This window comes from Pseudomonas fluorescens, from assembly GCF_000730425.1.
GTDB classification, from domain to species: Bacteria; Pseudomonadota; Gammaproteobacteria; order Pseudomonadales; family Pseudomonadaceae; genus Aquipseudomonas; species Aquipseudomonas fluorescens_X.
Window position 1 is genome coordinate 2,516,641 of sequence record NZ_CP008896.1, and the last position, 57,671, is coordinate 2,574,311.

Annotated in this window: 48 protein-coding genes (2 of these 48 only partly in view); 23 read left to right on the forward strand and 25 right to left on the reverse strand. The window is 61.1% G+C overall.

All coding sequences use genetic code 11. From position 1 onward, the window contains the following. Positions 1-1,310: the 5' portion of a molybdopterin oxidoreductase family protein gene (locus HZ99_RS11075; RefSeq protein ID WP_038442997.1), read on the reverse strand. The gene continues 799 nt to the left of window position 1, outside the view; 1,310 of the gene's 2,109 nt are visible here — the first part of the coding sequence; its start codon is at positions 1,308-1,310; its stop codon lies beyond the left edge, outside the window. 434 nt (positions 1,311-1,744) lie between these two features. Here HZ99_RS11075 and argF point away from each other — a divergent pair, with 434 nt between their 5' ends. Both argF and HZ99_RS11085 read left to right on the forward strand, forming a co-directional pair. Continuing rightward, positions 1,745-2,665, forward strand: a complete 921-nt coding sequence (gene argF, locus HZ99_RS11080) for an ornithine carbamoyltransferase (protein WP_038442999.1) — start codon at positions 1,745-1,747, stop codon at positions 2,663-2,665. Further along, positions 2,662-3,771, forward strand: coding sequence for an ABC transporter ATP-binding protein (locus HZ99_RS11085; protein WP_038443000.1), 1,110 nt, complete (start codon positions 2,662-2,664; stop codon positions 3,769-3,771). Before argF ends, HZ99_RS11085 begins: the two co-directional genes overlap by 4 nt. Before the next feature lie 125 nt (positions 3,772-3,896). On the opposite strand, the gene ybaK is transcribed toward HZ99_RS11085, so the two are convergent. Then, complete coding sequence (gene ybaK, locus HZ99_RS11090) at positions 3,897-4,367, reverse strand: Cys-tRNA(Pro) deacylase (protein ID WP_038443001.1); 471 nt, start codon at positions 4,365-4,367, stop codon at positions 3,897-3,899. Positions 4,368-4,738: 371 nt separating this feature from the next. Between ybaK and HZ99_RS11095 the strand changes: the two genes are divergently transcribed. The 11 genes from HZ99_RS11095 to HZ99_RS11145 all read left to right on the forward strand — a co-directional run bounded on the left by HZ99_RS11095 (position 4,739) and on the right by HZ99_RS11145 (position 17,262). After that, entirely contained in the window at positions 4,739-5,593 is an 855-nt protein-coding gene (locus HZ99_RS11095; RefSeq protein ID WP_038443002.1) for an MIP/aquaporin family protein, read from the forward strand. A gap of 76 nt (positions 5,594-5,669) precedes the next feature. Beyond that, entirely contained in the window at positions 5,670-7,175 is a 1,506-nt protein-coding gene (glpK, locus tag HZ99_RS11100) for a glycerol kinase GlpK (protein WP_038443003.1), read from the forward strand. 97 nt (positions 7,176-7,272) lie between these two features. Then, entirely contained in the window at positions 7,273-8,028 is a 756-nt protein-coding gene (locus tag HZ99_RS11105; protein WP_038443004.1) for a DeoR/GlpR family transcriptional regulator, read from the forward strand. Positions 8,029-8,324: 296 nt separating this feature from the next. Beyond that, positions 8,325-9,863: a glycerol-3-phosphate dehydrogenase gene (glpD, locus tag HZ99_RS11110; RefSeq protein WP_038443005.1), complete on the forward strand. Its 1,539-nt coding sequence runs from the start codon at positions 8,325-8,327 to the stop codon at positions 9,861-9,863. A 393-nt stretch (positions 9,864-10,256) separates the two neighbouring features. Next, positions 10,257-11,183 carry a glutamate/aspartate ABC transporter substrate-binding protein gene (locus HZ99_RS11115; RefSeq protein WP_038443006.1) on the forward strand — a complete coding sequence of 309 codons (927 nt, stop codon included), beginning with the start codon at positions 10,257-10,259 and terminating at the stop codon, positions 11,181-11,183. A 192-nt stretch (positions 11,184-11,375) separates the two neighbouring features. Next, positions 11,376-12,122 (forward strand): amino acid ABC transporter permease, encoded by a 747-nt coding sequence (locus tag HZ99_RS11120; protein ID WP_038443007.1) that lies wholly within the window; start codon positions 11,376-11,378, stop codon positions 12,120-12,122. Beyond that, complete coding sequence (locus tag HZ99_RS11125) at positions 12,122-12,793, forward strand: ABC transporter permease subunit (RefSeq protein WP_038443008.1); 672 nt, start codon at positions 12,122-12,124, stop codon at positions 12,791-12,793. The genes HZ99_RS11120 and HZ99_RS11125 overlap by 1 nt, the downstream gene beginning before the upstream one ends. Then, a complete protein-coding gene (locus HZ99_RS11130) occupies positions 12,790-13,524 on the forward strand; it encodes an amino acid ABC transporter ATP-binding protein (protein WP_038443010.1) in 735 nt (244 codons plus the stop codon). Before HZ99_RS11125 ends, HZ99_RS11130 begins: the two co-directional genes overlap by 4 nt. A gap of 150 nt (positions 13,525-13,674) precedes the next feature. Next, positions 13,675-15,576, forward strand: a complete 1,902-nt coding sequence (locus HZ99_RS11135; protein ID WP_038443012.1) for a sensor histidine kinase — start codon at positions 13,675-13,677, stop codon at positions 15,574-15,576. Next, a complete protein-coding gene (locus HZ99_RS11140; RefSeq protein ID WP_038443014.1) occupies positions 15,573-16,913 on the forward strand; it encodes a sigma-54-dependent transcriptional regulator in 1,341 nt (446 codons plus the stop codon). Before HZ99_RS11135 ends, HZ99_RS11140 begins: the two co-directional genes overlap by 4 nt. A gap of 10 nt (positions 16,914-16,923) precedes the next feature. Beyond that, positions 16,924-17,262: a GlpM family protein gene (locus HZ99_RS11145; RefSeq protein WP_038443016.1), complete on the forward strand. Its 339-nt coding sequence runs from the start codon at positions 16,924-16,926 to the stop codon at positions 17,260-17,262. A gap of 119 nt (positions 17,263-17,381) precedes the next feature. On the opposite strand, the gene HZ99_RS11150 is transcribed toward HZ99_RS11145, so the two are convergent. From HZ99_RS11150 to HZ99_RS11175, 6 genes are all read right to left on the reverse strand, one after another. Beyond that, positions 17,382-18,779: a sigma-54-dependent transcriptional regulator gene (locus HZ99_RS11150; protein WP_038443017.1), complete on the reverse strand. Its 1,398-nt coding sequence runs from the start codon at positions 18,777-18,779 to the stop codon at positions 17,382-17,384. Next, on the reverse strand, positions 18,769-20,547 hold the full coding sequence (locus HZ99_RS11155) for a sensor histidine kinase (RefSeq protein ID WP_038443018.1): 1,779 nt from the start codon (positions 20,545-20,547) through the stop codon (positions 18,769-18,771). Before HZ99_RS11155 ends, HZ99_RS11150 begins: the two co-directional genes overlap by 11 nt. Further along, positions 20,544-21,671 (reverse strand): GNAT family N-acetyltransferase, encoded by a 1,128-nt coding sequence (locus HZ99_RS11160; RefSeq protein WP_038443019.1) that lies wholly within the window; start codon positions 21,669-21,671, stop codon positions 20,544-20,546. Before HZ99_RS11160 ends, HZ99_RS11155 begins: the two co-directional genes overlap by 4 nt. 75 nt (positions 21,672-21,746) lie before the next feature. Next, complete coding sequence (locus HZ99_RS11165; protein WP_038443020.1) at positions 21,747-22,601, reverse strand: alpha/beta hydrolase; 855 nt, start codon at positions 22,599-22,601, stop codon at positions 21,747-21,749. After that, the gene (locus tag HZ99_RS11170; protein ID WP_038443022.1) at positions 22,598-23,992 is read right to left on the reverse strand and encodes an aspartate aminotransferase family protein; all 1,395 of its coding nucleotides are present in this window, start codon (positions 23,990-23,992) and stop codon (positions 22,598-22,600) included. The genes HZ99_RS11165 and HZ99_RS11170 overlap by 4 nt, the downstream gene beginning before the upstream one ends. Then, a complete protein-coding gene (locus HZ99_RS11175) occupies positions 23,985-24,683 on the reverse strand; it encodes an MtnX-like HAD-IB family phosphatase (protein ID WP_038443024.1) in 699 nt (232 codons plus the stop codon). The genes HZ99_RS11170 and HZ99_RS11175 overlap by 8 nt, the downstream gene beginning before the upstream one ends. 227 nt (positions 24,684-24,910) lie before the next feature. Here HZ99_RS11175 and HZ99_RS11180 point away from each other — a divergent pair, with 227 nt between their 5' ends. Beyond that, a complete protein-coding gene (locus tag HZ99_RS11180; protein WP_038443026.1) occupies positions 24,911-25,678 on the forward strand; it encodes a MipA/OmpV family protein in 768 nt (255 codons plus the stop codon). A gap of 170 nt (positions 25,679-25,848) precedes the next feature. On the opposite strand, the gene HZ99_RS11185 is transcribed toward HZ99_RS11180, so the two are convergent. The 5 genes from HZ99_RS11185 to HZ99_RS11205 form a co-directional block, all read right to left on the reverse strand. Beyond that, a complete protein-coding gene (locus HZ99_RS11185; protein ID WP_038443027.1) occupies positions 25,849-26,262 on the reverse strand; it encodes an EamA family transporter in 414 nt (137 codons plus the stop codon). Then, positions 26,259-26,639, reverse strand: a complete 381-nt coding sequence (locus HZ99_RS11190) for a transporter (RefSeq protein ID WP_038443029.1) — start codon at positions 26,637-26,639, stop codon at positions 26,259-26,261. Before HZ99_RS11190 ends, HZ99_RS11185 begins: the two co-directional genes overlap by 4 nt. Then, positions 26,636-27,556, reverse strand: a complete 921-nt coding sequence (locus HZ99_RS11195; RefSeq protein WP_038443030.1) for an arginase — start codon at positions 27,554-27,556, stop codon at positions 26,636-26,638. Before HZ99_RS11195 ends, HZ99_RS11190 begins: the two co-directional genes overlap by 4 nt. Before the next feature lie 209 nt (positions 27,557-27,765). Continuing rightward, entirely contained in the window at positions 27,766-28,419 is a 654-nt protein-coding gene (locus HZ99_RS11200; protein WP_038443031.1) for a DsbA family oxidoreductase, read from the reverse strand. 61 nt (positions 28,420-28,480) lie between these two features. Further along, on the reverse strand, positions 28,481-29,500 hold the full coding sequence (locus tag HZ99_RS11205; protein WP_038443032.1) for an alpha/beta fold hydrolase: 1,020 nt from the start codon (positions 29,498-29,500) through the stop codon (positions 28,481-28,483). Positions 29,501-29,682: 182 nt separating this feature from the next. On the opposite strand from HZ99_RS11205, the gene metR reads away from it, so the two are divergent. Then, on the forward strand, positions 29,683-30,600 hold the full coding sequence (metR, locus tag HZ99_RS11210; RefSeq protein ID WP_038443033.1) for a transcriptional regulator MetR: 918 nt from the start codon (positions 29,683-29,685) through the stop codon (positions 30,598-30,600). 38 nt (positions 30,601-30,638) lie between these two features. Here the strand turns inward: metR and HZ99_RS11215 are convergent, their stop codons facing one another. From HZ99_RS11215 to HZ99_RS11230, 4 genes are all read right to left on the reverse strand, one after another. After that, positions 30,639-31,277: a LysE family translocator gene (locus HZ99_RS11215; RefSeq protein WP_038443034.1), complete on the reverse strand. Its 639-nt coding sequence runs from the start codon at positions 31,275-31,277 to the stop codon at positions 30,639-30,641. A gap of 25 nt (positions 31,278-31,302) precedes the next feature. After that, the gene (locus HZ99_RS11220; RefSeq protein ID WP_038443035.1) at positions 31,303-31,716 is read right to left on the reverse strand and encodes an NUDIX hydrolase; all 414 of its coding nucleotides are present in this window, start codon (positions 31,714-31,716) and stop codon (positions 31,303-31,305) included. A gap of 86 nt (positions 31,717-31,802) precedes the next feature. Beyond that, complete coding sequence (locus tag HZ99_RS11225) at positions 31,803-33,146, reverse strand: HD domain-containing phosphohydrolase (protein ID WP_038443037.1); 1,344 nt, start codon at positions 33,144-33,146, stop codon at positions 31,803-31,805. Positions 33,147-33,276: 130 nt separating this feature from the next. Then, positions 33,277-33,549 carry a type B 50S ribosomal protein L31 gene (locus tag HZ99_RS11230; RefSeq protein WP_038443038.1) on the reverse strand — a complete coding sequence of 91 codons (273 nt, stop codon included), beginning with the start codon at positions 33,547-33,549 and terminating at the stop codon, positions 33,277-33,279. A 289-nt stretch (positions 33,550-33,838) separates the two neighbouring features. On the opposite strand from HZ99_RS11230, the gene HZ99_RS11235 reads away from it, so the two are divergent. The 3 genes from HZ99_RS11235 (at position 33,839) to HZ99_RS11245 (ending at position 37,092) form a co-directional block, all read left to right on the forward strand. Continuing rightward, on the forward strand, positions 33,839-35,458 hold the full coding sequence (locus HZ99_RS11235; protein ID WP_038443039.1) for an FMN-binding glutamate synthase family protein: 1,620 nt from the start codon (positions 33,839-33,841) through the stop codon (positions 35,456-35,458). A 63-nt stretch (positions 35,459-35,521) separates the two neighbouring features. Further along, positions 35,522-35,818 (forward strand): cupin domain-containing protein, encoded by a 297-nt coding sequence (locus HZ99_RS11240; protein ID WP_038443041.1) that lies wholly within the window; start codon positions 35,522-35,524, stop codon positions 35,816-35,818. 143 nt (positions 35,819-35,961) lie between these two features. Further along, positions 35,962-37,092, forward strand: coding sequence for an OpgC domain-containing protein (locus tag HZ99_RS11245; RefSeq protein WP_038443042.1), 1,131 nt, complete (start codon positions 35,962-35,964; stop codon positions 37,090-37,092). A 49-nt stretch (positions 37,093-37,141) separates the two neighbouring features. Here HZ99_RS11245 and HZ99_RS11250 read toward each other — a convergent pair whose 3' ends face one another. Continuing rightward, positions 37,142-38,551 carry an amino acid permease gene (locus tag HZ99_RS11250; RefSeq protein ID WP_038443044.1) on the reverse strand — a complete coding sequence of 470 codons (1,410 nt, stop codon included), beginning with the start codon at positions 38,549-38,551 and terminating at the stop codon, positions 37,142-37,144. 520 nt (positions 38,552-39,071) lie between these two features. On the opposite strand from HZ99_RS11250, the gene HZ99_RS11255 reads away from it, so the two are divergent. Next, complete coding sequence (locus HZ99_RS11255; RefSeq protein WP_038443046.1) at positions 39,072-42,170, forward strand: transglycosylase domain-containing protein; 3,099 nt, start codon at positions 39,072-39,074, stop codon at positions 42,168-42,170. A 189-nt stretch (positions 42,171-42,359) separates the two neighbouring features. Further along, on the forward strand, positions 42,360-47,483 hold the full coding sequence (locus tag HZ99_RS11260) for a dermonecrotic toxin domain-containing protein (protein WP_051903151.1): 5,124 nt from the start codon (positions 42,360-42,362) through the stop codon (positions 47,481-47,483). Between the two features lie 6 nt (positions 47,484-47,489). On the opposite strand, the gene HZ99_RS11265 is transcribed toward HZ99_RS11260, so the two are convergent. The 5 genes from HZ99_RS11265 to HZ99_RS11285 form a co-directional block, all read right to left on the reverse strand. Further along, the gene (locus HZ99_RS11265) at positions 47,490-48,725 is read right to left on the reverse strand and encodes a hypothetical protein (protein WP_038443047.1); all 1,236 of its coding nucleotides are present in this window, start codon (positions 48,723-48,725) and stop codon (positions 47,490-47,492) included. A gap of 11 nt (positions 48,726-48,736) precedes the next feature. After that, positions 48,737-49,219: a CS1 type fimbrial major subunit gene (locus HZ99_RS11270; RefSeq protein ID WP_038448051.1), complete on the reverse strand. Its 483-nt coding sequence runs from the start codon at positions 49,217-49,219 to the stop codon at positions 48,737-48,739. A 5-nt stretch (positions 49,220-49,224) separates the two neighbouring features. After that, positions 49,225-49,983, reverse strand: coding sequence for a pilus assembly protein (locus HZ99_RS11275; RefSeq protein ID WP_038443048.1), 759 nt, complete (start codon positions 49,981-49,983; stop codon positions 49,225-49,227). A gap of 203 nt (positions 49,984-50,186) precedes the next feature. After that, positions 50,187-52,709, reverse strand: a complete 2,523-nt coding sequence (locus HZ99_RS11280; RefSeq protein ID WP_038443049.1) for a CS1-pili formation C-terminal domain-containing protein — start codon at positions 52,707-52,709, stop codon at positions 50,187-50,189. Positions 52,710-52,824: 115 nt separating this feature from the next. Beyond that, positions 52,825-53,319 carry a CS1 type fimbrial major subunit gene (locus HZ99_RS11285; protein WP_038443050.1) on the reverse strand — a complete coding sequence of 165 codons (495 nt, stop codon included), beginning with the start codon at positions 53,317-53,319 and terminating at the stop codon, positions 52,825-52,827. A gap of 532 nt (positions 53,320-53,851) precedes the next feature. On the opposite strand from HZ99_RS11285, the gene HZ99_RS11290 reads away from it, so the two are divergent. Continuing rightward, complete coding sequence (locus HZ99_RS11290; protein WP_038443051.1) at positions 53,852-54,424, forward strand: PadR family transcriptional regulator; 573 nt, start codon at positions 53,852-53,854, stop codon at positions 54,422-54,424. Then, positions 54,421-55,188, forward strand: coding sequence for a siderophore-interacting protein (locus tag HZ99_RS11295; RefSeq protein WP_038443053.1), 768 nt, complete (start codon positions 54,421-54,423; stop codon positions 55,186-55,188). Before HZ99_RS11290 ends, HZ99_RS11295 begins: the two co-directional genes overlap by 4 nt. A 47-nt stretch (positions 55,189-55,235) precedes the next feature. Here the strand turns inward: HZ99_RS11295 and HZ99_RS11300 are convergent, their stop codons facing one another. Next, positions 55,236-55,859, reverse strand: coding sequence for a Pr6Pr family membrane protein (locus HZ99_RS11300; RefSeq protein ID WP_038443054.1), 624 nt, complete (start codon positions 55,857-55,859; stop codon positions 55,236-55,238). Positions 55,860-55,863: 4 nt separating this feature from the next. Then, positions 55,864-56,097 (reverse strand): VF530 family DNA-binding protein, encoded by a 234-nt coding sequence (locus tag HZ99_RS11305; RefSeq protein ID WP_038443056.1) that lies wholly within the window; start codon positions 56,095-56,097, stop codon positions 55,864-55,866. A gap of 224 nt (positions 56,098-56,321) precedes the next feature. Here HZ99_RS11305 and HZ99_RS11310 point away from each other — a divergent pair, with 224 nt between their 5' ends. Next, positions 56,322-57,671 carry the 5' portion of a TonB-dependent receptor gene (locus tag HZ99_RS11310; RefSeq protein WP_038443058.1) on the forward strand. Its footprint extends 669 nt past the window's final position, so the window shows 1,350 of its 2,019 coding nt (coding positions 1-1,350); the start codon lies at positions 56,322-56,324; the stop codon falls past the right edge of the window.

The window sequence follows — 57,671 nt, forward strand, 5'->3', positions numbered from 1 at the left end:
GAGGTCGATGGCAGGATCAGGTCGGCATAGCGTGTGGTCTCGTTGATATACAGGTCCACGCTGACCATGAACTCCAGGCCGTCCAGCGCCTGTTCCAGTTGCCGACCGTTGGGTGTGGACAGCACCGGATTGCCAGCCACCGTCACCAACGCGCGGATTTGTCCTTCACCCTCGGTAAGCATTTCCTCGGCCAGGGCCGATACCGGCAACTCGCCGCTGTATTCAGGGCGCCCGGAAACCCGGCTCTGCCAACGATTGAAGTGCCCGCCGGACGTAGCCGCCACCAGATCCACCGCAGGCTCGGTGCACAACGCGCCACCGACCCGGTCCAGATTGCCCGTGACCAGGTTGATCAACTGCACCAGCCAGTGGCACAAGGTACCGAATGCCTGGGTCGACACCCCCATCCGCCCATAGCAGACCGCCTTGTCCGCCGCCGCAAAATCCCGCGCCAACTGGCGAATCTGCTCGGCCGGCACTGCGCATTGGGCGCTCATGGCCTCGGCAGTAAACCCCTCGACCGCGCGGCGCACCTCATCCAGGCCGTCTACCGGCAAGTGGCTGTCACGGGTCAGGTGCTCGGTGAACAGTGTGTTGAGCAGCCCGAACAGCAACGCCACATCTGCGCCAGGGCGCACAAACAGATGCTGGTCGGCCATGGCCGCCGTCTCACTGCGCCGGGGGTCGACCACAACCACTTTGCCGCCTCGTGCCTGAATCGCCTTCAGGCGCTTTTCCACGTCCGGCACGGTCATGATGCTGCCATTGGAGGCCAGTGGGTTGCCGCCCAGGATCAGCATGAAGTCGGTCTGGTCGATGTCCGGGATGGGCAACAACAGACCATGCCCATACATCAGGTGACTGGTAAGGTGATGAGGCAATTGGTCCACCGATGTTGCGGAGAAGCGATTGCGCGTCTTCAGTTGCCCTAGGAAGTAGTTACTGTGGGTCATCAAGCCATAGTTATGCACGCTGGGATTGCCCTGGTACACCGCCACCGCATTGTGCCCATGCCGCGCCTGGATCCCCGCCAAGCGTTCTGCCACCAGGGCGAAGGCCTCATCCCAGGGGATCGGCTGCCACTCGCTGCCCACCCGTAGCATCGGCTGGTGCAGGCGGTCAGGGTCGTTCTGGATATCCTGCAGGGCTACGGCCTTGGGGCAGATATGGCCCCGGCTGAAAGTGTCCTGGGCGTCCCCCTTGATTGAGGTAATGGCAATGCCGCCTGCGTCCGAGGTGGTGGTTTCCAGGGTCAGGCCGCAGATGGCTTCGCACAGGTGGCAGGCACGGTGATGGAGAGTCTTGGTCATGGCCAGTCTCTTTATTGGGGCTTTGGCCCGACTATGGGCCGCAGGCATCAGTGGCGCCAGCAACGTTCGCCCCGTGAATCAACGACCATCAGGCGAGGCCATGGGTAAGATAAGCAAATGTTTCAGAAACCGCCCACACCGCCCCGGAAACCGACGCAACCTGGCCCGAGGCCGCCATCACACATTGCAAAAGGTCGCGACGCCAGTGTACAAATGACCCGCTGCTGTCCGTAAACAGGCCTCAAAAGTGCAATTCCCGCCCCTTTGAACCCCTCTAAAAAACCGTAGCCTATTGGTAAGACGCGACATTTAGTGTCAATATCGCGCCTTCCCCTATTTCGTCGCCCCGTGCGGCTTTCGCCGCAGGTCTCGCCCGTTGTCACAATAAACAAGGCTTTGAGTATCTGCGGTCTGTTGCAAAAAGGTAGTTAATGATGAGCGCAAGGCACTTTCTCTCCCTGATGGATTGCACGCCCGAAGAGCTGGTCAGCGTGATCCGTCGAGGCATTGAGCTTAAAGACCTGCGTAATCGCGGCGTACTGTTCGAGCCTTTGAAAAACCGCGTACTCGGGATGATTTTCGAGAAGTCGTCCACCCGTACCCGCCTGTCCTTCGAAGCCGGCATGATCCAGCTTGGCGGCCAGGCCATCTTTCTGTCGCCCCGTGACACCCAACTGGGCCGTGGCGAACCGATCAGCGATTGCGCCATCGTCATGTCGCGCATGCTTGATGCGGTGATGATCCGTACCTTTGCCCACAGCACCCTCACCGAATTCGCCGCCAACTCGCGGGTGCCGGTGATCAATGGGTTGTCCGATGATCTGCATCCGTGCCAGTTACTGGCCGATATGCAAACCTTTCTTGAGCACCGCGGCGCGATCCAGGGCAAGACCGTGGCCTGGATCGGCGATGGCAACAATATGTGCAACAGCTATATAGAAGCTGCGATCCAGTTTGACTTCCATCTGCGCATTGCCTGCCCTGCGGGCTACGAGCCGAGCGCCGAGTTCCTGGCCAAGGCCGACGCCCGCGTACAAATCGTGCGCGACCCCAAGGACGCCGTGATCGGCGCGCATCTGGTGAGCACCGACGTCTGGACCTCCATGGGCCAGGAAGACGAATCCGCCAAGCGCATGGCCCTGTTCGCGCCCTATCAAGTCACCCGAGAATTGCTCGACCTCGCCGCGCCGGACGTGCTGTTCATGCATTGCCTGCCGGCCCATCGCGGCGAAGAAATCAGCCTCGACCTATTGGACGACCCGCGCTCCGTGGCCTGGGACCAGGCAGAAAACCGCCTGCACGCCCAGAAGGCTTTGCTGGAGTTCCTGGTCCCACCGGCGTACCACCACGCATGAGCCAGCCACTTCTGCTGAACCTACGCAATCTGGCATGCGGCTATCAGGACCAACGGGTGGTGCAGAACCTCAACCTGCACCTTAATGCCGGCGACATCGGTTGCCTGCTGGGCTCTTCGGGCTGTGGCAAGACCACCACCCTGCGCGCGATTGCCGGGTTTGAGCCAGTGCACGAAGGTGAGATCAACCTGGCAGGCGAAGTGATCTCCAGCGCCGGCTTTACCCTGGCACCGGAGAAACGTCGCATTGGCATGGTGTTCCAGGACTACGCACTGTTTCCCCATCTCAGCGTGGCCGACAACATTGGCTTTGGCATTCGCAAGCACCCGCACAAAGAGCGTGTGGTCGCCGAGTTGCTGGAGTTGGTCAACCTGAAGAACCTGGGCAAGCGCTTCCCCCACGAACTGTCCGGCGGCCAGCAACAGCGTGTGGCCCTGGCCCGAGCACTGGCACCCGAACCGCAGTTGCTGTTGCTGGACGAACCCTTCTCCAACCTCGATGGCGAACTGCGCCGCAAGCTCAGCCATGAAGTGCGAGATATCCTCAAGGCCCGCGGCACCAGTGCGATATTGGTCACCCATGACCAGGAAGAAGCCTTTGCCGTGAGCGATCACGTTGGCGTGTTCAAGGAAGGCCGGCTGGAACAGTGGGATACGCCCTACAACCTCTATCACGAACCGCTGACACCCTACGTCGCGAGCTTTATTGGCCAGGGTTACTTCATCCGTGGCCAGTTGAGCACGCCGGAATCGGTCAGCACCGAACTGGGCGAACTGCGCGGCAATCGTGCCTATACCTGGCCGACTGGCTCTGCGGTAGACGTGCTGCTGCGCCCGGATGACATTGTTTATGCACCGGACAGCGCCTTGAAAGCACAGATTGTCGGCAAGACCTTCCTGGGGGCCTCGACCTTGTACCGCTTGCAGTTGCCGACCGGCGCCCAGCTGGAATCGATTTTCCCCAGCCATGCCGATCATCAGATTGGCGCACAGGTGGGGATTCGCGTGGCAGCCGAACACCTGGTGTTGTTCCAGGCCTCGGGGAGTACGGCGGCGCAGATTCCACAGGTCGAATCAGGCGTACGACGCTACAGCACTGCCAACTGAAAAACCCGATCAACCTGTAGGCGCTGGCTTGCCTGCGATGCAGACGCCTCGGTGTATCAGTGACATTAAGGTGACGCTATCGCAGGCAAGCCAGCGCCTACAGGCTGATCCCGCTATGTTTGAGATCAGGCCCGGCCAATCGGCGCAAATTTACCCAGGGTATGCTCGGCCAACACCGCCGCCGCCAACTCCACCTCCAACCCTCTCCTGCCTGCGCTGACAAAAATTGTCGCAAAAGGCTGTGCGCTTACATCGATGAAAGTGCGCAAGCGCTTCTTCTGCCCCAACGGGCTAATCCCCCCCAGCAAATAACCGGTCGAGCGCTGCGCCGCCGCCGGGTCGGCCATCTCGACTTTTTTCACCCCCGCCGCGTGTGCCAGGGCCTTCAAATCCAGACTTCCGACGACCGGCACCACCGCCACCAACAACTCACCTTTTTCACTGCAAGCCAGCAGGGTCTTGAACACCTGTGCAGGGTCGAGGCTCAACTTTTCCGCGGCCTCCAGGCCATAGGAGGCGGCCTTGGGGTCGTGTTCGTAACTGTGGACACGATGTTCGGCGCGAACTTTTTTCAGTAAGTCCAATGCGGGTGTCATGGGGGCTCCAGGCTTGGGGGAAACGTGGAAAAGCAGGTCGCCGATTCTAGGGTAAACCCAGGCAAAACGCTCTAGTGCAGGCCACGGTGCGACGAATCCGCGCGGATCCTGGCCAGGCGTGTTGCGCGCTGCATTGCCGTGCCGACACGATCATTCACCGTGTTAATAGTTAGAAAATGACCAATCGTTCACTTTCGACCTTTGACAGCGGTGTTTCTTGTCTATATTTTTTCGTTTCCGAATACTGTACGAATCTTCCCACAGTGCTCGAGCAGTAAGCCGCGAACAGGATGGGGATCCTGTTCGCGGTGAAAATCGCGCCTTGTCCGTTGTGACAACGCGCCAGACAAGAAAAAAAATCGAGGTTTTCCATGACAACCGCTCTTCAACCGCCTTCACTTTCAAGCCAATGCATGGCCGAATTCCTCGGTACCGCGCTGCTGATCTTCTTCGGCACCGGCTGTGTCGCAGCGCTCAAAGTCGCGGGTGCCAGTTTTGGCTTGTGGGAAATCAGCATCATCTGGGGGATCGGCGTGAGCATGGCGATCTACCTGAGCGCCGGCATTTCCGGGGCTCATCTGAACCCCGCAGTCAGTATCGCGCTGTGCATCTTTGCCGATTTCGACAAGCGCAAACTGCCCTTCTATATCATCGCCCAGGTTGCTGGTGCCTTTTGCTCCGCCGCGTTGGTGTACACGCTCTACAGCAACCTGTTTTTCGATTACGAACAAACCCACCAGATGGTCCGTGGTTCCGCAGCCAGCCTGGAGTTGGCTTCAGTGTTCTCCACCTACCCCCACGCCCTGCTGAACACGGCCCAAGCATTTCTCGTCGAAATGGTCATCACCGCCATCCTCATGGGCGTGATCATGGCCCTGACCGATGACAACAATGGCTTGCCTCGCGGCCCCCTGGCCCCACTGCTGATCGGATTGCTGATCGCGGTAATCGGTAGCGCCATGGGCCCATTGACGGGCTTTGCGATGAACCCGGCCCGAGATTTCGGCCCCAAACTGATGACCTTTTTTGCCGGCTGGGGTGAAATAGCCTTCACCGGCGGGCGCGATATTCCTTATTTCCTGGTTCCGATCCTTGCACCGATTGTCGGTGCCTGCCTCGGCGCTGCTGCCTATCGCGGGTTGATTGCCCGCCACCTGCCCAACGCCGCAGCTGCTACAACTGATGCAGCCGAAACCGCCGTCGGCGGTAACACCCGAACATCCTGAAAGCGGTAGCCTGAGCCCTTCTGCCCCTGCGGCCCAGGCTACTTACCCACTCTTTTTTCCGTCCAAGGCAATCGACATGACCGACACACAGAATAAGAACTACATCATTGCCCTTGATCAGGGCACCACCAGTTCCCGGGCGATCATCTTTGATCGTGACGCCAACGTGGTGTGCACCGCCCAACGTGAATTCGTCCAGCACTACCCGCAAGCCGGCTGGGTCGAGCATGACCCGATGGAAATCTTCGCCACCCAAAGCGCGGTGATGGTCGAAGCCCTGGCGCAAGCCGGCCTGCACCACGATCAGGTTGCCGCCATCGGCATCACCAACCAGCGTGAAACCACGGTGGTCTGGGACAAGATCACCGGCCGCCCGATCTACAACGCCATCGTCTGGCAATGCCGCCGCAGCACCGAAATCTGCCAGCAGCTCAAGCGCGACGGCCATGAGCAATACATCAGCGACACCACCGGCCTGGTCACCGACCCGTACTTTTCCGGCACCAAGCTGAAGTGGATCCTCGATAACGTCGAAGGCAGCCGCGAACGCGCGCGCAATGGCGAACTGCTGTTCGGCACCATCGACAGCTGGCTGATCTGGAAATTTACCGGCGGCAAGACCCACGTCACCGACTACACCAACGCCTCGCGCACCATGCTCTTCAACATCCACACCCTGGAGTGGGACGCGAAGATGCTTGAGGTGCTGGACATCCCGCGCGAGATGCTGCCAGAGGTTAAATCCTCCTCGCAAATCTACGGCCGCACCAAAAGCGGGATTGCCATTGGCGGGATTGCCGGCGACCAGCAAGCGGCACTGTTCGGCCAAATGTGCGTCGAGCCGGGGCAGGCGAAAAACACCTACGGCACCGGCTGCTTCCTGCTGATGAACACCGGCGACAAGGCGGTCAAATCCCAGCACGGCATGCTCACCACTATCGCCTGCGGCCCCCGTGGCGAAGTGGCCTACGCCCTGGAAGGCGCTGTCTTCAATGGCGGCTCCACTGTGCAATGGCTGCGCGACGAGTTGAAGATCATCAACGACGCCCACGACACTGAATACTTCGCCAATAAGGTCAAGGACAGCAACGGCGTGTACCTCGTGCCGGCGTTCACCGGCCTGGGCGCTCCGTACTGGGATCCCTATGCCCGAGGCGCACTGTTCGGCCTGACCCGTGGCGTACGTGTGGATCACATCATTCGCGCAGCCCTGGAGTCGATTGCCTACCAGACTCGCGACGTGCTCGACGCCATGCAGCAGGATTCCGGCGAGCGCCTCAAATCCCTGCGGGTTGACGGTGGTGCAGTGGCCAACAACTTCCTGATGCAGTTCCAGGCCGACATCCTCGGCACCCAGGTCGAGCGCCCGCAAATGCGCGAGACCACCGCATTGGGCGCCGCCTACCTGGCCGGACTGGCCTGTGGGTTCTGGGGCAGCCTGGAAGAACTGCGGGGTAAAGCGGTGATCGAGCGCGAATTCGAACCGCAACTGGATGAGCCAGCCAAAGAAAAACTCTACGCCGGCTGGAAAAAAGCGGTCAGCCGTACCCGCGACTGGGAACCCCACGAAGGCGCTGAATAAGCCAAGCGCCGGACCCACTTAGGGTTGTAACTGGCAGGGAGCAGATTCCCGCGTCATCATGGGCCACTTTTTTGTACGGCAGCCCAAAGGACGCCCCATGAATCTGCCTCCCCGTCAGCAGCAAATCCTCGAACTGGTCCGCGAACGCGGTTATGTCAGTATCGAGGAAATGGCGCAGCTGTTCGTTGTGACCCCGCAAACCATCCGCCGCGATATCAATCAACTGGCCGAAGCCAACCTGCTGCGCCGCTACCACGGCGGCGCCGCCTATGACTCCAGCGTCGAAAACACCGAATACGCCATGCGTGCCGACCAGATGCGCGATGAAAAACAGCGCATCGGCGAAGCCATTGCCGCACAGATCCCCGATCACGCCTCGCTGTTCATCAATATCGGCACCACCACCGAGTCCATCGCCCGGGCGCTGCTCAACCACAGCCACCTGAAGATCATCACCAACAACCTCAACGTTGCCATGATGCTCAGCGCCAAGGACGACTTCGACGTGCTGCTGACCGGCGGCAATGTGCGCCGTGACGGCGGCGTAGTGGGCCAGGCCAGCGTGGACTTTATCAATCAGTTCAAGGTCGACTTCGCCCTGGTGGGTATCAGCGGTATCGACGAGGACGGCAGCCTGCTGGACTTCGATTACCAGGAAGTGCGGGTTTCCCAGGCCATCATTGCCAATGCGCGCAAGGTGATCCTGGCGGCGGACTCCAGCAAATTCGGGCGCAATGCCATGATTCGCCTGGGACCGATCAGTTTGATCGATTGCCTGGTCACCGATCAGCAACCAGTGCCGGCGCTGGTGCAGTTGTTGAGCCAGAACAAGATTCGCCTGGAAGTCGTCTGATCTCTCCCTGAGATCTCGTCATCGCCAGCAAGCCCGCTCCTACAGTTGGAATGCAATCAACCTGTAGGAGCTGGCTTGCCGGTGATGAGGCCCTTGAGCCCTGCGGCGACGTAAAAGCCGCCATCGCCGGCAAGTCAGCGCCTACCGCCGATGTTCACAAATTTTCCTTTTTCCGCCCTTCGATCAGTATTTTCAATCGAAGCCAGCTGGCTGTGCCCGCGTTTATGAGCTACCATTTTCGCAAATGAACATTAATGTTCGAATTCAAATATAAATAAAGATCGCGAGGCCAGCCGATGACCCCTTCTACCTTGCCTGCTCCACCCCTTGCCGAAGTCTATGATGTTGCCGTTATCGGCGGCGGGATCAATGGCGTGGGCATCGCGGCAGATGCAGCCGGTCGCGGCCTGTCGGTATTCCTTTGCGAAAAGGACGACCTGGCCAGCCACACTTCGTCCGCCAGCAGCAAGCTGATCCACGGCGGCCTGCGCTATCTCGAACATTACGAATTCCGCCTGGTGCGCGAAGCCCTGGCCGAACGCGAAGTGCTGCTGGCCAAGGCCCCGCACATCGTCAAGCAAATGCGCTTTGTGCTGCCCCACCGCCCGCACCTGCGCCCAGCCTGGATGATCCGGGCCGGCCTGTTCTTGTATGACCACCTCGGCAAACGCGAAAAACTCGCTGGCTCCAAAAGCCTGAAGTTCGGCGCCGACAGCCCGCTGAAAAGTGAAATCACCAAAGGGTTTGAATACTCCGACTGCTGGGTCGATGACGCGCGTCTGGTCGTGCTCAACGCCATGGCCGCCCGGGAAAAAGGTGCACATATCCACACCCAGACCCGCTGCGTCAGCGCCCGCCGCAGCAAGGGCCTGTGGCACCTGCACCTGGAACGTGCCGATGGCAGCCTGTTCTCGATCCGCGCCAAGGCCCTGGTGAATGCGGCCGGCCCGTGGGTCGCGAAATTCATCAAGGATGACCTGAAGCTGGATTCGCCCTACGGCATCCGCCTGATCCAGGGCAGCCACCTGATCGTGCCGAAACTGTACGAAGGCGCCCATGCGCACATTCTGCAAAACGAGGACGGGCGTATCGTCTTCACCATTCCGTACCTCAACCACCTGACCATCATCGGCACCACCGACCGTGAGTACACCGGCGACCCGGCGAAAGTGGCGATTACCGAGGGTGAAACGGACTACATGCTCAAGGTGGTCAATGCCCACTTCAAGCAGCAGTTGAGCCGCGACGATATCGTCCATACCTACTCCGGCGTACGCCCGCTGTGCAACGATGAGTCCGACAACCCATCGGCCATTACCCGTGACTACACCCTGGCACTCTCCGGCACCGGTGAAGAAGCGCCGATCCTCTCGGTGTTTGGTGGCAAGCTGACCACCTACCGCAAATTGGCCGAATCGGCACTGGCGCAACTGGCCCCGTACTTCCCCCATATCAAGCCAAGCTGGACCGCCAAGGCCAGCCTGCCCGGCGGTGAAGACATGACCACGCCAGAAGCCCTGGCCACGGACATTCGCGGTAAATTCGAGTGGATCCCCGGCGAAATCGCCCGTCGTTGGTCGACGACCTATGGCAGCCGCACCTGGCGCCTGCTCGAAGGCGTGCAATCGCTGGCCGACCTGGGCGAGCACCTGGGTGGCGGCCTGTACACCCGGGAAGTCGACTACCTGTGCGCCGAGGAGTGGGCGACCCAGGCCTACGACATCCTGTGGCGGCGGACCAAGCTCGGCCTGTTCACCACCCCCGAGGAACAGGAGAGCCTGCAGCGTTACCTGATCAAGGTGGAGCACAATCGCAGCAAAATCGAGGCGGCCTGATTGATCAAGCCCCTGCACCGAAAGGTCCAGGGGCTTTTTTTGACCCGCGCCTCAAGTAGGAGCCGGCTTGCCGGCGATCGCGGTTCAACGATGTTTACAGCGCAAACTGATATATCGCTATCGCCAGCAAGCCGGCTCCTACAGATTCGGTTTTCCGAACGCGTTACTTCCCTCGATTCGGTTTGCCGGACTTAAACACCGGATAAACATCGTCATATAAAGTTAATCACTATATAAATCATATAGTTATGCCTTTATTAACAGCCTGGCACGACTCATGCTCTACACTTGATACGTGTTTGCCTGAGATGCTTCAGGAGCCGTCATAGGCATTCGCTGTATCGAAAGAGCCGTCCAGGCTTCATAAAAAAAACAAATGTCGAGGAAGTATTGATGCGTATTGTTCCCCAAATTCTGGGCGCAGCTATCGCTGCCGCTCTGATCAGCACTCCAGTTTTCGCCGCCGAACTGACCGGCACACTGAAGAAAATCAACGACTCCGGCACCATCACCCTCGCACACCGCGACAGCTCCATTCCGTTTTCCTACATCGCGGATGGATCGGGCAAACCCGTGGGCTACTCCCACGACATTCAGCTGGCTATCGTTGAAGCCCTGAAAAAAGACCTGAACAAACCCGAGCTGAAGGCCAAGTACAACCTGGTCACTTCGCAAACCCGTATTCCGCTGATCCAGAACGGCACCGCGGACCTCGAGTGCGGCTCCACCACCAACAACGCCGAACGCGCCCAGCAAGTTGATTTCACCGTCAACATCTTCGAGATCGGCACCCGTCTGCTGGTCAAGAAAGACAAGGATGGCAAGCCGAGCTACGCCGACTTCGCCGACCTCAAAGGCAAGAACGTCGTGACCACCGCAGGTACCACGTCCGAGCGCATCATCAAGGCCATGAACGCCGACAAGCAGATGGGCATGAACGTCATCTCCGCCAAAGACCATGGCGAATCCTTCCAGATGCTGGAAAGCGGCCGCGCCGTTGCCTTCATGATGGACGACGCCCTGCTGGCCGGTGAAGAAGCCAAGGCCAAGAAGCCCGATGACTGGGTTATCACCGGCACGCCACAGTCCTTTGAAGCCTATGCCTGCATGGTTCGCAAAGACGATCCGGCGTTCAAGAAAGCCGTGGATGACGCCATTGTCGGCCTCTACAAATCCGGTGAGATCAACAAGATCTACTCCAAATGGTTCGAAAGCCCGATCCCACCAAAAGGCCTGAACCTCAACTTCCCGATGAGCGACAAGGTCAAGGAGCTGATCGCTAATCCAAGCGACAAGCCAGCACCTGACGTAAAAATCTGATACCTGACTAAGCTTATCGCCTGAGGGAGCCAACCTCCCTCAGGCGTCTGTTACTACCTGCTGGCTTTAATGTGGAACACTCGACCTGGCGGTTTTCGAGCCGATCGCGTGTGCCTGGCGTTCACCGTCAGGCGGGAATGGATTTTCCCCAAGCGGGTGCTTGTACATCGATCGATTTCGGGGGAGACCCTAATGAATTACAACTGGGACTGGGGCGTATTCTTCAAGTCCACCGGCGTGGGCAGCGAGACCTATCTCGACTGGTTCATCTCCGGTTTGGGCTGGACCATCGCCATCGCCATCGTGGCGTGGATCGTTGCCTTGCTGCTGGGCTCGATACTGGGCGTGATGCGCACGATGCCCAATCGGCTCGTGGCCGGCATCGCCACTTGCTATGTGGAACTGTTTCGTAACGTGCCGCTGCTGGTTCAGCTGTTCATCTGGTACTTCCTGATACCCGACCTGCTGCCGCAGAACCTGCAGGACTGGTACAAACAAGACTTGAACCCGACCACCTCGGCCTACCTGAGCGTTGTCGTGTGCCTGGGCCTGTTCACCGCCGCCCGCGTATGTGAACAGGTGCGTACCGGTATCCAGGCGCTGCCCCGGGGCCAGGAGGCCGCCGCGCGCGCCATGGGCTTCAGCCTGTCGCAGATCTACTGGAACGTGCTGCTGCCCCAGGCCTACCGGATCATCATTCCGCCGCTTACCTCGGAATTCCTCAACGTCTTCAAGAACTCCTCCGTGGCGTCCTTGATCGGCCTAATGGAATTGCTCGCGCAAACCAAGCAGACCGCCGAGTTCTCGGCCAACCTGTTTGAAGCCTTCACCCTGGCCACGCTGATCTACTTCACCCTGAACATGAGCCTGATGTTGCTGATGCGCGTGGTCGAGAAGAAAGTCGCAGTGCCCGGCCTGATTTCCGTGGGGGGTAAATAATGGAATTCGATTTCAGCGGCATCATCCCGGCCATCCCCGGCCTGTGGAACGGCATGGTCATGACCTTGAAGCTGATGGTCATGGGCGTGATCGGCGGCATCATCATCGGCACCATCCTCGCGCTGATGCGCCTGTCCTCCAGCAAGCTGCTGTCCCGCGTGGCCGGCGCCTACGTGAACTACTTCCGCTCGATCCCGCTGCTGCTGGTGATCACCTGGTTCTACCTGGCGGTGCCGTTCGTGTTGCGCTGGATCACCGGCGAAGACACGCCCATTGGCGCGTTCACCTCCTGCGTCGTGGCATTCATGATGTTCGAGGCCGCGTACTTCTGCGAAATCGTGCGGGCCGGCGTGCAGTCGATCCCCAAGGGCCAGATGGCGGCGGCGCAAGCGATGGGCATGACCTACGGCCAGACCATGCGCCTGATCATCCTGCCCCAGGCGTTCCGCAAGATGACCCCGCTGCTGTTGCAGCAGAGCATCATCTTGTTCCAGGACACCTCGCTGGTCTACACCGTGGGCCTGGTGGACTTCCTCAACTCCGCCCGTTCCAATGGCGACATTATCGGCCGCTCCAATGAGTTCCTGATCTTTGCCGGTGTCGTCTACTTCATCATCAGCTTTGCCGCCTCGCTGCTGGTCAAGCGTCTGCAAAAAAGGTTTGCCGTATGATCTCTATCAAGAACATCAACAAGTGGTATGGCGACTTCCAGGTGCTGACCGATTGCAGCACCGAGGTCAAGAAAGGCGAAGTGATCGTGGTGTGCGGGCCGTCCGGCTCGGGCAAATCCACCCTGATCAAATGCGTCAACGCCCTGGAACCGTTCCAGAAAGGTGACGTGGTGGTCGACGGCACTTCGATTGCCGACCCGAAGACCAACCTGCCGAAACTGCGCTCGCGCGTTGGCATGGTGTTCCAGCACTTCGAGCTGTTCCCGCACATGACCATCACCGAAAACCTGACCGTCGCGCAGATCAAGGTGCTGGGGCGCAGCAAGGAAGAAGCCACCAAGAAAGGCCTGCAACTGCTGGAGCGCGTTGGCCTCTCGGCGCATGCCCACAAGCACCCGGGCCAGCTTTCCGGTGGCCAGCAGCAGCGCGTGGCGATTGCCCGCGCCCTGGCCATGGACCCGATCGTCATGCTGTTCGACGAACCGACTTCGGCCCTGGACCCGGAGATGGTCAACGAAGTACTGGACGTGATGGTGCAACTGGCCCACGAAGGCATGACCATGATGTGCGTGACCCACGAGATGGGCTTCGCCCGCAAAGTGGCCGACCGCGTGATCTTCATGGATGCCGGCAAGATCATCGAAGACTGCCCCAAAGAAGAGTTCTTCGGTGATATCAGCGCCCGCTCCGAACGTGCGCAGCACTTCCTCGAGAAAATCCTGCAGCACTAAAACACGACCGGCACAGTAGGAGCCGGCTGGCCGGCGATGGGGCCCTTGAAATCCCTGGTGATCTCTAGGCCCTCATCGCTGGCAAGCCAGCGCCTACATTAATCCGCGCCCTTAGTGGGTAAGTGCAGTGGTTGACCCAAGGCATCTGTGATGAAATGCGACCCCACCCTCTATCGCGCCGCGCCGCCATCCCTTGCCGTGAAGCCTCGTCTGATTCGCCAATTGTTCCTGCCCCCCCTGATCATCCTGTTGATGATCGGCCTGGGCTTTATCGGCTTCTGGACCAGCGAGCACTACGGCATCCGCACCCTGGGCGAGAACGGCGAGCGCCAGCTGGAATTGCATGCGCGCACGGTCGAGAGTGAGATCAGCAAGTACACCTACCTGCCCAGCCTGCTGGAGCTGGAATCCAGCGTCTCCAAGCTGCTGGCCGAACCGAACCCGGAACACCGGCAAGCAGTCAACGAATACCTCGAAGGCCTGAACCGGCGTAGCCGCAGTCGGGCGATTTATGTGATGGACACCACCGGCCGTGTGATGGCTACCAGTAACTGGCGCGATGCCGACAGTTACCTGGGCGAAGACCTGTCGTTTCGCGCCTATTTCCAGAATGCCGTGCGTGGCCAGCCGGGCCGTTTCTATGGCATCGGCAGTACCAACGGCGAACCCGGCTACTACCTGGCCCATGGCCTGGAGGAACGCGGCAAGATCATTGGCGTCGCGGTGGTCAAGGTACGCCTGGAGGCGTTGGAAGAGCGCTGGCAGCGTGCGCGCCTGGAAGCCTTTGTCAGCGACGAGAACGGCATCATCATCCTCTCCAGTGACCCGGCACGCAGACTCAAGGCGGTGCGCCCACTGAGCGATGACACCAAGGAACGCCTGGCCCGCAGCCTGCAGTATTACTGGGCGACCCTCAATGAACTGCAACCCCTGGCCCGCGAACAGCTCGACGCCGGCACCGAGAAACTGACGTTCCCCGCCAACAGTGAAGTGGTGACCGACGACCAGGAAGTCACCTACCTGGCCCAGACCCGGCCCCTGAACGATACGCCGTGGAATTTCACCCTGCTCACCCCGCTCAACGACCTGCGCCAGGCGGCGATCAATCAGGGCATCCTCGTTGCGGTAGCCTTTGCCCTGGTGGCATTCCTGCTGATTGCCTGGAACGAGCGACGCAAGGTCATTGCCACGCGCCTGGCCGCCCGGGAGGCCCTGCAGGAAGCCAACAACCAGTTGGAACGGCGGATTGCCGAGCGCACCAGCGACCTGCGGGCCAGCAACGAGCGACTCAAGGCGCAGATCCGCGAACGACGGCAGGCCGAAGAGACCCTGCGTCGGGCCCAGGACGAATTGGTCCAGGCCGGCAAGTTGGCCGCCATCGGCCAGATGTCCACCAGCATCGCCCATGAACTGAACCAGCCCCTGGCCGCCCTGCGCACCTTGTCCGGCAATACCGTACGCTTCCTGGAGCGCGGTGCACTGGAAACCGCCAGCACCAACCTCAAGACCATCAACGAATTGATCGACCGTATGGGCCGCATCACCGCCAGCCTGCGCTCGTTTGCCCGGCGTGGCGACGACCAGGGCGAAGCCAGCCTGGGCAAGGCCGTGGAGGCAGCATTCCAGGTCCTGGGCAGTCGCCTCGACAGCCTGCCACTGACCGTACACCGTGGCTTCAGCCAGGCCATGTTGCAGATCGACCAGACGCGCCTGGAACAGATCCTGGTCAACCTGATCGGCAACGCCCTGGATGCGATGCACGCCCAGCCCGCCCCCGAGCTGTGGCTGGAAAGTGACCTCCACGACGGCAAGTACCGCCTGTGGGTGCGGGACAACGGGCATGGCATCGACCCGCAGATCCGCAAGCATCTGTTCGAACCTTTTTTCACCACCAAACCCGGCGAGCAAGGGTTGGGCCTGGGCCTGACCCTGTCGGCCAGCCTCGCGGCGGCCACCGGCGGCAACCTCGCCGTCGAGCACCCGGCCGATGGTGGTACGGCCTTTGTCCTGAGCCTGCCCCTGGCAGGCCATCAACCCGGCGAATCGATATGAACAGCCAACCCAATACCGAACTGACTGTGCTGATCGTCGAAGACGATCCCCACGTGTTGCTCGGCTGCCAGCAAGCCCTGGCCCTGGAAGATATTCCCAGTGTCGGCGTGGCCAGTGCCGAAGAAGCGCTCAAGCGCGTCGGCGAGAACTTTGCCGGCATTGTGATCAGTGATATCCGCCTGCCTGGCATCGACGGCCTGGAGCTGTTGACCCGCCTCAAGGCCCTGGATAAAAGCCTGCCGGTGGTGCTGATCACCGGCCACGGCGACATTTCCATGGCCGTTGGTGCGATGCGCAATGGCGCCTATGACTTCATGGAAAAACCTTTCTCCCCGGAGCGCCTGGTGGACGTGGTCCGCCGCGCCCTCGAACAGCGTGGCCTGGCCCGGGAAGTCTGGGCGCTGCGCCGGCAACTGGCCGAGCGCGATTCCCTGGAAGGCCGGATCATCGGGCGCTCGCCAGCGATGCAGAACCTGCGCGAATTGATCGCCAACGTCGCCGACACCTCGGCCAATGTGCTGATCGAAGGTGAAACCGGCACCGGTAAGGAGCTGGTCGCCCGCTGTCTGCACGACTTCAGTCGCCGCCACGCCCACCAGTTCGTCGCCCTGAACTGCGGGGGCCTGCCGGAAAACCTGTTTGAAAGCGAGATTTTCGGTCACGAAGCCAACGCCTTTACCGGTGCAGGCAAACGGCGTATCGGCAAGATCGAACATGCCCATGAAGGCACGCTGTTCCTCGATGAAGTGGAAAGCATGCCAATGAACCTGCAGATCAAACTGCTGCGGGTCCTGCAAGAGCGCACCCTGGAACGCCTGGGCTCGAACCAGAGCGTGGCCGTGGATTGCCGGGTCATCGCGGCCACCAAATCCGACCTCGACGAGCTGAGCCGCGCCAGCCAGTTCCGCAGCGACTTGTACTACCGCCTGAACGTAGTGACCCTGGAACTGCCGCCGCTGCGTGAGCGCCGCGAAGACATCCTGCAACTGTTTGAACACTTCCTGCAGCAGTCATCCCTGCGCTTCGACCGCATCGCCCCGGAGCTGGACAACCAGACCCTGTCCAGCCTGATGAGCCATGACTGGCCCGGCAACGTGCGTGAACTGCGCAACGTCGCCGAGCGTTTTGCCCTGGGCCTGCCGGCCTTCAAGAAAAGCGGCGCCAGCACCGACAACCATGGCCTGGCCTTTACCGAAGCGGTGGAAGCCTTTGAGCGCAACCTGCTCAGCGACGCCCTGCAACGCAGTGGCGGCAACCTGACCCAGGCCAGCCTGGAACTGGGAATGGCCAAGACCACCCTGTTCGACAAGGTCAAGAAATACGGCCTGAGCCATTAAGGAGTAAGGCGTGGATTTAGTTTTCAAGGCCGCCCTCGGTGCGGCGGTGGTGTTGATCCTGGCGATGCTGGCCAAGACCAAGAACTACTACATCGCCGGGCTGGTGCCGCTGTTTCCGACCTTTGCCCTGATCGCCCACTACATCGTCGGCAAGGGCCGTTCGGTGGACGATTTGAAGACCACGATTGTGTTCGGCATGTGGTCGATCATTCCGTACTTTGTCTACCTGGCGACCTTGTATGTAATGGTCGACCGCCTACGGCTGGAGGCCTCCCTGGCGGTGGCCGCAGTGGCGTGGCTGATGGCGGCGACGGTGCTGGTCAGCGTGTGGGTACGCATCCACGCCTGACCCACCTCAATCACATGTGGGAGCGGGCTTGCTCGCGAAAGCGGTGGATCAGTCGACCTCTAAATTGACTGATCCACCGCTTTCGCGAGCAAGCCCGCTCCCACATTTTGATCAGTGTTTCAGCGCACGATCTTGTCGATCTGGATGCCGAGCTTTTTCAAGCGGTACCAGAAGCTGCGCTCGGAGATGCCGATCCTCGACGCCGCAGCGGCCTGTACCCCATTGCTCTCCTGCAACGCCGCCAGGATGTAGGCCTTCTCCACTTCCGCCAGCGCCGCATCCAGGTCCTGGGGTACGCCCGGGCCTTCGCTGAGGATCGTCGTCACGCCCCGCTCCGTGGGTTGGGACGCGAACAGATAGGCTGGCAGGTCAATGTCCTCGATCACCGGGCTGGCAGCCACGATGGTCGCGCGCTCCACGCAGTTTTGCAGCTCGCGGATATTGCCCGGCCAGCTGTAGGCGGCCATGGCCTGCAAGGCATCTGCGCTGAAGCCGGTGATGCGTTTTCCGGCATTGGCACTCAGGCTGTGGGCAAAGTGCCGGGCCAGCGGGGCGATGTCTTCGACGCGCTCGCGCAGGGCGGGCAGTGGGATCGGGAACACGTTGAGACGGTAGTAGAGGTCCTCGCGAAATTCCTTGTTCGCCACTGCATCCAGCAGGTTCTTGTTGGTGGCGGCGATCACTCGCACGTCCACCTTGCGTTCGCGCGGATCGCCCACCGGCTCGATCACCCGCTCCTGCAAGGCGCGCAGGATCTTGGCCTGCAACGCCAGGGGCATGTCACCCACTTCATCAAGAAACAGCGTGCCCTTGTCGGCCTGCATAAAACGCCCTACCCGGTCGGCCACGGCGCCGGTAAATGCGCCTTTGCGATGGCCGAACATCTCGCTTTCCAGCAAACCTTCGGGGATCGCGGCGCAGTTGACCGCCACAAAGGGTTTGTCTGCGCGGTTGCCATGCTTGTGGATGGCGCGGGCGACCATTTCCTTGCCGGTGCCGCTTTCGCCGGTCAACAGGATGGTCGCGTTGCTCTCGCGTACCGAGTCCACCGCGTGCAGCACCCGCCGAAACGCCGGGCTATCGCCCACCAGGCTATCGAACTGCGCGTGCTCATCGAGCTCGGCACGCAGCCGTGCGTTGTCGCGCATGATGTCGCGAAACTGCAAGGCCTTGGCCACGGTGATATCCAGCTCGTCGATATCGAAGGGCTTGGCAATGTAGTCGTAGGCGCCGTTGCGCATCGACTGCACGGCATTCTTCACGGTGCTGTAGGCCGTCATCACAATCACTGGCAACTGCGGGTAGCGCACCTTGATCTCGGCCAGCAACTGCGGGCCATCCATGCCGGGCATGCGCCAGTCGCTGATCACCAGGTCGATGTCTTCCTGCTCCAGCACCTTGAGGGCATGCAGGCCATTGCCGGCGATAAACACCTGGATGTCGTTCTGGCTCAGGGCCGACGACAGCAAATCGCAGAGCTTGGGCTCGTCGTCGACCACCAATATGTTATGCGTCATGACTCTCCTCGTCGTCGCCGTCATCTTCGCCGTTGGCCGGAATGTACAGGCTGAAGGTGGCGCCAGCATCTTTCTCGCTAGTGCATTCGATGCGGCCCTCGTGGCTTTCCATGATGGAATAGACTTTCGCCAGGCCAAGGCCCGTGCCCGACGCCTTGGTGGTGACGAAGGGGGTAAAGATCCGCTCGATCATTGCAGGCTCGATGCCCTGGCCACTGTCGCTGATGCTGATCACCGTGCAGCCATCGACCCGACTGATGCTCAAGGTCAGGCGCCCGTCCTGGGGCATGGCGTCGACGGCGTTGAGGATCAGGTTCAGGCACGCCTGCTTGATTTGCTTGGCGTCGGCATAGAGGGTGGCGCCGGGCGCCTGGTCGTCAAGGCGTGCGTCGATGGCATGGCTGGCCAACTCCGGCGCGCAGAAGCCAAGGATTTCCTCCACCAATGGCCGCGCCAGTTGCCGGGTGCGCAGTGGTTCGCTGGGCTTGGCGAAGTCGAGGAAGTCGGTAATCAGGTCATTGATCCGGCTGACTTCGCTGACCACGTATTCCAGGTGGCGCTTGTCGGTCTGGGGCAGGTCCGTGCGGCGGTGCAGCAGTTGGGTCGCGGTCTTGATGATACCCAGCGGATTGCGGATTTCATGGGCCAGGCCCATCGCCACTTCGCCCAGGGCATGCAGGCGGTCTCGGCGGCGCAGTTGGGCTTCGAGGTGATGCAGCTCGCCCAGGCGCTCGGTCATATGGTTGAAGGTGCTGCTCAGTTGCGCCAACTCGTCACCGCCGGTGACGGCCACCCGGTGCTGGTAGTTGCCACTGATCACCGCACTCACGCCCTGGGACAATTCGCGCAGCGGCCGGGTCAGGTGCCTTGAGACCAGCACCCCGGCACCCAGGGACAGCGCCGAACTGAGCAGGAAAATCAGCACGAACAGATTGCTCTGGTTCACCAGCCCCACCAGGCTGGTGTGGCGCAACAGGCCACTGAAGATCACACCCTGCAACTCGCCAGTGTCATTGAAGATCGGCCAGTACAGGCCGCTGTAGTTACTGGTGAACTGTTCACTGGGCTGCTTGGTGCTGCGCAGCAGGGTTTCCACGGATTTCGGCACGCGGGTGGGATGGTCTTCAAAACGCTGGGTAGAGAAAATCTCCGAGAAGCCATCGGTATTGGCCAGGTACAGGCGCAAGTCCAGGGAGTGTACCTCGGCGACACTGGTCAGGAAGCTACTGTCCAGGTAGGTGCCTACCAACAGTTCGTAATCGACGCCATCCTGACTGGTCTCGAACGAGGAAATCACTGCCCCGGTGGCCACGCCACCGACCTGCACGGTTTGCAATACGGCATTGGGGGCAAGGCTGATCTGTTTCACCACATCATCACCCACCGTGCTGAACATCACTTTGCCGTCACTGGTGCGAATCAGGGTTACCACGTCAATATCAGTAGCCCTGGCAATGTCCGCGATCAAACGGTCATGACGCAGCGCTTCGTGGGTGGACAGCGGGCGCACATATCGCAGGAAAATCTGCGCCACACGGGCGTTGTCGTGCAGGATGTCGCTGACTTCATCCTTGACGATGCGGGTCGATTCCTGCAGCCAGATGCGCACGTTGCTGTCGAAAATCTGCGACAGCGTGGTGGCCGCCAGTTCGGCGGCGATCATCGTCGGGATCACCGTCACCAGCCAGAACGCCAACACCAGCTTGCGCTGCAGGCTCCAGCGGGAAATGGCAAATGGGCGGGCTTTCTGGCGGGTCTTGGCAATCATCGGGTTTCGCTTATTGCAGCAGCCATGGCAGGGTCGGATCGGTCCGGGCGAATAAACACTTTTACCACCTTGAGCAGGGTGTCGATCAGGCGGTTGCGGTGCTGGAAGAACAGCACGTTGCCCGCGAACTCGCAGCCCAGGCGTAGCTTACTGGCATACCCGGCCTGCCCGCACTCATACAACGCAATATTGTGCTCGATGCAATAGTCGACGTTGGTCAGCCAACTGCGAAAGTACAAGTTGTGTTCGCGGCTGTGGGCCAGGTCGTGGGCAAAGAATTTGTCGATCAGGCGATGCTGGTCCAGCAGCACCAGGTTGAACGCCACCAATTGCCCATCCACCCAGTAAAGTACACAGCGCGCCCGTTGTTCAAGCCGGGCGAGCACCTGGCTGAAATAACCGGCAGGCAGGCGTTCAAATTGCAGGTCGGCACGGGCCAGGGTCGCTTCATAGAGGCGCATGAGGTCGGGCAGCACGTCATCGACATTGTCCCGCCACTCTACCTGCGGCCCCGGCGCGCGCAGCTTGCGCCGCAAATCCTTGCGCGTGGACTTGCCCAGGGAGCCCAGGTAGGCATCCACCGAACCGTAGGGCAGCGGCAGCAGCCCGGTCGGCAGGCTGGGCATGCTGTGCAGGCCGGCGGCCTTGCAGCTGTCGGCCCAGTCCTGGTCCAGGGTCGGGGCGTCCTTGACCGCCAGCAGGCCGATGCCCAAGACATCGGCGTCCCGACGTGCCGCGCTCAGCAGTTGCTCCAGCAAGGCGCCACGCCGTGACGCAGGTACACCGCTTGCGACACCGGCATGGCATTGCTCGGCCACTGGCGAGCCGATGGCGTAAAGGCCCAGGCGCAACACCCCGGGCCACCAGCGCTCCAGACGTTGGGTGAAACGCTTGGCGAAGCCCGACACGGTGGTGTCGAGGCGGTAATGGGTAATAAACGCCGGGGCGACCGCCAGCAGTTGCCCGTCCTCGTAGAGGGCCAGGTAACGCCATTGGAAGTCGTCGATGCCCGCATTTTCCACGGCGACGTAGTAGTCCCAATCTTCCAACGCCTGGGGAAAGCAGTCGTTCCAGGCACTGCGGTCGATGGCGTGGATGGTTGAGTAGGCTTTAGCGCTGATCACAGCATTTCCTTAATCTAAAAACACCGCGCAAACCGGGCCACATGCATCATCGTTCACGACCATCGCGGGGCTGCGTCAGGCCCGGCGATACTCGTCCACAGGGGTGGTGTGCTGCTCGATAAAGTCGGCACTCAACTCGATCACACGGCGGTATTGCAGGTCGACGGTGATCATGTGGTAGCAGTTGTCCAGCAGGATCTTGGTCACCGGCCCGCCCAGGTGACGCTCCACATAATCGGCGTTCCAACGGCTGGTGATGTCATCCTCGATGGAGTGCAGCACCAACGCCGGGGTCTTGATCGAGGGCATGCGTTTTTTCACCACGGCGTTCATCCAGTGCAGCTCGCGTACGGTGACGCCTTCCATGGTCAATAACCCGGCCTCGCTGCTCTCGCCCTCTTTCATCTGCCGCTCGACAATGGCCCGCAGGCGCTCGTTCTTGATGCCGTAGGGCGGCTTCTCGGTGAAACGGAACAGGCGCACGCCGAAGGGGATGCGGATCAGCAACGGCGTGATGAACGCCATTTTGTTGATGCTCCAGCCGTCGTACTTGAGGGTCGTGGAGTACATCAGCAGCCCCGCAACCTGGCCCGCAAACTCCGAAGCCAGGTACATCGACATCACCGCCCCCATGGACAAGCCCCCGACGAACACCTGCCCATGGCGCTGCCGCACCCCGACGAAGGTCTTGCGCACGCCCTCGTACCAGTCGCGCCAGCCGGTAGCCTGCAGGTCTTCGTTGCCCCCGCAGTGCCCGGCCAGCGTTGGCACGTACACCGTGCAATTGCCCCCCTTGGCCAGGCCCTGGGCGACCCGCCGCAGCTCGGTCGGGGTGCCGGTCAGGCCGTGGATCAACAAGACCCCGACCGGACCGTTGCCGAGAACGAAGCCGGCGTTGCCTTCGCCGAGATCGATATCGGCCAGGTTCACCGCTTCATCGCTCGGGTCAGCAGTTGCTCCAGCAGCTTCAAGCCCAGGTCGATTTCCGGGTAGCTGATTTCCAGGGACGGCGCCAGGGTGATCACGTTCTTGTAGTAACCGCCCACATCGAGGATCAGCCCGAGTTTCTGGCCGTCGACCAGCATGTCACCTTTCATGCCCTCCTCAACCATGTAGTCCAGGGTCGCCTTGTCTGGCGTGAAGCCATCGGGGCCGCAGATTTCGCAGCGCAGCGCCAGGCCCAGGCCATCGACGTCGCCGATGATCGGAAAGCGCTTTTGCAGGTCCTGCAGGCCTTCAAGGAAGTATTTGCCCTTGGCCATGACCATCGCGCCGTAGTCGACTTCGCTGGTCATCTTGAACATTTCCAGGCCCACCGCCGTTCCCAGTGGGTTGGAGGCAAACGTGGAGTGGGTGGAACCCGGCGGGAAGAGTTTCGGGTTGATCAGCTCTTCCTTGGCCCAGATGCCGCCCAGGGGGTTGAGGCCGTTGGTCAGGGCCTTACCGAACACGATCACGTCCGGCTGCACATCGAAGTGCTCGATCGACCACAGTTTGCCGGTGCGCCAGAAGCCCATCTGGATTTCGTCGACCACCATCAGGATGCCGTGCTGGTCGAGCACCTGCTTGAGCTCGCTGTAGAAATTCATCGGCGGGATCACGTAGCCGCCGGTGCCCTGGATCGGCTCCACATAGAAGGCTGCGTATTCGCTCTGGCCGACTTTCGGGTCCCACACACCGTTGTATTCAGTCTCGAACAGGCGCGCGAACTGTTGCACGCAATGGCTGCCGTACTCTTCCTTGGTCATGCCCTTGGGGCCGCGGAAGTGGTAGGGGAACGGGATGAAGTTGGCGCGTTCGCCAAAGTGGCCGTAGCGCCGACGGTAGCGGTAGCTGGAGGTGATGGACGACGCGCCGAGGGTGCGCCCGTGGTAGCCGCCTTCAAAGGCGAACATCAGGCTCTTGCCGTTGCTGGCGTTACGCACGACCTTGAGCGAGTCCTCGATGGACTGCGAGCCGCCGACATTGAAATGCACACGCCCGTCGAGGCCGAATTTTTTCTTCGCATCCACCGCGATCATTTCTGACAGCTCGATCTTGCCCTTGTGCAGGTACTGGCTGGCGATTTGCGGCAGGGTGTCGATTTGCTGTTTCAGCGCATTGTTCAGGCGCGGGTTGGCGTAGCCGAAGTTGACCGCCGAGTACCACATTTGCAGGTCGAGGTAGGCCTGGTCTTCGGTGTCCCACACATAGGAACCTTCGCAACGGCTGAAGATACGCGGCGGGTCGATGTAGTGAACGGTGTCGCCGTAGGAGCAGTATTTGGCCTCTTTATCCAGCAGAACCTGGTCTTCGGCGGTAGCGATACGGATATCAGACATGATGAAAGAGTTCCTGAGTGTCGGAAGAAAAGTGGGTGGCATTGGCGGCGCTGCCCTGGGGCAGTTTGGCCAGCAAGGCCGGGAGTTCGGCAAAGGTGTCGAAACACAGATGGGGGATGGCGTGGGCCTGGCAGTACTGCGCCAGGCTGCCCTTGGCAAAGACAAAATCGGCAGTGGTGGACACGCACATATCGGACTTGCCGTCGCCAATCACCAGCACCCGTTTGTTACGCGGGGTGGACTTGCATTTGCAGTTGCCCGAGGCCGCGCGGCAGGCGTCACTGGAATGGGGGAAGTCGATGCGCCAGCTGTTCTGGTCGACCTGGCGCAGGCGGTTGGCGATGATCGGCAGCAGGGTCACGTAGTTGCGTGACAGGATCCGCGCGATGCCTTGCTCAATGCCGTCGCTGACCACCTCAAGGGAAGCGCCGAGGCCCAGGACGTGGTCGACGAAGTCCGGGAAATCCGGATCGATCTCGACCGTGTCGAAGTACGCCAGCAGTTCGGCCGGTGTCGCCTTGATCAGCGCCAGTTGGCGGCTCAGGCATTCGCGTGAACCGATATGGCCGTCCAGCCATTGCTGTTCGATGGTTTCCCACTCGGGGCCGGCGAAACGTTGGAGCACGTTGTCGATGACATCGGTGGGTGTGATGGTCCCATCGAAGTCACACACGATATGCCAGTCATTCATCTGCGTTTACCTTGGATGCTAGCGCGCTGATGCGCCGTTGCCAGGGATAGAGCAGGGACTGTGCCAAGTGGGGAAAGCCCAACGGGGCCGGGGCTCGCGGGCGTGCCGGGGCGATAAACCACGCCCCGGAGCTACAATTTTTGTAGGTCTCTACAAACAAGATGAGTGCTTGCGCAGCCCCCCGCGCCTGGGCGTTCATGCGCGTATGTTTTCGAGAGAGCAATCCCATGAAGTACAGGATGAGTTCGGCGCTGTTCGCCGGTTTGCTTGGCCTCTGGGCCGGCGCGGCAGTGGCGCAAGGCATCAGCGGTGAGGTCGGCCTGGGCGCCAGCTACCAGCCCCGCGAGCCCACCGGCAGCCGCTATCACACGGTGCCGGTGCCCTACTTCGACCTCGATTGGGGAAATGTCAGCCTTGATACCGACGACGGCCTGACCTGGAGTGCGCTCAACCACAATGGCTTCAGCGCTGGCCCCTACCTCAACTACCTGCCCGGGCGCACGGCCAATGGCCCGCTACAGGGCTTGCGGGATGTGTCGGACATGGCCGAGGTTGGCGGGTTTGTCCAATATGCACCGGCTGACTTCTGGCGGGTCTACGCGCAGCTGGGGCGCAGTGTGGGCGGCGCTCATGAGCAGAGCGGCGTACTCGGCAGGCTCGGCGGTGAACTGGGTTACCCATTGGGCGGCGGGGTCATTGGCAGCACCGGGCTGGTGGCACACTTTGCCGACGACAGCCAGGCCCAGACGTTTTTCGGCGTAGACGAGCATGAGGCGGCGGCATCGGGGTTTCGCCCGTACAACGCCAGCGGCGGGTTCCAGAACCTGACGTTGACCCAGAGCCTGCAGATCCCGCTGGCGCCCAAGTGGTCGTTGCTCACCAGTGCCAGTTGGGTGCATCTGGTGGGATCGGCGGCCGACAGCAGCATCGTGCGCCAGGCCGGCGAGGTGAACCAGGGGCAGGTACAGACGGCGATCAGCTACACCTTCGATTGACTTTCTAAAGCCCCACCCCCACTCGACCGCGTCCATCCTGTAGGAATACGCTCAAAATGTGGGAGCGGGCTTGCTCGCGAAAGCGGTGTATCAGCCTGGAATTACTTAACTGACCCACCGCCTTCGCGAGCAAGCCCGCGCCCACATTTGTCCGGCATTCCAGTCTGGGGTTAGTTTTCTTCGCCCTCGGCCAGCAGCGCGATCCCGCCAATAATCACCACCACGCCCACCCAGTGCAGGACGCTGATGTGCTCACCCAGGCCCAACCACGAGCCGAGCAACACCACCACAAACACCAGCGAGCTCAGGGGAAAAGCCAGGGACAGGCTGCTGCGCCGCAGGATCAGCATCCACACAAAGAACGCACCGATGTAACAGGCAATAGCCGCCAGAATCCCGGGATTGACCGCCACCGCCGCCAGCCATTGCCAGTTGAAATCCATCTGCCCGATTTGATCGCCGGCGATCTTGGTAAACAGCTGGCCGGCGCTTTCGGTGAGGATCAACAACGCCCATAACACCAGCGTGCCCAGGCGCCCATGCAGCCAGCCTGCCGGGCGGATAGCGATTTCTTGCGAACTCATGATTGCGCTCCTGCTACCGCCACCAGCATCACGCCGGCGGTAATCACCAGAGTGCCCAGCCAGCGCCGGCGGCTGACGGTCTCCCCCAGCACCACTTTGCCCGCCAGCACCACCCCGCAATAAGCCAGCGCAGCGGCCGGGAACAGCAGGCTCAACGGCGCACGGGACAAGGCTTCGAGCCAGACAAAAAATTCGATGACATAGGCGCCGATTCCCGCCCACAGCAGCGGCGCATTGAACACCTGGCCCCAGAAGGCATTCAGGCGAAACCCGCCGTCCAATTCGGGCAAGCGGTCCAGGCCCAGTTTGAAACACAGTTGGCCGATCACATCGAGCACGATGGAAAAGGCCACCAACAACACTACGGTCAGGGTCACGGGAACAGTTCCTCGAACAGGTTGATCAACGCCTCATTGGTCGCCGCGTTACGCAACAGATCATCCGCGCTCCAGCGTTCGGCCGGCGGCTGGTCGGACTTGGCCTCCCAACGCTTGAAGGCGTTGCTGAACGCAGGCGTAGCAAACTCGCCACATACATCGATGCCGATGATCCGCTTGCTCGCCGCCAACGCACGCAAGGCCTGCAACAGATGGGTCAGGCGCATGCCGCCCTGGTCCCAGTTGGTGGCCGCGTCTTCGCTGGCCAGCACGTCCTTGTCGAGGGTGATCCACACCGCCTCGGTGGGCAGGCTGGCGATCATCTGCTCAAGGAAGGCGGGCCAGTCGAGCTCAGCCAGGTTGCGCCAGTGCAGGTGGTTTTCCTGTTGTGCGTGGCCGGCACCATCCCCGACGCGGCCCCAGACTTTCGACGGTGGGTGCTGCCACGGAAACAACTGCAAGTGACCGCGCCTGAGGGCCCCAAGGTTGCCGCCACGCAGTTGCGGGTTATGCAAGTCGTCGCTGCATGGGCCGAGGGTGACGATACGTTTGATCGCCGGCATCTTCAGCGCCTGGTTGACCCACGAGCCGCAGTGCCGTCGCGGTGCCAGGCGTACCCAGTCAGGATGGTTGTCAAAGTGGATCAGGCTGATGGGCTCCTGCACCTCGGCGAGAAAGGCCGGGGTCAGGTGGTGATAGTCGCCGGAGCCGACAAAGAAGATTTCTGGTCGCGCTGTGGTTGGCCGGAGCCTTTGGGCCAGGCGCTGGGCAAAGCGCTTCCAGGTTTTTTCGGTGGACCACAGGCGCAGTTTCGGGCCCAGGTCGAGCAGGTCCAGGCGCGTGGCTTGACCACTGGCCAGACGCCGGGCAATGGGTGCCTGGGCCGTGAGGCTGTGGTCGAGATCGAGAATATTCAAGGTAATGTTTCACCCCCTGGCAGTGCCCAGCCGCATGCCGGCGGGGCTTTAGGGGGGTAATGCAAGGGATGGGCCAGGGCCAGTGAAACAGCGACGAACCCATGTGGGAGCGGGCTTGCTCGCGAAAGCGGTGTATCAGCCAAGTATTTCTTAACTGATACACCGCTTTCGCGAGCAAGCCCGCTCCCACCGTTGGTCGGTGGTGTTTGTTAGCTTTTGGACTCGTTGATGATCTGGCGGATCGCGCCAACAAACGCCTCAGCCGGCTGCCCGCCACTGACCGCGTACTGGTCGTTGAACACGATGGTCGGCACCGAGGTCACGCCACGGGAGACCCACAGTTGTTCCTGCTCGCGGACTTCGGCGGCGTACTCGTCCGACGCCAGGATCTCGGCTGCACGCTTGAGGTCCAGCCCGACGCTTTCGGCAATGATTGCCAAGGTGGCGTGGTCGCAAGGGTTCTGGCCATCGCTGAAATAAGCCTTGAACAGCGCTTCCTTGAGGTTGTACTGCAGGCCCTCAAGCCCGGCCCAGTGCAACAGGCGATGGGCGTCGAAGGTGTTGTAGATACGGCTTTGGCCATCGGTACGAAAGGCAAAGCCCAGCGCTGCGCCCATGTCGCGGATGCGTTCGCGGTTGGCCTGGGACTCTTGGGCAGTGGAGCCGTATTTCTCGGTGATGTGCTCAACGATGTTCTGCCCTTCGGCGGGCATGTTCGGGTTCAGCTCAAAAGGCTGGAAGTGGATCTCGGCCTGCACTTCGGCGCCCAGTTGGTCCAGGGCTTCGGTCAGGCCGCGCAGGCCGATGACGCACCAGGGGCAGGACACGTCGCTGACGAAATCGATTTTCAGGGAAGTACTCATTCAGGCAACCTCGCAGGCATTACACGCCATAAATGTCGCACCATACACCTCTATGCGCCGCTCATAAAACCTTGGAAGGCTGCGCAGGATCAAGCTGTGCCCAATGCGTCGTGTCTTCACGGTGGGCTTGCAGGTAAGGCAACACCGCCGCCAGCAATGGCGCCTTGAACGCCTCCTGGAAACGATGGGCCAGGCCCGGGATCAGCCGCAACTGGCTGCCCTGGATATGCGCCGCCAGGTGTATGCCATGCATGACCGGCAGCAACGGGTCGGCCGTGCCGTGGACCACCAGGGTCGGCACCCGCAACTGATTGAGCAATGGCACCCGGCTCGGTTCGGCAAGGATTGCCATGATCTGGCGCTTCACGCCCTCGGGGTTGAACGCCCGGTCATAGGCCTGCGCCGCCTGTTGCAGCAAGGCCTGGCGGTCATCCTTGACCTCGGGGCTGCCCAGGGCCGCCAGCAAGTCGGCCTGCTGCTCCAGGGCCACTTCGCGGTTGGGCGCGCTGCGCCGTGACAGCAGTTGCACCAGCGCGGCATTGGGCGCGGGCAGGCCTTCGGCGCCGGAGCTGGTCATGATCAGGGTCAGGCTTTCCACGCGCTGCGGGGCCATGGCCGCCAGGTGCTGGGCGATCATCCCGCCCATGCTGGCGCCCAGCACATGGAACTGGCGGATCTGCAACGCATCCATCAACCCCAGGGCATCGTCAGCCATATCCGTCAGGGTGTAGGGCGCGGCCACCGGCAGGCCCAGCTTGTAGCGCAGCACTTCAAAGGTCAGGTTGGCGCTGGCGGGCGCCTGGCGCCAGGTGGACAGGCCAACATCGCGATTGTCGTAGCGGATCACCCGAAAACCCTGTTGGCACAGGGCGACCACCACTTCGTCCGGCCAGTGGATCAACTGCCCACCCAGGCCCATCACCAGCAACAGCGCCGGATCGGAAGCACGACCAATGCTCTGGTACGCCAGGCTCACCTGGTCCAGATCGACCCGCTCAGTCGGGACATTGACATCACATCGAGAAGCCGCAAAAGACGGCAGGCCAAACAGTAAGCTGGCCAGTAAAAGCAACACGCGCATGAAAAACACCGAAACGCAGAACCCCAGTAGAGCGCGAGTCTGATGAAGTTTGTTCAAGCGCGCTGCCACAGTTACGTGACAGTTTGATGAAGAGCGCCCAGCGGTCATGGTCGACAGATCTTGCAACATGAGACAAACTCACGCGATCCAAACTTGTCACAAATTATCCTCATGGAGAGCCCGTGCTCGAAATCCGTCATCTCAAGACCCTGCACGCGTTGCGCGAAGCCGACAGCCTGGTAGAAGCCGCCGAGCGTCTGCACCTGACCCAGTCGGCGCTGTCCCACCAGTTCAAGGAGCTGGAAGAACGCATGGGCATGCCGCTGTTTGTGCGCAAGACCAAGCCGGTACGCTTCACCAGTGCCGGCCTGCGCCTGCTGCAACTGGCCGACGCCACCTTGCCACTGCTGCGCGGCGCCGAACGGGATATCGCGCGCCTGGCCGGGGGCACGGCCGGGCGCCTGCATATGGCGATCGAATGCCACAGCTGCTTCCAGTGGCTGATGCCGACCATCGACCAGTTTCGCGATGCCTGGCCGGAAGTCGAACTGGACCTGGCCTCCGGTTTTGCCTTCGCCCCACTGCCGGCCCTGGCCCGTGGCGACCTGGACCTGGTGGTGACCTCCGACCCGCTGGAACTGGCAGGCATCACCTATGTGCCGTTGTTCACCTATGAAGCGATGCTCGCCGTAGCCAACCAGCACGCGCTGGCGAACAAGCCCTACATCGTGCCCGAGGATTTACTCAACGAAACCCTGATCACCTACCCGGTGGAGCGCGATCGCCTGGACATCTTCACGCGTTTCCTGGAACCGGCCGACGTCGAGCCGGCCCAGGTGCGGACCTCGGAACTGACGGTGATGATGATGCAGTTGGTGGCCAGCGGGCGCGGCGTCTGTGGCATGCCCCACTGGGCCCTGCACGAATACAGCTCGCGGGGTTATGTGAAGGCCAAGCGGCTGGGGGAGAAGGGCTTGTTCGCCACGCTGTACGCCGGGATCCGTGCGGATATGCTGGATGCGCCCTACATGCGTGACTTTTTGCTGACCGCCAAGGACACATCGTTTTCGACCCTGGATGGGGTCAGTGCAGTCCGTTGACAGTAGGCGCCGGCTTGCCGGCTCCTACTGGGGGTGTTTCAGGCGCTGCGCCGTTGCTCGAGCATCAGGCGCACCGCCAGGGCGGCCAGCACGAACCCCATGAAATAACGCTGGACCGCCAGCCACGTGGGGTTGTGGATAAACCAGGTGGCGATACTGGCCGCACACAGCGAGATCAGCAGGTTGACTACAAAGCTGACGCTGATCTGGGTAAAGCCCAGCATCAGGCTCTGGGTGAAGACCGAACCGTGCTCCGGGGTAATGAATTGCGGGAACACCGACAGGTAGAACACCGCGATTTTCGGGTTCAGGGCACTGGTCAGAAAGCCCATGGTCACCAGCTTGCGTGGCGAGTCGGCAGGCAGTTGCTGGGCTTCGAACGGCGAGCGAGCGCCCGGTTTCACCGCTTGCCAGGCCAGCCACAGCAAATACAGCGCACCGGCCCACTTCAGGACTTCATACGCCACGGGCACCGTGAGAAACACTGCGCTCAACCCGGCGGCGGCGGCGAACAGGTGCACGAAGAACCCCGCGACCACCCCCAGCAACGACGTCACCCCAGCCTTGCGGCCCTGGCAGATCGAACGGGAAATCAGGTAGATCATGTTCGGGCCGGGTGTCAGCACCAGCAGCAGCGAGGCGGCGGCAAAAATCAGCAGGTCGTTGAGGGGGATCACGGTTCAGTCCTTTGAGCCCGGCCTGTCAGGCGGTGGTGGCCAGCGATGAGCGATAGAAAGGCAGGATCAGGTCACGTGTCAAGGGCGCCAACGGCAGGCCGCCGTCGCCCGCCGGGTCGATCCAGCGCACTTCTTCGATCTCGGCGGCAGGGGTCACCGGTACGTCGATACGCACTTCAAACAGCTCGGCGTGTACGGTAAATCCCGGCTCGTTGGCTGCCGGGGCCGAAAACTGGCCAAGGTACTGCGCCGCTGCAGGGTCGATACGCAGCCCCAGTTCTTCATGCAGCTCACGGGCCAGGGCCTGTACCGGTTGCTCGCCCGCATCGATCTTGCCGCCCGGCTGCATGAAGGCCTGGGTGCCGCGCTTGCGCACCAGCAGGGTCTGGCCGTCGTTGCCGATCAACAGGGCGGCGGCGATGCGGAGGGTCTTGGGCATGAAATAAACGCCTTGGATAAAAAGGCCGTCAGGATCACATGACTCTCGATGCACCGCAAACCCTGTAGGAGTCGGCTTGCCGGCTCCTACAGGGTTGGGGGGTGTTCGGGCTCCTTGATGAACACGCTGTACCTGGCGCCTTCCATGGCTTCGAAGGCGATCAGCTTGTCCACCAGCGGCAGGTTCAAGACCTTGCCGGCATTGAGCAGCAGCATGCCGTTATCGGCATTGAGGTTGCGCGCCAGGACCATGCCTTCGGCCAGCTCGCGAGTCGTGAGCACCCGCACATTGGGGTCGCCCAGCGTTACGTCACTGAGGAACGCCGCACACGCCTGTACAAAGCCCTCGACCATGTCCGGGTCATACAGGCGCCCGGCGTATTTACGAATGTACAGCAGCGCCTCGTCGCTGTTCATCTGCCGCTCCAGGATCAGGCCGCGCTGCAACTCGATGAAGTCCACCGCCAGCTTCAGCAGACGCGAGCCCATGGGAATCGCCTCGCCCTTGAGATGATCCGGGAAGCCACTGCCATCCCAGCGTTCCTGATGATGACGGATCAGCCGTGCGGCGTCCTTCATCGGTTCCAGGGTCATCAACAGGGATTCGCTCTGGCTGGAATACTCGCGAAAACGCTCGCGGTCGGTGCTGTGCAGCAAGTCCGAGGGGGCAACCATCATGCTGTCGCTCCAGCTTAACTTGCCGATGTTGTAGAGCGCCGCCGCCATGGTCAGGTCGCGGCTGCTGGCGTCGTCCAGGCCATGGAGCACACACCAGGTGCGTACCAGCTCGATGATCTGGCGGTTGGTCTGCTTGCTGCGCGGCAGGCGCAGGTTGGCCAGCAACGAAAACACTTCGGTACCGGTGGCGTAGCTGTGCTTGAGTTCTTCGTAGGCCAGGTCGAGCATGTCGGCAGTCTGTTGCAATTCACTGGTGCGCGAGACCACACGCTTCTCCAGGGATGCATTGAGCTGCTTGAGCTCCTCGTTCTGCTGGCGGGTCAACTGTTCCAGGCGCAGGCGCTCACGCTCGGAATGCTGGTGAGCCAGGGACTGACGCAACGCCAGCAGCAGTTCGTCGTCCTTCCAGGGTTTGCTGAGGTAGCGGTAGATCTGCCCTTCGTTGATCGCCTTGACGATCAGCGTCAGGTCGGTCTCACCGGTCAACAGCAGACGCACGGTGTGGGGATAGTCACGGTGGATTTGCGCCAACAGCGTGGCGCCATCCATATCGGGCAGGCGCGCAGCACTCATCACCAGGTCCACGCAGCGGCCGGCGAGGATGGCCAGCGCCTCGTTGGCAGTGGTGGCGCTGCACAGTTCAAAGGGTTCCAGGCACAGTAACTGCGCGAGGCGTTCAAGCACGTCCGGGTGGGTGTCAATCAACAGCACCACCGGGCGTTCGGTCTCGGAATAGCTAACAGACTCTCCCACGGAACACCTCGGATCAAGTCGCGTCGGTGTGCGCTTCCTACGGTCAAGGTAACAGCCTCCTAGCTATTACCCAGCAGTTTAGTCGGTTTTCTGCCCAAATGGTGGCCTAATGATGCTATTGGCCGATTAATCAGGCCCCCGCGGTTTTGCCAGACGAGCCAAACGCGGCGAAACGCTTGTTGAACCCCGCGATGCGGCCTTCGGACTGGGTCTTGCGCTGCTGGCCGGTGTACACCGGGTGAGAGGCGCTGGAGACATCGAGGATCACGTAGGGGTAGGTGTTGCCATCGCTGTGTTGATAGGTGCGGTCGGTATCGACGGTAGAGCCAATCAGAAAGAAAACATCGGCTGCGGTGTCATGGAAGAGCACGTCACGATAATCAGGATGGATACCAGGTTTCATAGGGCCTCCGGGGCATTTTGGCAAATTCAATACGTTATACAATAACACTCATAGTGCACCTAAACGAGAACCCATTGCAATACCGACCCAAACGCAGGCTTTGGGCGGTTGCCCCGGCAAGGAACTCGCCCGTAAGCTGGGACTCTGTGTTGAACCGTGAAAGAACACAGGCACAAAAGCCTGGAGATCCGTGTAGGAGCTGGTTTGCCTGCGATTGCGTCCCCAAGGCCGCCCTCGCCGTCAAGCCGGCGCCTACAGGTCATAAAGAGTCCGAAGCCAAGGAAACCGTATGAGCCTGTCGTTGCTGAGTCGTTATGCGTTTTTTGCCGTGTGCGTGATCTTCACCCTCGCCAGCCTGCCGTTTATCGAACATGAATGGCTGTGGCCGATCACCCTGGTCACCGCCGTGTTGAGCCTGATCGGCATCTTCGACCTGTTGCAAAGCCCCCACGCGGTGCGCCGCAACTACCCGATCCTGGGCAATATCCGCTACCTGGTCGAAGGCATTCGCCCGGAAATCCGCCAATACCTGCTCGAATCCGACAGCGATGCCCTGCCCTTCTCCCGGGCCCAGCGCTCCCTGGTGTATTCCCGGGCCAAGAACGAAACAGCTGACAAACCCTTCGGCACCCTGATCGACGTGTATCAGTCCGGCTTCGAGTTCATCGGCCATTCCATGCGCCCGGCGCCGCTGAGTGATCCCAGCGCATTTCGCGTGATGGTCGGCGGCCCGCAGTGCACACAGCCGTACTCGGCGTCGGTGTTCAATATTTCAGCGATGAGTTTTGGCTCCCTCAGTGCCAACGCGATTCGCGCCCTCAACCAGGGCGCCAAGCTTGGTAACTTTGCCCACGACACGGGTGAAGGCAGCATCAGCCCCTATCACCGGGAACACGGCGGCGATCTGACCTGGGAACTGGGCAGCGGCTATTTCGGCTGCCGTACCAGTGACGGTCGCTTCGACCCGCAGCGCTTTGCCGTGCAGGCGCAAAACCCGCAGGTACGCATGATCGAGATCAAGATGAGCCAGGGTGCCAAGCCCGGCCATGGCGGGATTTTGCCCAAGCACAAAGTCACCCGGGAAATTGCCGAGACCCGCGGGATCCTGATGGGCGAAGACTGCATCTCGCCGTCACGCCACAGTGCGTTTTCCACGCCCATCGAACTGATGCAGTTCATCGCGCAGTTGCGGGAACTGTCCGGCGGCAAGCCCGTGGGCTTCAAGTTCTGCCTGGGTCACCCCTGGGAGTTCATGGGCATTGCCAAGGCCATGCTGGAAACCGGGATCCTGCCGGACTTTATTGTGGTGGACGGCAAGGAAGGCGGCACCGGCGCGGCGCCCGTGGAGTTCACCGACCATATCGGTGTGCCCCTGCGCGAAGGCCTGCTGTTTGTACACAACACCCTGGTGGGCTTGAACCTGCGCGACAAGATCAAGCTCGGCGCCAGCGGCAAGATCGTCAGCGCCTTCGATATCGCCAGCGTCCTGGCCATCGGTGCCGACTGGGCCAACTCGGCCCGCGGCTTTATGTTTGCCATCGGCTGCATCCAGTCGCAAAGCTGCCACACCAACAAATGCCCGACCGGCGTGGCCACCCAGGACCCCTTGCGCCAACGCGCACTGGTGGTGCCGGACAAGGCCCAGCGCGTGTTCAACTTCCACCGCAATACCCTCAAGGCCCTGGCCGAAATGCTCGCCGCCGCGGGGCTGGATCATCCGTCGCAACTGTCGGCCAAGCACTTGGTGCGGCGGATGTCCGCCACCGAGATCAAGTTGTTCTCGCAGTTGCATGTGTTCCTCAAACCGGGGGAGTTACTCACCGGCGAAGTGAACGGCGAGTTCTATTCGCGGATGTGGCAGATGGCCCGGGCGGACAGTTTTGAGCCGCACGAGGTGGAAGCTGCGTAAGTTCGACATTCATTCGCGCTGAACCGGACCACCGACGGCATCGTTGAAACAAGGAGACTCACCATGCCGCTGCTGGATTTCGCTGCACTGGCCGGGCAACTGCCGCAAAGCTGGAAATCATCCCGGGTCGGCCAGGTCGGCCCGGCCTGGATCAAAGTCCTGCGCATGAGCGAACAGGCCTACGAGGAAGAAACCCACGACTACAACGAAGGGTTGCTCGTCATCAGCGGCCGCCTGCACTTGTCCATTGGCGATGAGCAGGTCAAGGTCGAAGCTGGCCAGATGTATCTGGTCCAAGCCGGTATCGCCCACAGCGTGCTGGCTGGCAGCCACGGCACCCTGGTGATCATCGACGTCTAGCCGGGCGGGATGAGACATTCAGTAATACCCAACCTTTGCAATTGCTTACAAATACCGCCAACCTGCGCGCGCCCTACGTACGGGGCCTTCGTGGCCGACGTCCCGTTGTCATTATTAAACCATCTGTTCAAGAGCCCGCAGCCATGCTTAACGGACGCGACCCGCGCATCGACTTTTTTCGGGGCCTGGCGTTGATCTTCATTTTTTGGGATCACGTCCCCCACAACCCACTCGGCCAGATCACCCTGCGCAACTTTGGCTTCAGCGATGCCGCCGAGGTCTTCGTATTCCTCGCCGGCTACGCCTCCGTGCTGGCCTACAGCAAGGTATTGCAGCGCGAAGGCTACTGGATGGCATGCCTGAAAATCCTGCGTCGCGCCTGGGTGCTCTACGTGGTGCACATCTTCTTGCTGGCGATGCTGATGGGCATCGTGTTCTTCGCCAACAGCAAAGTGGAAACCCGCGACCTGGTCCAGGAAATGGGCCTCACGCACTTCATCACCAACCCGCAACAAGCCCTGACCGATGAGTTGCTGTTGCGCTTCAAGCCCAACCTGATGGACCCGCTGCCGCTGTATATCGTGCTGTTGCTCGGCCTGCCGCTGGTGCTGCCGGTGCTGGTGCGCAAGCCCCTGGCGGTGGTGGCGGTGTCGCTGGCGGTGTACCTGCTGGCCCCCCGGCTGGGCTGGAACCTGGCCGCGATTGCCGACGGAGTGTGGTACTTCAACCCGGTGACCTGGCAGTTGCTGTTCGTGCTCGGCGGGGCGGCGGCGATCCGCTCCAGCCAGCCACGGGCCGCCGAAACCCGGCCACTGCACCGGCAACCCTTGTTCCTGGGCGCGGCGGCCTATGCCGTAGTGGCCGGTGTGATCACCCTCTCCTGGCGCTGGCCCGAGGTCCACGATGCGTGGATGCCCGCCGTCATCAGCGACTGGCTGTACCCCATCAGCAAGACCGACCTGTCGCCGGTGCGCCTGGTGCATTTCCTGGCCCTGGTCTACGTCACGGCCAAGCTGCTGCCCGGTCGTGCCTGGACGCAAAACTGGCTGGCGCAGCAAAGCTGCCGCATGGGCCGCTATTCGCTGGAAGTGTTTTGCCTTGGGGTATTGCTGGCGCCCTTGGCGGACATGCTCAACGCCCAGGTCGACGATGCCTGGCCGATGCAGCTGTTCAGTGCGCTGCTGGGCCTGTTGTTGATGGCGGCACTGGCGGCCTGGCTGGAGTTCAACAAACGCTTGAATGCGCCTCAGCGCAGCCTGGCTGCGGGCAGTTGACGGGGCCTGAGCCGGTGGCCGCATTGCGCGGCCACCGGTGTCCGGTCGATCAGACCGACTGCGGTGCAGCCTGGGTCGGTTGCAGCTTGAACGCGTAAAACAGCACGGTCAGCAGTATCAGGAACGCCGGGCCGATATACAGGGCGATGCGGGTGTCCGGGAAGTACGCCATCAGGCCCACCACCAACACCAGGAACGCCAAGGCCAGGTACGAGCTGACCGGGTACAGCCACATGCGGTATTTCAGGGCTTTCTGCTCGGCGGGGCTCAGGCTCTTGCGGAACTTGAGCTGCGCCAGCAGGATCATCACCCACGTCCAGATCGCACCGAAGGTCGCAATGGACGTGACCCAGACGAAGACCTTCTCTGGCACCAGGTAGTTGAGCAGCACGCCCAGCAGCAAGGCGAAGATCGACAACAGCAGCGCCCGGCGGGGTACGCCATTGCGCGAAGTCGTGCCGAAGGTCGCCGGGGCCTGGCCGTTCTGCGCCAGGCTGTAGAGCATGCGCCCGGTGCTGAAGATCCCGCCGTTGCAGGACGACAACGCCGCAGTGATCACCACAAAGTTAATGATGCCAGCCGCTGTCTTGATGCCCAGGCGCTCAAAGGTCATCACAAACGGGCTGCCCTGGGTACCGATCTCGTTCCATGGGTAGATCGACAGGATCACGAACAACGCGCCGACGTAGAACAGCAGGATCCGCCAGAACACCGAGCCGATGGCATTGGGAATGGTCTTCTGCGGGTTCTTCGCCTCACCGGCGGTCAGGCCGATCATCTCCACGCCCAGATAAGCGAACATCACCATTTGCAGCGACATCAGCACACCGGTAATGCCGTTGGGCAGGAAGCCGCCGTGGGCCCACAGGTTGGAAATCCCCAGCGCCACGCCGTCGTTGCCAAAGCCGAATGCGATGATGCCCACGCCACCGATGACCATGGCAATGATGGTCACGATCTTGATCAGGGCGAACCAGAACTCGAACTCACCGAAGGCCTTCACCGCGATAAGGTTGATCGTGCCCATGCTCACCAGGGCTGCCAGGGCCCAGATCCAGCGGGGGGTCTCGGGGAACCAGACACCCATGTACACCGCCACGGCGGTGATTTCCGCGACGCAGGTCACCAACCACAGGAACCAGTAGTTCCAGCCAGTGAGAAAGCCCGCCAGCGGGCCGAGATAATCCTGGGCGTAGCGGCTGAACGAGCCGGCCACCGGGTTATGCACGGCCATCTCGCCAAGGGCGCGCATGATCACCAGGATCGCCAGGCCGCCAATGATGTAGGACAGCATGATTGCCGGGCCGGCCATCTCGATGGCCTTGGCCGAACCCAGGAACAGACCGACACCGATACAGGCGCCGAGCGCCATCAGACGAATATGCCGTTCGCCCAGTTCACGTTTGAGCGGGCCGCCCGAAGCGGTCTCGCCATGGGGCAGGTGGTTGCCAACAGGCATAGGGATACAACCTCATTTTGTTATTGGATAGAACCACCAAGTCTCGGCGTACCAGCGGGTGCGCTTGTACGCGTGGGTGACCGGCCAGCCTTTTGGGCGGGGCCGCCTGGCAGGAACATCGGCCAGGTCAGCGGGCGTGCAGTATAAAAAGCTCCCTACAGGGCTTTTCACTCAATAAACGGCAAAATTTGGCGAGAAGTCTCGGCTAAAGCCGATTCGGCGGCGTGGCACTTTTGGCCCATGCCACACGCACTCCAAGCGAAACGGCGGCGAGTATTGCACAGCACAAGGGTAGCGTCATGCCCCTACCCTGGTCGTATTTACCCATTCAGACCGCTCTAGTGCGGGCATCTGCCCAGCGCTCAGGGCTTCACGTCGGCACGTTGAAGAACCGCTGGATGGAGTGCCTGCGCGGTTTATAGAGCGCCCAGGCCCCCTGGACACAAAGTTCTTGCAGGCGCAGATCAACGTCTAAGCTTCAGTCAAGTCCGATCAATCTGCAGGGATGGATCACTCGACTATGGGCGCTTTATGGCAAACCGATTCGACCAAGGCTGCGGCCCCCACCGACAGCGCGGATGAACAGCCATTGCCACGAAGCCCCCGCACACGGCGGTACCGGTGGCGGATGGTGTGGCTACTGGTGGTGATCACACTGATAGGCGCCGGGTATGGCGCCTATCATGAGATGCGCACTTCGCGATGGCAGGCCCGGGAACTCAGCCACCTGGCCAGCACCTTGAGCTACAAGGTCGAACCCGGCCCCAGCGCTGCCATGGTCTATCCCGGCGCCGGCCCCTTCGACAAGCGCCTGGGCTACAGTGCCCTCGGTGAGTTCCTGCCACGTCTGCTCAAGCGCAACTACCGGGTTCAGCAGCAGGCACGTTTTTCCGCGCAGTTGATCGACTACACCGAGCATGGCCTGTTCGTGCCCTATGCCGAAAAGGTCCAGGCAGGCCTGTCGATCAGCGACTGCCGCGCCGCGCCGCTGTACCGCTTTACCTACCCGCAGCAGGCCTACCAGAGCTTTAGCGCCATCCCCCCCATAGTGGTCGACAGCCTGCTGTTCATCGAAGACCGCGACCTGCTTGACCCGGCCCGGCCCTACGCCAACCCGGCCGTGGACTGGCCCCGCTTCGCCAAGGCCGCCTGGTCGCAAGTTACCCGGTTGCTGCACCTGCCAGGCCAGACCGCCGGCGGCAGCACCCTGGCCACCCAACTGGAAAAATACCGCCACTCGCCCGACGGCCTGACTTTGTCCGGGGGCGAGAAGATCCGCCAGATGCTTTCCGCCAGCGTGCGCGCCTATCAGGACGGCCCACAGACGTTGGCAGCACGCCAGGATATCGTGCGCGACTACCTCAACAGCGTGCCGTTGTCCGCCGTGCCAGGCCATGGCGAAGTGCATGGCATGGCCGACGGCCTGCGCGTGTGGTTCGGTGCCGACTTCAACCAGACCAACGCCCTGCTGGCGGGCAACGACCCGAAAAAACTCGCGCAAAAAGGCCTGGCCCTGCGTGAAGTCCTGGCGCTGATGATCTCCCAGCGCCGACCGTCCTATTACCTGGCCAAGGGCCGCGCCGAACTGGCCAGCCTGACCGACAGCCATATCCGCCTGCTGGCCAGCAACGGGGTCATTGACCCGGCCCTGTCCAAGGCGGCGCTGTCCAGCCAAGTGAGTTACCGCGACTGGCAGCAGCAGCCCACCCTTCAACCGATAGAAACCAACAAAGGCATCAGCGTTGCCCGCAATCGCCTGGCGAGCCTGCTCAACCGCCCACTGTACGATCTCGACCGCCTGGACCTGACAGCCACCAGCACCTTGCAAGATGACCTGCAAACCCAGGCCAGTGCCTACCTCAGGCGCCTGGCCGACCCTGCCTTCGCCGCGCAATTGGGCCTGCTTGGCCCGCGCCTGCTGACGCCTGCCAGCACAGCGCAAGTGCGCTACAGCTTCAATCTGTATGAAACAGGCAGCGACGGTGCCCGGGTACGGGTGCAGACCGACAGCACCGACCAACCCTTCGACATCAACGAAGGCAGCAAGCTGGAGCTGGGCTCCACCGCCAAGCTGCGCGTGCTGACCACCTACCTGCAAATCATCGGCGAACTGCATGAACGTTACGCCGGGCAAACAGCAGGGGCGTTGAAGAACGTCGACTTCGGCGATCAGGATCGCCTGACCGGCTGGGCCTTGGATTACCTGGCGCAAAATACTGATCGAAGCCTGCCCAAGATGCTCGATGCCGCACTCGAGCGCCGATACTCCGCCAACCCCGGCGAAAGTTTTTTCACCGGTGGCGGCCTGCATCACTTCCATAATTTCCGCAACGAGGACAATGGCCGCAATCCGACCTTGCGCGATGCCCTGCGCGAATCGATCAACCTGCCGTTCATTCGCCTGATGCGCGATGTGGTGCGCTACAGCACCTACCAGGCCCCAGGCAACAGTGCCCAGTTGCTCAAAGACGACAGCGACCCACGTCGCCAGGAATACCTGGCCCAGTTCGCCGACCGCGAGGGCACCACGTTCCTGCTGCGCTTCTGGAAAAAGTATCGCGGCAAGGACACCCAGGCTCGGCTCGACACCTTCCTCGACAGCCTGCACCCCACTGCCATTCGCCTGGCCGCAGTACACCGCTACCTGCTGCCCCACGCCAGCCAGGCCAGTTTCAACAGCTTTGTCCGTTCCCACTTGAGCAACGCCAAGGACCCGCAAAAACTCACCGACGAGCGCCTGGCCAGGCTCTATCAGGATTACGGCCCCGGCACCTACGACCTGCCGGACCAGGGCTATATTGCCAGGGTCCACCCCCTGGACCTATGGCTGTTGGGCTACCTGCTGGAGAAACCCGATGCCACCTTCACTCAGGCGGTGGCCGCCAGTGAGCACGAGCGCCAGGAAGTGTATGGCTGGCTGTTCAAAAGCCGGCACAAGAGTGCGCGCGACAGTCGGATCCGCACCATGCTGGAGATCGAGGCGTTTCTCGATATTCATCAACGCTGGCAGCAGGTCGGCTACCCGTTCGATCACTTGGTGCCGTCCCTGGCCACGGCGATCGGCAGTTCCGGGGATCGCCCGGCAGCCCTTGCCGAACTGGTGGGGATCATCCTCAACGACGGCGTGCGCCAGCCTACCCTGCGCATCGACAGTCTGCAGTTTGCCGTCGGCACCCCCTATGAAACCCGCCTGGTCAATGACCCCGGCCGCGGCAAGCGGGTGATGCCCAGTGCCGTGGCCAGCGCCTTGAAAGGCGCCCTGTCGCAGGTGGTGGACGCAGGCACCGCGAAACGGGTTTCGGGGAGCTTCCAACTGACGGATGGCACGCCCCTGGTCATGGGCGGCAAGACCGGTACCGGGGACAACCGTATCGAAGCGATCGGTGCCGGGGGGCGCATTCTGAGCTCCAAGTCCATCAATCGCACCGCTACGTTCGTGTTCTACATTGGCGAACAGCACTTCGGCACGCTGACAGCCTTTGTACCTGGCAGCGCCGCGCAAAACTTCACGTTTACCTCCGCCCTCCCCGTCCAGGTCCTCAAGGGCATGGCGCCACTGCTGATCCCTTACCTGCAACCTGGCGAGCATACGTTGTGCGCAGCCAGCAATAGTCACTAGGCTTTTCCGTGGTTTTGCGCAGCACACAGTGCCACGCCGCAGCGTTGGCGACAGGACGTTATTGATCCAGGGTTGCAACCTGAATGGCTCACCTCTTCATCGCGGTATCGAACAACCTTTTAAAGCTTTAGAGCAAGCGCACCCGCACATACTCGAATGACCCAAGCACAAGCAAAAGGTCATCCCTGCATGCCAACCACTGTCATAGAACGATCCCTGTCGATCAGCGAAAAAAAGCCGGTTCATTACACATTCATCCAACAGCAACTGCCGTACTGGCTGCTGGACGCCAGCCCCCAACGGTTGGCAACCCTGAAAACACTCAGGCCAACCATCGGCGAACGCCAACTCAGCCCCTCGGCACTCAGGGCCATGAAGCAAGCTCTGGGTGATCACTGGGCCAGCCAGAATACTCTCGATAAAACCCTTGCCCCACTCAATGACATCCAGGCTTTTGCCCTGCCGTTGCTCAAGGACGCCCTGCGCGAATACGGCGATATTGATGTGCTGCACACCTGGATTCGCCTCTATGCGCCGGCCAACTCTCCCTGGTGGGCGATCAATGTGCTGCCTGGCGTTACCAGCCGCACCGTCACCTTGCTCGATGCAGCACTGCACAATTTTTCAGCCACGGAAACCTTCGCCGATTTCGCCTTCCTGTCCGATGAAGATGCCCGCGGCCAGCGCCAAACATTGACGTTTACCCATCACACAAGCGGCCAGGTGCTAAACGCCGATACGTTCAAGGCGCTCTGTCGCGACCTCGATGTAGGGGCACGCTACCAATACCAACTGCGAGCGACGCTGGGGTTCGATAACCCGCCGGTTGCCAACGCGCTGCGCCAAAAGGTCACCCATAACCTCAAGGCCGCCCTGAACTGCGCAGCCCATATAGCCCTGGCGCACAAACACATTACCCAGGACGCCTACCGCTTGATCCAGGCCATAGTCACAGGCGCGTCGGGACAGATGATGTTCGGCGGCAAGCCTGTGGAGTTCTACACCCTGGACCTGCTGCAAACCCGCCTGGTCGGGATCCTGGTCATCACCTCGCAAACGGCCGACTGGGGGACCGGGCGGATGCTGGCGTATGTTCCCCATGATTCGCAACATCCGCTGAAGGAATACCCTTCGTCGCTGGATTTCGTCAAAGAGCTGACCAGCCAATTGCGCAACAACCCACCTGCCACGGATGCGCGGCGCCCCTCTTACCAGCAGTTTTTCAGCCAGTTCGTCCCCCACGACCAACGTGGCCGTTTCTTTAGCCAACTCAACACCCTGCTCGCGACCGTGAGCTGGCATCCTCGAGCACCGGGCGACAACCGTCCGAACTGGCGGGCAACCCCGCTGCAGGCACCCAACCTGCAATTTCGCATTCAGCCCATACGCGACGACACCGCCAACCGCGCCAGCCATCCGGCCGGTGACGATCTGTGGCGCTACCTGTACCGGGTCAAGCTGAACAAAGTCGTCAACGATGCTCGGGAAATCGCCATTTCCACCCACTATGCCGATCGTATTGCTCGCTGGGCGTGGTGGGACAACTTGCAAAAAATGCTCTCGGACCTTGCCAACGCCGCCCTTATGGTGGCGACGCCCTTCGTGCCGTTGCTCGGTGAGCTGGTGTTGGCCTATACCGCCTACCAGGTGCTCAACGACATCTTCGAAGGCATCGTCGACTGGAGTGAAGGCCTGCAACTGGAAGGATGGGAACACACCCTGGCGGTGGCGGAAAACCTCGTTCAACAAGGCCTGTTCCACGCAGGTGGGCAGCTCACCGACATCGCGCGGGTGAAACTGTCGCCGTTTGTCGACCGGCTCAAACCCATCCAGATCGCGCCAGGCGACACCCGCTTATGGAACCCTGACCTGAGGCCCTATCAGCACCGCAAGCTGCGTTTGCCAAAGGACCTTCCTCCCCAGCAAACCGGGCTGTACCTCCATCAGGGCAAGCAGATCATCCGCGTAGACAACCAGCATTACGAGGTCCGGCAGGACCCCACAACCCAGGCGTTTCACCTCGCCCATGCCGAGCGCGCCGACGCCTATCGCCCACAGGTCACACTCAATGGCAGCGGCGCCTGCGTGCTGGAAGGCGAGCAACCACGTACCTGGAGCAACAGCCGGTTACTGCGCCGCCTGGGGCCACAGACAGATAGGCTGAGCGATGGCGAACTTGAACAGGCGCGGCTCATCAGCGCTGTGGACTACGGTGCGCTACGTTACATGTACGTCAACAATCAGCCGATCCCACCCTTGCTCGCCGACACCCTCAAACGCCTTAACAACAAGCGACAGATCAGCGTCAGCATCGAGCAAATCCGCACCGCCCAGCCGCTTGATCCTTCGTCCTACTGGTTTGAACAAATGGTCACCGAGCTTGAAGGCTGGCCGCAGGACAAGGCCTTGCATGTCTACGAGCACTCAGACCTGTCCGGCCCAATACGGCGTTACGGCAACCCGGCTGCCCAGGGCCGCGACGTGCTGGCCTTGAGCACCGCCGACATCATGGCGGGCCGGTTACCGGAAAAAGTCGTGGTGTTTCTCGATCCACAACAGCTCAGCCACCTGCTGGGTGAAACCTGGCGAGCTGCCGAGCAGGTACAGGCCCTGCGCGAGCGGCTGGCCGAGTATGTTGAACGACAAAGTGAGTCCCTCAACCAGCACCTCTACACGCAACAGGAAGCATCCGATGCCCCTCTCATCCAACTGTTGCGTACCCAGTATCCCGAGTTACCCCTGAGCATCGCCCAACGCCTGATCAGCCATACCCGCGGGCGCCACCTTAAAGTCATGAACGAGGACAAGCGCCTGCCGCTGGACGTCAAGAACCAAGCCCAGGAATTGGACTTCGAAGTCTCCAGTACCCGCATGTTCGAGCAAATCTACCAAGGTCAACACCTCATGGCACAGACCGAGTCACTGGCGCTCAACACCTTGAGAATTCACACCGACGCACTGGCCAACCTGCGCATCGAAATTCGCGACAGAACCCCCGCCGGCGGCTTGCGTACCCAGGTTGGTGCACAAGACGCCTCAAACGTGCGGATCCTGGTACGCAATAGAAACGCGCAGTACCGAGTGTTCAATGCCCAAGGCAAACTGATGCACGGCGCCACCGACTTCTACAATGCAGTGTTCCAGGCCCTGATCACCGACAAACGCTTTGTCGATGGCGAGAAGCTCAGGTCATGGTTGATTGAAAAAATCGCAGTTCCCGCACAGCGGCGCCTGATCATGGCGCAACCACCGATCCGCGCATACGCCGAACACGAGATACTTGTCCTGCTGGGAGGCTGCAACACCAGCACCTTACGTGGCGTGTCAGCGGATAGCGCCCCTGCCGCCACCTTGCAGCAACGCATCAAAAGATGGCTCCCGCAAATGTCCGAGCAAGGCGTCAGGAGTTTTTCCCAAAGCGCAGAGAGTGAAGAGGGCATGAGGGTACTGGAACGCCTGGAAAGCGAAGGCCAGGCCTTTGAAGGAGCCCTGGACGCCTACGTCAGGTCTGAAACCCGCTGGCCGGCCGGCAGTCGGCTGGAAGCCATGGATCGAAAAATCCGCGGCGAACTTGCCCATACACTGATGAACGCCTGGCGTGCGAGCCATGCACAGCGGCACAACGAACAGGCCCCTCGGGGGCGTGGGATCAGACTGGACCTGTCGCAGGTTCAATGGCCCGACAAACTCCCCACATTGCCCACCCAGTTGCGACAAGTCACCGCCCTGCATATGCTCGACCGTGGTTTTACTTCGGATCAAGCTGACTTCCTGCAGCACTTCCCTTGCCTTCGCATCCTTGACCTTACTGGTAACCGCCTGGAAACACTGCCCGCGGCCATAGCGCAGATGAAATTGCTCAGGGAACTGAACCTGGCCGAAAACAAAATTGTGCTGGACGCTTCCACCGTCGCACAGCTGCGTAACCTCTCGCACCTGCGCGCCCTGAGCCTGGCCAACAACCCATTGGGCAGCGTGCCGGATATCAGCCTGATGCCTAACCTGGACATGCTCCTGCTCAGCGATACAGGAATCAGCGCATGGCCTGCCGGCCTGTTCAGCCAGCCGCGTAACGAGGCATTCATCCTGGAACTGCGGGGCAACCCCATTACCACGGTCCCCGATGTGGCCCCTGACTCCGAATCGGCGATGGTAATTGCCTTGGCTCACCTGGATCGTTCAACGTTGCACCTTGATGCCCAGATCCGCCTTGAAACCTACAGGACCGTGCTCGGACTGGACCCTCATCGAACCTATGAACCCCAGGGGTCAAGCGAGTTCTGGCTCGACGGCCTGGATGACGAGAACCAGGCGCGCTATTACGCCCTGTGGAACGACCTGGAACATGAACACGGCTCCCAAGGCTTTTTCGAAGTGATCAAGTCCCTGGAACCACCGGAGTTTTTCGAAGATCCGGCCGACGAGGCCCTGTACACGCAGAACAGCCCGGTGATGAGAGCACAGGTACGCTTGATGCTGGCGACCATGCACACGGACGGTGAGCTGCGCCAGACACTGTTCCAAATGTCCAGTTTCCCAGGGTTATGCCCAGATGCCGGCATGCAGATTTTCAACAACATGGGCATCCAGGTCCAAGCCAGCCAAGCCCGACTCTTCAGTCGCACGCACGCCGAACGCGAAGAACGGACAGTCAAGCTGGCCAGGGGGGCGGCCAACCTCAGGCTGTTGAATGCCGTGGCCCGCGCCGACATCGCCCACCGCCTGAAACCGGTGGACCAGGGCGGCCTGGGCCTGCGGCTCACCTCCCAGGTAATCGACGGCGCGCCCGGCACCGTCGACGAAGTGGAAGTCCACCTGGCCTATCAGACACGTCTGGCACGCCAACTCGACCTGCCCTGGGTCAGCGAGCACATGCTGTACCGCGCGACGGCCAACGTCAGCGACACCTCCATCACCCAGGCCCACACGGCCGTCCTGGCCTTGGGCGAAGGTGACGGGCTGGTGGATCAAATGCTGCTCGAGCCTTACTGGGAAAGGTTTCTCAAGGACCACTACGCAACGGATTACGCAGCCAACGAAGAAAGCAATGACGAGCAGTTCGCGCTACTCGACCAACTGCACAGTGAACAGCAGGTCTACGCCCAATCCTCTGGCCTGACCGAAGAGCAGAAAGTGCATAAACGCCAAGCACTGCAAGCGCTGGTGGAACGCTTGCAGATAGCAGACCGCGTCAAGCCAGATGACGTGATGCCTGACGCCCTTTACAACCAGCTCCTCAATGAGCTGGGGGAACGGCGCAAGGAATGGCTACGCGAACAGACCCGCCTGGCCTTGAGCAGGTGCGATACCTGAAACCCATCACACCTCTGAATCCCAGACCACCGTCACCACGCCCGAATAGGTGCTGCCCGGTCGCTTGAGCATTTCGGCCATGTCGTCCCGGACCACTTCGAAATGCAGGGTACCGGGTCGGTCATTGACGTAATACAGGGGCTGGAACAGCTCGGTGCCGACCCCGTCAAGGCGCAGTGGCCGTCGGTTGACGGCCTGATCGTCCTGGCCGGCCAGCCCCTGGGGCAGGGTCACGGCCACCTGCAACGGCACCTCGTCGCCCTGGTCGCTGCGCAAGCCACAGGTGTTGTTAATCACCAGCGAGCACTCAAGCTGCATCTTGAAGCGGCTGCTGGCGGCGAGGCGGAAGGTCTGGTCGCGATACAACCGCGACGGTGCGCGCCCCTGGTTGAGCCATGCCTGCCAGCCGCCCTGGGGCAGCAGCTCAATACGATTGCCGCCCGGCGGGAGGTCAACCTTGAGGGCATGCTCCACGTTGAGGACGAAATTGAAGGTCAGATTGTTGTCGTTGGGGATCATCACATCCCCCATGTCAAAGTCCATTCCCGGCCCGACCGAATAGGCCAGGCTGCCGTAGTACTCACCGGACGACATGACCAGCGGATTGGGTGTACGCAACTCATACGCCAGGTGGATCGAGGTGTAGCGCAGGTTGGGCACCTGAAACCGTGCTTGCTTGACACAGGTCCCTACGCCCTCTGGGATTCGCCAGAAATAGGCCATGCCCGTAGAGGTTTCAACCTGGCCATTGGTCCGCAGGCAGGGCAGTGCATCCCTGGACCACCCGCCGCCCTCCCATACTTCGTTATGGCCGCCGCCACCGGTTATCTGCGACGCCCTCGCGCCCAGCTCGTGCCATCCGCCCAGCGCCGCGATGCGCATTTCTACGGTTTCCTGCTCGCCGGTTCGCGAGTGAGTGACCTGCACCGGCCGCCATTGGGACGGCACGTTGAACATCGCGCCCTGGCGCATCTCGTTACCGGCCACAATCGGCTGATTGGCCGAGAAGGACAAGGTGGTCAGCAGGCTGAACACCCCCCATCCCGCACAAAACGCCGGTTGCGTGACGCAGTGCCCAGTGATGGGTGTGGTATTGGTGAACTTGTTGACCATCGGGTTGGAAGGATCTGGCCTGAACACCGCCGTAATGTCCTGGGTGGCCGCCTGTACGGCAACGCTGCCCAAGCCCATAGCCAACACGACCGCTACCATCGGCACCGACCACTTTTTTAACGCAATCATCACGGACCTCCTCAGGGCGCCAGAAAATCAAAAATCAGGTGGACGGTCCCGTAATAGTCCCCACCGCGATAGCCGCCCGCAGGCTCGATCGCCGAGATGTCCAGCTCCGCCCGGGCGCCCGCACGGGCAACCTCGGCGTTGACCACTTCGGTCGGCGCCAGGCTCAGCGGAACTCGGTTGAACAACACCTGCAGATCGATCCGGTTGCGACCGTTGTATAGGTAAGGCTCGGCCCCCAGCCGGGCCGCCACACCGCCATTGAGGTTTTTCACATCAAAGTTCTTGCGCAGGTGGCTGAGTTGGGAGGTCACCAGGTTCCAGGCCAACGGTTGGTCCTGATTCATCCAGTCAGGCTCGGAGGGCAACACATAGGCTTCATGAACCGGTATGGTCACCGAGACATCAAAGGAGTGACGCTCCTGGATCGCCCAAGTGCATGGGGCTCCCACCATCAGGGCTGCCAGGACACTGAGTCGTGTCAGTTGCTTGAACATCATGATCACCCGTTGCTGTTAACCGTCATCGGCTTTTTGGCCAGGCCTTCAACCAACTGAAAGCTATAGCGGCGACCGGTTTTTTTCTCGAACACCAGTTGGCGCCCCGGAAGAATATGGTGCTTGGTCGTCGGCACACATTCAGCCGCATCCGCCGCCGAACAGTCGTGAAACTCATCGAGTATCACCACGCTATTGCCAGCGTTGCGCAGTTGGTACTGGGTCGCTGTTTCATTGATCTGGGTATCGAAACGGGTGTTTTTGGGCCGCACGAAAAACACCGTGCCATAACCAGCCATCACGTTGACTCCTGCCGCCAGGCCGCTCTTGTACTCGACGCGCTCCTCGTCGGTGACGGCAAAGTCATCTTCTTTTTCAGGCACCACGGGGATGAAACGCACCCGGAAATAACGCTCCTTGTCCCGCGCGCCCATGTACAGCAACCGCGTGCCCTGCCGACCGTTGGCCGGCACGATCATCCGCGCCGGGCTGGCCATCAAACCATCGCGACTGGTGGGGTTACCCTTGGCATCCGCCAGAGCGGCAATGGGCACTTCGCTGGAGGTGCCGTCGGCGTTGTAGACGATTTCCAGCACATTGACCTTGATGAATGCGGTACTGGTCCCACCATTGAACACCCGCTTCAGATAAGAACTGCGGTCGCCCTCCAGGTAGTCATAGACCACCCCGACATTGATCATCGGCCCTGCCTGGGCCGTCAGCGAACACACGAACAACCCGATCCATAACACTGCCTGTTTCATCTCTAACCACACCTCATTGATTGAACGCGGCCCGGCGGATCATCCACGGGCCGATACTGCAAATGCAGGGAAACACCACCCACCGTGACCTTGAGCCTCTACGACCGCCGAGGCCCCAGGGCCGGGCAGCAACACAGTTGCCACTGCCAGATAAATCACCGGCACAGCCCTGCGCGCCACGGCTATCGTTCTGCACATTGCACTCAGCCAGCGGTCTGGGCGGTGCGCATGTTTTCCGCCAGCGTGTCCGGCGTGCAACGCAGGTCACCGATCATCAATACGTCGTTTTCACTCGGGGTATTGGCCGGGTCCAGGCGGAACTGGCAGAGCAACTGGTTCTGATAGCGCACCTCCAGGGTCGGCGAGCTGGCGCTCATTTCCATGGAGAAGAACCCGTCCACCTCGGTGATGCCGCGACTGGCGTGGTTGATCACGTGGTGCCCCTTGAGCGGTGCCCCCTGGGCATCGAACAGGCGACCAAGCACGGTGACGGTTTTCATCACGGTGATTTTTCGATAATCCACCCCACCCTTGTTCAGGTGGTAGGTGGTGCGCGCCGGCTGGATGTTGGCCGCCGGTGGGTGGTTGCCTTCAAAGTCGAAGTTCACGGTGCTGCTCTTGTAGGCCGACAGCGGTACAAAGTTGCGCCCGGGGCGCAGCACCGCACCGCCACCACTAAGGTCATCCGCCCGCAGGGAGATGGCGTCCAGGTCGCTCTCGACATCAATGATCATCCCCGCTCCGTTGCTGCTCTGGTATTGGCTGGTCAGCAGTACCTTGTCGGCTCCGGCGACGAAGGTGCTGTTCAGGTTCAGGCCTCCACTCAGGTCACCGTTGAACGAGCTGCGCTGGATAAAGCCGTCACCACTGACCACATCGGTATCGAAACTGGCCATGCTCGACACGCCGACCCCATAGGTATCCGTAATCGCCGTGGCCGAGACGCTTTGCAGCAGGTGGCCGGTCAAGTCCTGGCGATAGGTGACCGAAGCGTTGTTGTCACGACTGCCATCGCGGGCGGTGCGGGTACCGACGCTGCCGGAAATCTGCCGGCCATCGCTGCCCAGGGCCAGGTTCAGGGAAATATCGATACCTCGGTTGCGCTGGTCGTCGGTGCTGGCATTGCCAGGGCGGTCAAACACCGAGAAGCGCCAGTTGGCGTCACTGCCCAGCAGGGTGCCTCGACGGCTCCAGCCCAGGTCAATGCCGGCCCCCTCGACGTTGCCGGTGCTGTGGGACAGACGCAGGTTCCAGGAGTTTTTGGCATCGACCCGGTGGTTCACCGACAACGCGGTGTTGCTGGCTTCGCCGACAAAGGTGTTGCGCCGCAGGCGCGTGCCGTCGGGCAAGGTCTCGAAGGTATCGCGGGTGTCCAGCCAACTGCGGTTGTGACTGAACACCAGGTTGGTCGCTCCCAGGGTGTAGAGCCCTTGCAAGTCCATGCCTGTGCCGTGCTCACGGGTTTGATACACGTTGGCATAGAGGCTCGTATTGTTGGCCACGGTCCAGTCCACCGAACCGCCATATTGCAGTTGTTCGCGGACCTCCCGGGCCGACAGGCCGAGAATCACCCGGGGATGCACCAGATAATTGACCGACGCTCCCGCTGTAATCGCCCCGGAAGCCTGCTCTTCCCAGTTGCTGAACAATTTGCTCTCACGCCCGGCAAACACGTTGTAGCGCCAGCGGTCATCGACATTGCGCCAGTTGCTGGGTTTGTAGACCAGTTCCTGAGTGGTACTGACGGTCAAGCCGTCTTCGACCAGGCGCACGTCTACTTCATAGATGCCGCCGGGCAAGGATCGCGTATCCAAAGTCTGCAAGCCGGCCGCCACAGCCTGGGTGTTGATCAGCAGGCCGTTACGGTAGATCTCTACCGCCGCCTGGCGATTGGCCGTGACGTAGATCGGATAAACGCTGGCCTTGGGATTATTGATGGCCAAGCTGTCAGAGCTGCCATACATGACGCCCAGCGCGGTATCGGGGCTGGCGCCAAAGCTGCGCAGTTGCCGGGTCAGGCCATCGGAATTAGGGGTGAAGTGGCCAAGGCGCAAAAAACGGCCTTCCAGTTCACGCTGGGTATACAGCTCATGGATCGCGTGGCGCAGGCTTTCTTCATCGCCACTCTGGCGCGCCAGTTGCAAATTGAACACCTGGCTCCAGTTGCCCAGGCTGGAAATGGCCTGCAAGCCATAACGCCCGCCCAGGTCGTCCTCCTGGCCACCGTTGAGGTTGAGCTGGTTGTTGAGAATCAGGCCACGGCTGCCGCCTTCAGGCTGTGCGTGGTAACGCGCAGCGTCGCCGCTGTGTTCAACGTTTTGCGTGAGGATCGACAACTGCGAGCTTTCAAGGCTGTAGTGCGCCGACACCATTTGCAGGGGACACGCCTGCGTGCATGCGCCGAGCGCGATCCCTTGCTCCAGTGTGGCCTTCCAACTGTCACGGGTCGCAGCAGGGATCCTGCTATCACCGGCGTCGGTGATTTCATACAGGGTCACACGATCATCCCGAGACAGGACAATTAACGCTTCACCCAAAAACTGCTGGTCCAACTCAATCCGTACCGCCAATGGCACGTCGAAGAAATGATCGCTAAACCCGGCGGGCAAGCCCTGGGCCTGGTCGATCAACCGTTGAGGATTTTCCGCGCCAAGTGCCGGCGCAGCCAGGACACTGGTGCACATCAATAGCGCGATCACAAGCGCGATGGGCGTCATCGGGAACATGAAAGGAATACTCTGAAAACCGGGAGACTGCATTGCAGATCAGGCCGGCGCCCCAGGGGCCGCCGACCTGCAAGCCAATACCCGCAAGCACTTGGCTCGACGGGCACTTACTTCATCAAGGCGTTGGCAACACCGCGTCGAACATCAGTGCCACAGCGGTGGTGTAGTTGCCGCGCTGGGTGTCCGTTGGCTTGGCGGCAACAATGCGCAACTCGGCGCCCACACCTGGGGTGGAGTCAGCATCGTTGACCACTTCCTTTGGCGTGCCGTCCAGGGTGACGCCATGCAGAGTGGTGGTGAGCGGGATGTTCTGCGAGGCGTTCCCGTTGAACAGCACTGCCGGACCACCTTCGATGTAGGCATGGACCGAGCCATTGGTGTTCTTCAGGTCATAGATGGCGCTCAACGGCGTCAGCTCGCCACTCACTAGGTTGTAGTTCATGGTTTCGTCCCGGCCAAAGTTGGGGTCTCGTGGCTGGGCGTGGAACACCGTGGTCGGGATGCTCGCCTTGATATTGACTGTGTGGTTGGCCTCACCGGCAGCAAAGGCAACCGAGGAACTCAGCGCCAAAACGGCCAGGGGTGCAGCAATCGCGAACTTCTTGAACATGGTCGACACCTGTCTTTTAGAGAGTTAAATGATTCATGGAAAGTTGACTTCAACAACAAGCATCAAGATCAACTGCCAATAAGAGTCGTGGCCATGCAACCTGCATAAGCTCAACGACCTGCAAATAATCAACTCTTTTAAAAAATAGGTATGCCAGCACCTTCCCACAGCCATGTAGCCAATAAAAACAAGGCATGAGTGAAAAATATGGCATTTTGCCAAAACTTTAAAATCGTCCGTAAGATAAGGACTACATGAAAATACCAGCAACTAGTTACTTGAAATAACTGTAAGAACAGTACCACAAAATCAACTAATAAAAGGCCCCGCCATCAGCGACATCCAAGTCAAGACTTTAATAATTCATGTATAGACCATCTTGTTGAAAGTTTCACAATGTACAGGCCCGACTGAAGACCGAGCGCAGAAAGTGCGTGCCCCCGCTCAAGCCATGACCGTTGGTCGCCTCAGCCTTTTGCATTTCTAAGATATATCTTACGTTGTATCTAAATCACAGAAAGAGAACAGCGTAATGAGAGACCATCATTCCCACCGTGAACCCGGTGACGGCCGCGACGGCTTCGAGAAACGCCCAGGGCGCGAACGCGGAGGCCGGGGCCCACGGGTGTTCGCCCCCGGCGACCTGAAGTTGCTACTACCGGCGCTGATCGCCGAACAGCCGTGCCACGGCTATGACCTGATCCGCAAGATCGAAGGCCTGTTCGACGGCGCCTACAGCCCCAGCCCCGGCGTGATCTACCCCACGCTGACGTTCCTGGAAGAAAGCGACTTGATCAGTGGCGACGCGGACGGCGGGAAAAAACGCTACACAATCACCGCCGCCGGTCGTCTCTTCTTAAGTGAACAGACGGTGGCCCTGGACGGCGTGCGCATGCGCATCGACGTCAGCAAGCGCTCGCTGCGCGGCCATGACCGGCCACCCGAAATACACGAAGCCGTGCACAACCTGCGCCATGCCTTGCAACTGCATCACGGGCGCTGGAGCCCGGAAGAAATCACGCGCGTCGCGGGCCTGCTCAACGGCACCGCCCAAGCCATCGTCGACGGTCCGGCCGTCCAACCTGTACAGGGGAAAAGTGAATGAATACGCCTGCCATCCATCGCGTCACCCACGAGATCAAGCGCCGTCGCCTGGACGTGCTGCGGGTCGTCGATATCACCCCGCGCATGCGCCGTATCACCCTGGGTGGCGAACAACTGGCCGGGTTTGTCAGCCTGGGCAGTGATGACCATATCAAGCTGTTGTTCCCGCAAGACGCTGCCGAACTGGCCGCGCTGCAAAGCCCCACCTTCGCCATCAGGGGCGACGGCCCACAACCCCCCATGCGCGACTACACACCGCGTCGCTTTGACCTGAGCCTCGGCGAACTGGACATCGACTTCGTGCTGCACGGTGATGGCCCCGCCTCAACCTGGGCCGAACAGGCCAAGCCCGGCCAACACCTGTACATCGCCGGGCCTCGGGGCTCGATGATCGTGCCGGATATCTTTGACAGCTACCTGCTGGTCGGCGACGAAACCGCCTTGCCAGCCATCGCCCGTCGCCTGGAAGAACTGCCAGCCGGGCGCAAGGTACTGGCGGTGATTGAAATTGCCGACGAGCACGAACAGCAGACGCTTGAAAGTGCAGCGGATGTCCAGGTGCTCTGGGTGGTACGGGGGGTCGATGACTTGCTTGCCACCGTCGAAAAACTGCAGCTTGCGGGTGGTTCGCTGTATGCGTGGGTCGCCACCGAGACCAAGCTGTCGCGCCAGGTTCGCCGGGTGTTGCTGGATAAGCACCGACTCAACGATGAGTTCGTCAAGGCCGTCGGCTACTGGCGTGCCGATGGCAGCCACGACGACTAGCCCCTGGCGCAATCAATGCAGGAGCCGGCTTGCCGGCTCCTGCAGTTTCACGGTGTCGGCTTCAGGAATCGATCCAGCCCCACTATCGCCAACGCCACCGCTACAAACCCCAGCAGTATCCCCCCGGCATTCATGAACACCTGTGGATAACCCAGGCTGTCGACATCAATGAACGGGTACTGGTACTGCCCCAGCACATGCCCGCGCAGCAGCGCATAAACGAAATACACCAACGGGTACGTCATCCAATACCCAATGTGCTTGAACCGCAGCGCGCCCTTGGGCACGCAAAACCACCAATAACCCAAAAACAGCAACGGCATCACATCGTGGAGCAATTCGTCGGCAATAAACTGCCAGCCTTCGGGGCTCCACAAGTGCCGCAACAGCAGGCTGTACGCCAACCCTACGACCACGATGCTGACTGCCACGGCGCTGCTGACCGCAGGCCGCAGGAAAAAACGGCACGCAGCTGAGGGGCGATTCACCAGGGCGTAACTCAACACCACCGCTGCCAGGGTGTTGGTCAGCACCGTGAAAAAACTGAAAAAGTTCACCAACCCACCCAACAGGCTGGCATCGGCCATCCAGCGCGAATAAAAGATCAGGTACTGCTGAATCGCCAGGCCAACCCAGCCGGCCAGCGCTGCCCCTGCAACATAGGCCCTCATGCCATCAGTCCAGCGGGCGCTTGGTACGCATCAGCTTGACGTACAGGCCTTCGACCTTTTCCCGCGCCCATGGGGTTTTGCGCAGGAACGTGAGGCTCGACTTGATGCTCGGGTCATTCTTGAAGCAGCGGATATCGATGCGTTCGGCCAGGCCTTCCCATTCGTAGTGCGCCACCAGTGCGGTCAGTACCTGTTCCAGCGTAACGCCGTGCAGGGGGTTGTTGTTCGGTGCGGTCATGCCGGGCCTTTGCCAAGTAAATGAAGAAGAAGCCGCGCACCTTAGCCGAGGTGCCGGGCCGGTGGAAGCACGACCTTGATTGTAGCCCCACCCCCGACCCCTTGTAGGAGCGAGCTTGCTCGCCCCTACAGGGCTCATGAAAAGTTCCGCTTCCAGGAAGAAAAAGAGATGTTATATTGTAACCATGCATATCCAACCTTCTCTGCTCTGCCAAGGAACCCCCGATGTCCCTCTCTCCTCTCTGGCGCCTGACCCCGCTGGCCGCTGCGCTGTTGATCGGCTCCCAGGCCCATGCCCTGGAACTGCAACCCCAAGTCATCACCGGCAACCCCCTGGGCAGCGAGCAACTGGCCGCGCCCACCACGGTGCTGGAGGGCGACGACCTGACCCTGCAACAAAAAGGCAGCCTGGGCGAAACCCTGAACAAGCAGCCTGGCGTGTCGTCGTCGTACTTTGGCCCCGGCGCCAGCCGCCCGATCATCCGTGGCCAGGATGGCGACCGCATTCGCATCCTGCGCAATGGCGTGGGCGCGCTGGATGCCTCGTCGCTGTCCTATGACCATGCGGTGCCGCTGGACCCGGTCAACGTCGAGCGTATCGAGATCGTGCGCGGCCCGGCCGCCCTGCTCTACGGCGGCAGCGCCATCGGCGGCGTGGTCAACACCTTCGACAATCGCATCCCCACGCAAGCCATCGAAGGCATCCACGGTGCCGGTGAGCTGCGCTACGGCGGCGCCGACACCACCCGCAGCAGCGCGGGCAAGCTGGAGGCCGGTAACGGCACCTTCGCCCTGCACCTGGACGCCAGCGCGCGGGAGTTCAACGACCTGAAAATCCCTGGCTACGCCCGCAGCCGCCACGCCCCGGAAAGCGAGAATGGCCCCGGCAAAAACGGCCGCCTGGGCAATAGCGACGGGCGCCAGGACGGCGGTGCGGTGGGCGGTTCCTACACCTGGGACGACGGTTACGCCGGGCTGTCCTACAGCAACTCCGACAGCAACTACGGCTCCCCCGCCGAGCAGGATGTACGCATCCGCATGCAGCAGGAGCATTACGCCTTCGCCTCCGAAATCCGTAACCTGCAAGGCCCGTTCACCTCGGTCAAACTTGACGCGGGCTACACCGATTACGAACACCGGGAAATCGAAGGTGGCGAAACCGGCACCACCTTCAAGAACAAGGGCTATGAGGCACGCGTCGAAGCGCGACACCAGCCGATGGGCCCATTCGACGGCATCGTCGGCGCCCAGGTCAGTCGTAGCGAATTTTCCGCGTTAGGCGAAGAAGCTTTCGTACCACAGACCGATACCAATGCCGGTGCACTGTTTATCCTCGAAGAAATGCAGGCCACCGAACGTCTGAAGCTGAGCCTGGGCGGGCGCCTGGAGCACACCACCGTCGACCCGGACGGCAAAGGCAACGAGCGTTTCGCCAATGCCAACCGCTCCAGCAGCTTCACCGCGGGCAGCCTGTCGTCGGGCGCTGTGTATACGCTGACGCCCATCTGGTCGCTGGCCGCGACCCTGGGCTACACCGAGCGCGCTCCAACCTTCTACGAGCTGTATGCCAATGGC

Bases quoted from the DNA above. Each gene is read 5' to 3' on its own strand.
- argF (WP_038442999.1), top strand. From the start codon at position 1,745: ATGAGCGCAAGGCACTTTCTCTCCCTGATGGATTGCACGCCCGAAGAG.
- HZ99_RS11085 (WP_038443000.1), top strand. From the start codon at position 2,662: ATGAGCCAGCCACTTCTGCTGAACCTACGCAATCTGGCATGCGGCTAT.
- ybaK (WP_038443001.1), bottom strand. From the start codon at position 4,367: ATGACACCCGCATTGGACTTACTGAAAAAAGTTCGCGCCGAACATCGT.
- HZ99_RS11095 (WP_038443002.1), top strand. From the start codon at position 4,739: ATGACAACCGCTCTTCAACCGCCTTCACTTTCAAGCCAATGCATGGCC.
- glpK (WP_038443003.1), top strand. From the start codon at position 5,670: ATGACCGACACACAGAATAAGAACTACATCATTGCCCTTGATCAGGGC.
- HZ99_RS11105 (WP_038443004.1), top strand. From the start codon at position 7,273: ATGAATCTGCCTCCCCGTCAGCAGCAAATCCTCGAACTGGTCCGCGAA.
- glpD (WP_038443005.1), top strand. From the start codon at position 8,325: ATGACCCCTTCTACCTTGCCTGCTCCACCCCTTGCCGAAGTCTATGAT.
- HZ99_RS11115 (WP_038443006.1), top strand. From the start codon at position 10,257: ATGCGTATTGTTCCCCAAATTCTGGGCGCAGCTATCGCTGCCGCTCTG.
- HZ99_RS11120 (WP_038443007.1), top strand. From the start codon at position 11,376: ATGAATTACAACTGGGACTGGGGCGTATTCTTCAAGTCCACCGGCGTG.
- HZ99_RS11125 (WP_038443008.1), top strand. From the start codon at position 12,122: ATGGAATTCGATTTCAGCGGCATCATCCCGGCCATCCCCGGCCTGTGG.
- HZ99_RS11130 (WP_038443010.1), top strand. From the start codon at position 12,790: ATGATCTCTATCAAGAACATCAACAAGTGGTATGGCGACTTCCAGGTG.
- HZ99_RS11135 (WP_038443012.1), top strand. From the start codon at position 13,675: ATGAAATGCGACCCCACCCTCTATCGCGCCGCGCCGCCATCCCTTGCC.
- HZ99_RS11140 (WP_038443014.1), top strand. From the start codon at position 15,573: ATGAACAGCCAACCCAATACCGAACTGACTGTGCTGATCGTCGAAGAC.
- HZ99_RS11150 (WP_038443017.1), bottom strand. From the start codon at position 18,779: ATGACGCATAACATATTGGTGGTCGACGACGAGCCCAAGCTCTGCGAT.
- HZ99_RS11155 (WP_038443018.1), bottom strand. From the start codon at position 20,547: ATGATTGCCAAGACCCGCCAGAAAGCCCGCCCATTTGCCATTTCCCGC.
- HZ99_RS11170 (WP_038443022.1), bottom strand. From the start codon at position 23,992: ATGTCTGATATCCGTATCGCTACCGCCGAAGACCAGGTTCTGCTGGAT.
- HZ99_RS11175 (WP_038443024.1), bottom strand. From the start codon at position 24,683: ATGAATGACTGGCATATCGTGTGTGACTTCGATGGGACCATCACACCC.
- HZ99_RS11180 (WP_038443026.1), top strand. From the start codon at position 24,911: ATGAAGTACAGGATGAGTTCGGCGCTGTTCGCCGGTTTGCTTGGCCTC.
- HZ99_RS11185 (WP_038443027.1), bottom strand. From the start codon at position 26,262: ATGAGTTCGCAAGAAATCGCTATCCGCCCGGCAGGCTGGCTGCATGGG.
- HZ99_RS11200 (WP_038443031.1), bottom strand. From the start codon at position 28,419: ATGAGTACTTCCCTGAAAATCGATTTCGTCAGCGACGTGTCCTGCCCC.
- HZ99_RS11205 (WP_038443032.1), bottom strand. From the start codon at position 29,500: ATGCGCGTGTTGCTTTTACTGGCCAGCTTACTGTTTGGCCTGCCGTCT.
- HZ99_RS11220 (WP_038443035.1), bottom strand. From the start codon at position 31,716: ATGCCCAAGACCCTCCGCATCGCCGCCGCCCTGTTGATCGGCAACGAC.
- HZ99_RS11230 (WP_038443038.1), bottom strand. From the start codon at position 33,549: ATGAAACCTGGTATCCATCCTGATTATCGTGACGTGCTCTTCCATGAC.
- HZ99_RS11235 (WP_038443039.1), top strand. From the start codon at position 33,839: ATGAGCCTGTCGTTGCTGAGTCGTTATGCGTTTTTTGCCGTGTGCGTG.
- HZ99_RS11240 (WP_038443041.1), top strand. From the start codon at position 35,522: ATGCCGCTGCTGGATTTCGCTGCACTGGCCGGGCAACTGCCGCAAAGC.
- HZ99_RS11245 (WP_038443042.1), top strand. From the start codon at position 35,962: ATGCTTAACGGACGCGACCCGCGCATCGACTTTTTTCGGGGCCTGGCG.
- HZ99_RS11250 (WP_038443044.1), bottom strand. From the start codon at position 38,551: ATGCCTGTTGGCAACCACCTGCCCCATGGCGAGACCGCTTCGGGCGGC.
- HZ99_RS11255 (WP_038443046.1), top strand. From the start codon at position 39,072: ATGGGCGCTTTATGGCAAACCGATTCGACCAAGGCTGCGGCCCCCACC.
- HZ99_RS11260 (WP_051903151.1), top strand. From the start codon at position 42,360: ATGCCAACCACTGTCATAGAACGATCCCTGTCGATCAGCGAAAAAAAG.
- HZ99_RS11265 (WP_038443047.1), bottom strand. From the start codon at position 48,725: ATGATTGCGTTAAAAAAGTGGTCGGTGCCGATGGTAGCGGTCGTGTTG.
- HZ99_RS11270 (WP_038448051.1), bottom strand. From the start codon at position 49,219: ATGTTCAAGCAACTGACACGACTCAGTGTCCTGGCAGCCCTGATGGTG.
- HZ99_RS11275 (WP_038443048.1), bottom strand. From the start codon at position 49,983: ATGAAACAGGCAGTGTTATGGATCGGGTTGTTCGTGTGTTCGCTGACG.
- HZ99_RS11280 (WP_038443049.1), bottom strand. From the start codon at position 52,709: ATGTTCCCGATGACGCCCATCGCGCTTGTGATCGCGCTATTGATGTGC.
- HZ99_RS11285 (WP_038443050.1), bottom strand. From the start codon at position 53,319: ATGTTCAAGAAGTTCGCGATTGCTGCACCCCTGGCCGTTTTGGCGCTG.
- HZ99_RS11290 (WP_038443051.1), top strand. From the start codon at position 53,852: ATGAGAGACCATCATTCCCACCGTGAACCCGGTGACGGCCGCGACGGC.
- HZ99_RS11295 (WP_038443053.1), top strand. From the start codon at position 54,421: ATGAATACGCCTGCCATCCATCGCGTCACCCACGAGATCAAGCGCCGT.
- HZ99_RS11300 (WP_038443054.1), bottom strand. From the start codon at position 55,859: ATGAGGGCCTATGTTGCAGGGGCAGCGCTGGCCGGCTGGGTTGGCCTG.
- HZ99_RS11305 (WP_038443056.1), bottom strand. From the start codon at position 56,097: ATGACCGCACCGAACAACAACCCCCTGCACGGCGTTACGCTGGAACAG.